General features: G+C 58.3%; 43 protein-coding genes, 1 rRNA gene and 1 pseudogene (1 of these 45 only partly in view). 27 read left to right on the top strand and 18 right to left on the bottom strand.

The features are described from left to right. Positions 1-190 precede the first annotated feature (190 nt). A 5S ribosomal RNA gene (rrf, locus tag ACIOZM_RS14130) occupies positions 191-306 on the top strand. Between the two features lie 169 nt (positions 307-475). Here the strand turns inward: rrf and ACIOZM_RS14125 are convergent. Continuing rightward, a complete protein-coding gene (locus ACIOZM_RS14125; RefSeq protein ID WP_401214683.1) occupies positions 476-682 on the bottom strand; it encodes a hypothetical protein in 207 nt (68 codons plus the stop codon). A 150-nt stretch (positions 683-832) separates the two neighbouring features. Next, on the bottom strand, positions 833-1024 hold the full coding sequence (locus ACIOZM_RS14120) for a YegP family protein (protein ID WP_401214680.1): 192 nt from the start codon (positions 1022-1024) through the stop codon (positions 833-835). Positions 1025-1301: 277 nt separating this feature from the next. On the opposite strand from ACIOZM_RS14120, the gene ACIOZM_RS14115 reads away from it, so the two are divergent. From ACIOZM_RS14115 to ACIOZM_RS14085, 7 genes are all read left to right on the top strand, one after another. Next, the gene (locus tag ACIOZM_RS14115; protein WP_401214678.1) at positions 1302-2267 is read left to right on the top strand and encodes a glycosyltransferase family 2 protein; all 966 of its coding nucleotides are present in this window, start codon (positions 1302-1304) and stop codon (positions 2265-2267) included. Between the two features lie 3 nt (positions 2268-2270). After that, positions 2271-2981, top strand: a complete 711-nt coding sequence (locus ACIOZM_RS14110) for a class I SAM-dependent methyltransferase (RefSeq protein ID WP_401214676.1) — start codon at positions 2271-2273, stop codon at positions 2979-2981. Continuing rightward, entirely contained in the window at positions 2978-3364 is a 387-nt protein-coding gene (locus ACIOZM_RS14105; RefSeq protein WP_401214673.1) for a GtrA family protein, read from the top strand. Before ACIOZM_RS14110 ends, ACIOZM_RS14105 begins: the two co-directional genes overlap by 4 nt. Next, positions 3361-5466, top strand: coding sequence for a DUF6311 domain-containing protein (locus tag ACIOZM_RS14100; RefSeq protein WP_401214671.1), 2106 nt, complete (start codon positions 3361-3363; stop codon positions 5464-5466). Before ACIOZM_RS14105 ends, ACIOZM_RS14100 begins: the two co-directional genes overlap by 4 nt. Positions 5467-5567: 101 nt before the next feature. After that, the gene (locus ACIOZM_RS14095) at positions 5568-6488 is read left to right on the top strand and encodes a LysR substrate-binding domain-containing protein (RefSeq protein WP_401214668.1); all 921 of its coding nucleotides are present in this window, start codon (positions 5568-5570) and stop codon (positions 6486-6488) included. A gap of 95 nt (positions 6489-6583) precedes the next feature. Beyond that, on the top strand, positions 6584-7792 hold the full coding sequence (locus ACIOZM_RS14090) for a low temperature requirement protein A (RefSeq protein WP_401214665.1): 1209 nt from the start codon (positions 6584-6586) through the stop codon (positions 7790-7792). A 54-nt stretch (positions 7793-7846) separates the two neighbouring features. After that, positions 7847-8212, top strand: coding sequence for a 5-carboxymethyl-2-hydroxymuconate Delta-isomerase (locus ACIOZM_RS14085; RefSeq protein ID WP_401214662.1), 366 nt, complete (start codon positions 7847-7849; stop codon positions 8210-8212). Positions 8213-8215: 3 nt separating this feature from the next. Here ACIOZM_RS14085 and ACIOZM_RS14080 read toward each other — a convergent pair whose 3' ends face one another. Next, entirely contained in the window at positions 8216-9151 is a 936-nt protein-coding gene (locus tag ACIOZM_RS14080) for a LysR substrate-binding domain-containing protein (RefSeq protein WP_401214659.1), read from the bottom strand. A gap of 212 nt (positions 9152-9363) precedes the next feature. After that, entirely contained in the window at positions 9364-10548 is a 1185-nt protein-coding gene (locus ACIOZM_RS14075; RefSeq protein WP_401214656.1) for a cyanate transporter, read from the bottom strand. A gap of 374 nt (positions 10549-10922) precedes the next feature. Between ACIOZM_RS14075 and ACIOZM_RS14070 the strand changes: the two genes are divergently transcribed. The 4 genes from ACIOZM_RS14070 (at position 10923) to ACIOZM_RS14055 (ending at position 15209) form a co-directional block, all read left to right on the top strand. Further along, positions 10923-12572, top strand: coding sequence for a phosphoethanolamine transferase (locus ACIOZM_RS14070; RefSeq protein ID WP_401214653.1), 1650 nt, complete (start codon positions 10923-10925; stop codon positions 12570-12572). 162 nt (positions 12573-12734) lie between these two features. Beyond that, complete coding sequence (gene rnd / locus ACIOZM_RS14065; RefSeq protein ID WP_401214651.1) at positions 12735-13868, top strand: ribonuclease D; 1134 nt, start codon at positions 12735-12737, stop codon at positions 13866-13868. Beyond that, the gene (locus ACIOZM_RS14060) at positions 13865-14158 is read left to right on the top strand and encodes a YcgL domain-containing protein (RefSeq protein WP_401214648.1); all 294 of its coding nucleotides are present in this window, start codon (positions 13865-13867) and stop codon (positions 14156-14158) included. Before rnd ends, ACIOZM_RS14060 begins: the two co-directional genes overlap by 4 nt. Positions 14159-14276: 118 nt before the next feature. Continuing rightward, complete coding sequence (locus ACIOZM_RS14055; protein ID WP_401214646.1) at positions 14277-15209, top strand: D-2-hydroxyacid dehydrogenase; 933 nt, start codon at positions 14277-14279, stop codon at positions 15207-15209. 181 nt (positions 15210-15390) lie between these two features. Here ACIOZM_RS14055 and ACIOZM_RS14050 read toward each other — a convergent pair whose 3' ends face one another. Beyond that, positions 15391-15984 (bottom strand): nitroreductase family protein, encoded by a 594-nt coding sequence (locus ACIOZM_RS14050; protein ID WP_401214645.1) that lies wholly within the window; start codon positions 15982-15984, stop codon positions 15391-15393. A gap of 174 nt (positions 15985-16158) precedes the next feature. On the opposite strand from ACIOZM_RS14050, the gene ACIOZM_RS14045 reads away from it, so the two are divergent. Then, positions 16159-16608 (top strand): YcgN family cysteine cluster protein, encoded by a 450-nt coding sequence (locus ACIOZM_RS14045; RefSeq protein ID WP_401214643.1) that lies wholly within the window; start codon positions 16159-16161, stop codon positions 16606-16608. A gap of 61 nt (positions 16609-16669) precedes the next feature. Next, positions 16670-17899, top strand: coding sequence for a hypothetical protein (locus ACIOZM_RS14040; RefSeq protein WP_401214640.1), 1230 nt, complete (start codon positions 16670-16672; stop codon positions 17897-17899). Between the two features lie 127 nt (positions 17900-18026). Here ACIOZM_RS14040 and ACIOZM_RS14035 read toward each other — a convergent pair whose 3' ends face one another. The 4 genes from ACIOZM_RS14035 to ACIOZM_RS14020 form a co-directional block, all read right to left on the bottom strand. Continuing rightward, positions 18027-18404: a DUF2892 domain-containing protein gene (locus tag ACIOZM_RS14035; RefSeq protein ID WP_401214637.1), complete on the bottom strand. Its 378-nt coding sequence runs from the start codon at positions 18402-18404 to the stop codon at positions 18027-18029. An 80-nt stretch (positions 18405-18484) separates the two neighbouring features. After that, positions 18485-18955, bottom strand: a complete 471-nt coding sequence (locus ACIOZM_RS14030) for an RNA methyltransferase (protein WP_401214634.1) — start codon at positions 18953-18955, stop codon at positions 18485-18487. 207 nt (positions 18956-19162) lie between these two features. After that, positions 19163-19534 (bottom strand): YajD family HNH nuclease, encoded by a 372-nt coding sequence (locus ACIOZM_RS14025; protein WP_007911336.1) that lies wholly within the window; start codon positions 19532-19534, stop codon positions 19163-19165. Positions 19535-19582: 48 nt separating this feature from the next. Next, a complete protein-coding gene (locus tag ACIOZM_RS14020; RefSeq protein ID WP_401214632.1) occupies positions 19583-20269 on the bottom strand; it encodes a spermidine synthase in 687 nt (228 codons plus the stop codon). 82 nt (positions 20270-20351) lie between these two features. Between ACIOZM_RS14020 and ACIOZM_RS14015 the strand changes: the two genes are divergently transcribed. Continuing rightward, positions 20352-20636: a hypothetical protein gene (locus ACIOZM_RS14015; protein ID WP_401214631.1), complete on the top strand. Its 285-nt coding sequence runs from the start codon at positions 20352-20354 to the stop codon at positions 20634-20636. On the opposite strand, the gene ACIOZM_RS14010 is transcribed toward ACIOZM_RS14015, so the two are convergent. Both ACIOZM_RS14010 and ACIOZM_RS14005 read right to left on the bottom strand, forming a co-directional pair. Beyond that, entirely contained in the window at positions 20633-21106 is a 474-nt protein-coding gene (locus ACIOZM_RS14010) for a cyclic nucleotide-binding domain-containing protein (RefSeq protein ID WP_401214630.1), read from the bottom strand. The genes ACIOZM_RS14015 and ACIOZM_RS14010 overlap by 4 nt on opposite strands. A 203-nt stretch (positions 21107-21309) precedes the next feature. Then, on the bottom strand, positions 21310-23364 hold the full coding sequence (locus ACIOZM_RS14005) for a S9 family peptidase (protein WP_401214627.1): 2055 nt from the start codon (positions 23362-23364) through the stop codon (positions 21310-21312). A gap of 226 nt (positions 23365-23590) precedes the next feature. Between ACIOZM_RS14005 and ACIOZM_RS14000 the strand changes: the two genes are divergently transcribed. The 3 genes from ACIOZM_RS14000 to ACIOZM_RS13990 are packed head-to-tail and all read left to right on the top strand — an operon-like array spanning position 23591 to position 25437. Continuing rightward, complete coding sequence (locus ACIOZM_RS14000; RefSeq protein WP_401214626.1) at positions 23591-24088, top strand: MFS transporter; 498 nt, start codon at positions 23591-23593, stop codon at positions 24086-24088. A 15-nt stretch (positions 24089-24103) separates the two neighbouring features. After that, a complete protein-coding gene (locus ACIOZM_RS13995) occupies positions 24104-24880 on the top strand; it encodes a class II glutamine amidotransferase (RefSeq protein ID WP_100847538.1) in 777 nt (258 codons plus the stop codon). A gap of 14 nt (positions 24881-24894) precedes the next feature. Continuing rightward, a complete protein-coding gene (locus ACIOZM_RS13990) occupies positions 24895-25437 on the top strand; it encodes a DUF2937 family protein (RefSeq protein ID WP_401214623.1) in 543 nt (180 codons plus the stop codon). A 52-nt stretch (positions 25438-25489) separates the two neighbouring features. On the opposite strand, the gene ACIOZM_RS13985 is transcribed toward ACIOZM_RS13990, so the two are convergent. Further along, complete coding sequence (locus ACIOZM_RS13985) at positions 25490-26404, bottom strand: LysR family transcriptional regulator (RefSeq protein ID WP_401214620.1); 915 nt, start codon at positions 26402-26404, stop codon at positions 25490-25492. Between the two features lie 159 nt (positions 26405-26563). On the opposite strand from ACIOZM_RS13985, the gene ACIOZM_RS13980 reads away from it, so the two are divergent. The 4 genes from ACIOZM_RS13980 to ACIOZM_RS13965 all read left to right on the top strand — a co-directional run bounded on the left by ACIOZM_RS13980 (position 26564) and on the right by ACIOZM_RS13965 (position 30286). Continuing rightward, a complete protein-coding gene (locus tag ACIOZM_RS13980) occupies positions 26564-27850 on the top strand; it encodes an MFS transporter (RefSeq protein ID WP_401214618.1) in 1287 nt (428 codons plus the stop codon). Between the two features lie 62 nt (positions 27851-27912). Beyond that, entirely contained in the window at positions 27913-28665 is a 753-nt protein-coding gene (locus ACIOZM_RS13975; protein ID WP_401214615.1) for a 5-oxoprolinase subunit PxpA, read from the top strand. Continuing rightward, a complete protein-coding gene (gene pxpB / locus ACIOZM_RS13970) occupies positions 28662-29366 on the top strand; it encodes a 5-oxoprolinase subunit PxpB (RefSeq protein WP_401214613.1) in 705 nt (234 codons plus the stop codon). The genes ACIOZM_RS13975 and pxpB overlap by 4 nt, the downstream gene beginning before the upstream one ends. Beyond that, positions 29363-30286, top strand: coding sequence for a biotin-dependent carboxyltransferase family protein (locus ACIOZM_RS13965; protein ID WP_401214609.1), 924 nt, complete (start codon positions 29363-29365; stop codon positions 30284-30286). The genes pxpB and ACIOZM_RS13965 overlap by 4 nt, the downstream gene beginning before the upstream one ends. Before the next feature lie 92 nt (positions 30287-30378). Here ACIOZM_RS13965 and ACIOZM_RS13960 read toward each other — a convergent pair whose 3' ends face one another. Together ACIOZM_RS13960 and ACIOZM_RS13955 are read right to left on the bottom strand one after the other, a co-directional pair. Next, a complete protein-coding gene (locus tag ACIOZM_RS13960; RefSeq protein WP_401214607.1) occupies positions 30379-31557 on the bottom strand; it encodes a VWA domain-containing protein in 1179 nt (392 codons plus the stop codon). A 12-nt stretch (positions 31558-31569) separates the two neighbouring features. After that, complete coding sequence (locus ACIOZM_RS13955; RefSeq protein ID WP_401214606.1) at positions 31570-32415, bottom strand: AAA family ATPase; 846 nt, start codon at positions 32413-32415, stop codon at positions 31570-31572. Positions 32416-32704: 289 nt separating this feature from the next. Between ACIOZM_RS13955 and ACIOZM_RS13950 the strand changes: the two are divergent. Next, a pseudogene (locus tag ACIOZM_RS13950) lies at positions 32705-32953 on the top strand (DUF2442 domain-containing protein); the annotation flags it as partial. Positions 32954-32988: 35 nt separating this feature from the next. On the opposite strand, the gene ACIOZM_RS13945 reads toward ACIOZM_RS13950, so the two are convergent. After that, positions 32989-34065 (bottom strand): DUF748 domain-containing protein, encoded by a 1077-nt coding sequence (locus tag ACIOZM_RS13945; RefSeq protein ID WP_401214604.1) that lies wholly within the window; start codon positions 34063-34065, stop codon positions 32989-32991. A gap of 128 nt (positions 34066-34193) precedes the next feature. On the opposite strand from ACIOZM_RS13945, the gene cysK reads away from it, so the two are divergent. Beyond that, positions 34194-35168: a cysteine synthase A gene (cysK, locus tag ACIOZM_RS13940; protein WP_401214601.1), complete on the top strand. Its 975-nt coding sequence runs from the start codon at positions 34194-34196 to the stop codon at positions 35166-35168. A gap of 185 nt (positions 35169-35353) precedes the next feature. After that, positions 35354-36292: an aspartyl/asparaginyl beta-hydroxylase domain-containing protein gene (locus ACIOZM_RS13935; RefSeq protein ID WP_401214600.1), complete on the top strand. Its 939-nt coding sequence runs from the start codon at positions 35354-35356 to the stop codon at positions 36290-36292. A gap of 45 nt (positions 36293-36337) precedes the next feature. Here the strand turns inward: ACIOZM_RS13935 and ACIOZM_RS13930 are convergent, their stop codons facing one another. After that, positions 36338-36517 carry a hypothetical protein gene (locus tag ACIOZM_RS13930; RefSeq protein ID WP_401214597.1) on the bottom strand — a complete coding sequence of 60 codons (180 nt, stop codon included), beginning with the start codon at positions 36515-36517 and terminating at the stop codon, positions 36338-36340. A gap of 48 nt (positions 36518-36565) precedes the next feature. After that, positions 36566-37099 carry a hypothetical protein gene (locus ACIOZM_RS13925; protein WP_401214595.1) on the bottom strand — a complete coding sequence of 178 codons (534 nt, stop codon included), beginning with the start codon at positions 37097-37099 and terminating at the stop codon, positions 36566-36568. Between the two features lie 450 nt (positions 37100-37549). Here ACIOZM_RS13925 and ACIOZM_RS13920 point away from each other — a divergent pair, with 450 nt between their 5' ends. Continuing rightward, complete coding sequence (locus tag ACIOZM_RS13920) at positions 37550-38413, top strand: DMT family transporter (RefSeq protein WP_401214592.1); 864 nt, start codon at positions 37550-37552, stop codon at positions 38411-38413. A gap of 110 nt (positions 38414-38523) precedes the next feature. Here ACIOZM_RS13920 and ACIOZM_RS13915 read toward each other — a convergent pair whose 3' ends face one another. Beyond that, complete coding sequence (locus ACIOZM_RS13915; protein WP_401214589.1) at positions 38524-39432, bottom strand: DMT family transporter; 909 nt, start codon at positions 39430-39432, stop codon at positions 38524-38526. A gap of 227 nt (positions 39433-39659) precedes the next feature. Here ACIOZM_RS13915 and aceK point away from each other — a divergent pair, with 227 nt between their 5' ends. After that, positions 39660-40730, top strand: partial view of a bifunctional isocitrate dehydrogenase kinase/phosphatase gene (aceK, locus tag ACIOZM_RS13910; protein ID WP_401214587.1) — the 5' portion only. The gene runs 651 nt beyond the window's last position; only the first 1071 of its 1722 coding nucleotides appear in the window; it begins with the start codon at positions 39660-39662; the stop codon falls past the right edge of the window.

The following is a 40730-nucleotide window of genomic DNA, read 5'->3' as shown; positions in this document are numbered from 1 at the left end:
TTGAGCTAACCAATACTAATTGCCCGTGAGGCTTGACCATATAACACCCAAGCAATTTGCGTCGAAAGGCCAGATTGCGGTGTGTGAAGACGAAATGAACCGAAAGTTCGATCTTGCAAAACACCGAAAGCTATCACATACCCAATTTGCTGAAGCGAGGCCATCTGGTCCCGAGTCAGTACCCGAATTTCTTGACGACCATAGAGCGTTGGAACCACCTGATCCCATCCCGAACTCAGTAGTGAAACGATGCATCGCCGATGGTAGTGTGGGGTTTCCCCATGTGAGAGTAGGTCATCGTCAAGATTAAATTCCGAAACCCCAATTGCGAAAGCAGTTGGGGTTTTGTTTTGCCTGCGAGAAAGTTCCTGGCAGTTGCCAGGCTTCTATTCTTCACATGGAAAAGCCCCACAGTTTTGCACCTGTGGGGCTTTTACGTTTCTTCAGGATCTACATCAATCCCACATTCAAGCACTCACGGCTGTGAATGCCCTAGCTTGCGTTTGATCAGCTCGTAAACATCCTTGTGCGTCGAGTTGTGCAGAGACTTGTCCTTGCAGGCCGTGGCGAGGAAGTTTTTCACTTCATCCTTGGCATGAGGATAGAGGCCGGCAACATAATCAGCTTCGTGTGCTTGGGTGCAGTTGAAGTGCTTATCGTCTTTCGCTTTGTCTCTAGCCATTGTGCAGCTCCTTTTGACAACGAATGATGTAGCGAAACAGGGCAGAATTGCCCCATACGCTGGTGAGCTTAGGGGGGAAGCCAATGCTCGCCAGTCATTCGGATGAAAAAGGAAGGGGCTGTAGGATGCGGCCTGTATTGATTCACACGCTTAAATTTCCTTGATCGGCGTCTCTCCCTGTACCGCTTTGATCAACTCGATCACATGCAAGCAATCGGACTTGTTCACATACGACTCCCCGCTGGCAATCGTCTCGTGGTTCCCCGCACGCAGTCTCCAGCGCCATTGTCCTTTTCCAGTGTTCGGAGTGCCTTTGGATTGCCTGTAAATTTCGAAATACATCAGTTCGCTCCATGCGATGGGGTTATTGCGACAGCCTGCGTGAGGCATCGACGCAAGCCTAGCGGAGCAGGGTTATTTGGCTACCAGGCATTTGTTTCCAATCGTAGGCGGATGTTTCTGCAAGGTGCGGGCTAGAGCGTGAGGATCGGCCTTCGGTTTGGCCAAAACGTCACCGTTTCACCCTTGCATCACTCTCGACGCTACTGCTTAATACGTGACGGCTCATGGCGTCGAGAATCTCTCGGCGACCGACAATCACTATAAAAAGAGCACTCTCTTGACTGAGCACGGAATGCAACAGGCCGGACAGGTGACGGTATCGCTGGTTGTCCCCGTTTTTAACGAGGAGGACAGTCTCGACAAGTTTCTCCTGCGCATTGATGAAGTCTTCCAGCATCAAGCGTTGATCAACCTCGAGTTAGTGTTCGTCAACGATGGCAGCACTGATACGACGCTTGCGCGCCTGCTTGAACACCAGCAGCTCGATTCGCGGTTGCGCATCGTCGACCTCAGCCGAAACTTCGGCAAAGAGGCGGCGCTGTCCGCCGGTTTGCACAGCGCCACAGGCCAGGTAGTGGTGCCGATTGACGCGGATCTTCAGGACCCGCCCGAAGTCATCCTGCAGATGATCGAACGATGGCGAGAAGGCTATGAAGTGGTGCTGGGTCATCGCATCAGCCGCCGTAGCGACACATGGGCCAAACAGACCTCTGCCCATTGGTTCTATCGCCTGCACAACAAAATCGCCGAGCAGCCATTACCGGAAAACGTGGGTGACTTCCGCCTGATGGATCGCTGCGTGGTTGATGCCCTGCTGACCTTGCCCGAATCCCGCCGATTCATGAAAGGCCTGTTCGCCTGGGTAGGTTTTCGTACTACTCATGTGGATTACGAGCGCCCTGAGCGAGTCGCGGGGCAAAGCAAGTTCAACGGCTGGCGGTTGTGGAATTTCGCGCTGGAAGGCATCACCAGTTTCAGTACCGAGCCACTACGGGTGTGGACGTACCTGGGGGCAATGGTGTCGTTGGTATCCTTTGCGTTTGCCATTTTTATCGTGCTGCGCACTCTGATTTATGGGGTCGACATGCCTGGTTACGCCTCGCTGATGGTTGCAGTAACCTTTCTCGGTGGCCTGCAATTGATCGGCATCGGTGTGCTCGGCGAGTACCTGGGCCGCACATATATCGAATCCAAACGCAGGCCGATTTTTCTCGTGCGTCGCGTCTACGACCCCAAGGACTGAAACATGGATCTCAAGGAAACCGACATCCTCGGCGACAGCATCGGCGAGCATTGGTATTACTGCTCCAAAGCAGCGGCGACTCGCCGTCTGCTGGGCGATGCGCCGATCAAGCGAATTCTCGACGTGGGTGCCGGTTCTGGCTTTTTTTCCCATCATCTGCTGACCCACACCGATGCTCGTGAAGCGTGGTGCGTCGATATCAGCTACCCGGCCGATTCAAAGGCAACCACTGCCGGCAAACCGGTGCATTACCTTCGCGGGATTGAAAACATCGATGCCGATCTGGTGCTGCTGATGGATGTGCTGGAGCACGTCGACGACGACCTGGGTTTGCTCAAGAGTTACGTCGATAAAGTGCCGTCCGGCAGCCGTTTTCTGATGACCGTGCCTGCGTTCCAGTTCCTCTGGAGTGGTCACGATGACTTCCTCGAACACAAGCGCCGCTACACCCTGGCACAGTTTGAAACTCTGGCCCATGGCGCCGGTTTGACGGTCGAGCGCGGTGCGTATTATTTCGGTGCTGTGTTTCCGATTGCAGCAGCGTTGCGTTTGCTGCCCCAAGGCTCGCAAGCTCAGGCGCCGCAATCGCAACTCAAGCGTCATCACCCGTTGGTCAATTCAATCCTCAAAGGCCTTTGCAAGCTTGAACTGCCGTTGATGGGTATGAACCGTCTGGCCGGGTTGAGTGTTTTTGTTTTGGCGCGCAAACCGTGACGTCAGCCGAGAAGTCCGCGTTGATTCAGCGCGGTGTGCGCTTCGCTGTCACCGGTGTGTTCGTCACCGCTTTGCACGCGCTGGTCGCGGTGTTGTTCATCAATTCTGTAGTCCCCCAGCCGCCCTTGGCCAACGGCGTGGCATTTGCCGTGGCAACGGTGGTGTCTTACCTGATCAATACCACCTGGAGTTTCTCGGCCCGATTGCATGGCAGAACCATGCTGCGGTTCATGGTGGTTTCGGTGTGCGGGTTTTTCCTGGCAATGTTTGTCGCCTGGGCGGCGCAGATGGCCGGATTGCATTATCTGCTGGGGATTGGTGCGGTAGCGCTGACGATTCCGGCATTCACTTTTGTCTTGCACAACTTCTGGACCTATCGATGAAGCTTTCCGCATCACGTCGGGCGACTGCGCTGCTGCCCATTCTTTTGGGAGTCATTGCATTTTTCATTGTGGTCGGCCCTCGCGCCCTGAACCCGATGAATATCGCCTGGCTGGGCGATGGTGACCCAGCCACGCATTACCTGGGTTGGGCGTTTTTCAGGCATTCACCATGGACCTTTCCGTTGGGGCTCAATCCGTCTTATGGACTGGAGTTGGGCAATGCGGTGATCTTTTCGGACTCCAATCCGCTGTTCGCGCTGATCTTCAAACCGTTCTCGGCCCTGCTTCCTGAACCGTTCCAGTATCTCGGGTTGTGGCTGCTGACATGCATGATCCTGCAGAGCTGGTTTGCCTGGAAGCTGATGGGGTTGGCCACTCAGTCTGTGGCGTTGCGATTACTCGGCGCCGGACTCTTTTTGTTTGTCCCGGCAATGATCGTCCGAATGGGTGTGCATTTGTCTCTGGCCGGGCATTTTCTGATACTTGCTGCGCTTTATCTGTCCCTGCGTCCCTTTACGCAAAAGCGCACTCTTGCCTGGGGAGCCCTCCTTGCCGCGACAGCACTGGTGCACGCTTATTTGCTGGCGATGGTCGCGCTCATCTGGATAGCGGATCTTACTGCCAAAACCCTTCAGCGCCGCCTGACAGCGGGCAGGGCGCTCAGCGAGTTCATCGGTCTGTTCCTGCTGGTCAGTCTGTGCTGTTGGCAAGCAGGTTATTTCAGTGTCGGTGATAGTGGGCTGGCTTTGATGGGGTATGGCTTGTATCGGGCTAACGTCCTGACCTTTATTGATCCGGGCGTTTGGTCGTATACCTTGCGTGATATGCCGGGAGTCTTGGGCGACGGCGACGGTTTCGCATTCCTCGGATTGGGGGGGATTTTCCTGGGTATCTGCGCGCTTTTGCTTCTGTTGCAAGGGGCAACGGATCTTCGCACCAAGGTCCGCCGATATCCGATGCTACTACTGGCGCTCCTATGCCTGGCGATATTCGCGTTCTCGAACAATATCGGTATCGGGGCATTCGAGTTGCAGATTCCCTTGCCGGACGCAGTGGTGGCTGTGGCAACAGTATTTCGTGGCTCGGGTCGGATGATCTGGCCAGCCATGTACATGGCCATGTTCGTCATCGTGTATGCCGTGATTCGAGGTTATCCGTCGCGCATGGCGTTGTTGTTGTTAAGTATCGCTCTGGTGATCCAGGTGGCGGATACACGTGCCGGCTGGGCGGTATCGCGTGGTTTTTTCATGACCTCACCCGCGCCGAAGTGGAACACACCGCTGGTAGATCCATTCTGGCAGCAGGCAGCGAAGCATTATCAAAACGTGCGCTGGATTCGCCCACAGAATTACTCGCCGCGCTGGATGACACTGGCGGACTATGCGAGCACTTATCGTCTGGGGACAGATGCCATCTACCTTGGCCGGGTGAGTACAGTAGCGGTCGATGCGGCGCAGGCCAAAGCCGACAGCGCGGTTGCGTCAGGGAATTACGCGCCTGACACTTTGTATGTGCTCGATGACCGTGCGTTACTCCAGGCCGCTCTGTCCTTGCACCGCGATAGCGATGTGCTCACCCGCATCGACGGTTTTAATGTGTTGGCTCCGGGCTGGAAACACTGCAAGGACTGTCCGCCACTCGAGGCTTCCGATCCGTTGAAATTGATCCCGGAACTCAAGCAGGGCGAAAGAGTGGTGTTCAACGTAGCCAGTCCAGCAGCGGCATACCTGGGCAAGGGATGGTCGCTCAACGAACCTTGGGGTACCTGGTCGGAGGGGGCCGAGTCACAAATCGTTCTACGACCAAATTCACGGGTACGGTCATTGTTGCTGGAAACCACAGCATTGCTTGCGCCTAATCACACCGAGCAGTCGCTGGAGATTTTTGTCAACGACGTGCGCGTACTGTCCACCCGACTGGTCAAGCCTGAACAAAACAGAATCAATATCGAATTGCCTGCCGATGTGCAGCAGTTGGTTGAGCGTCAGGGCGTAATGCGTATTCAATTCAAATACGCCAATGCGATCAGCCCGGGAGAACTTGGCATGGGCAGAGACTCGCGCAAACTGGCGATGGGACTACAGGCGCTGACCGTTAACTGAGCAAACACAGCGTCTGCGGCTTTAGTCTGTAGAGCGGCCCGTAGACGTTGTGCTCGGGCCTTTCTACACTGCCCTCCAGTCTGGGGATCGGGGAGCAATGGATGAATCGAAATGAACTTCGCAAGGCCGACATCAACCTCATGGTTGTATTCGAAACCTTGATGCTCGAACGCAATGTGACCCGGGCGGCGGAGAAGCTGTTTCTCGGCCAGCCGACCATCAGTTCGGCGCTCAATCGTCTGCGTACGATGCTCAACGATCCGCTGTTCATCCGCGTCGGCCATCGTATGGAACCGACCGCCCGCGCCGAAGATATTTTCCGGCATCTATCGCCGGCATTGGACTCGCTGTCGGTAGCGTTGAGCCTGACCCGCGATTTCGACCCAGCCGTCAGCACCATGAGCTTTCGCATCGGCTTGTCCGATGATGTCGAGTTCGGTCTGCTTCCGCCGTTGTTACGCGCCCTGCGTCAGGAAGCGCCGAGCGTGGTGTTTGTGGTGCAGCATGTCGATTACTGGCGAATTCCCGATCTGCTGGCCTCCGGCGACATCACCGTCGGTATCAGTCAAACCCGGGGCCTGCCGGCCAATGCCAAACGTAAATTGCTGCGGCACATTCAGCCGAGCATCCTGCGCGCCGATGTCTCGGACACGCCGCTGTCTCTCGATGAATATTGCTCGCGTCCCCACGTACTTGTTTCGCACACGGCCAACGTCAGCGGGTTCGCAGATGAGTGGCTGGCGGAACTCGGACGTACTCGCCATGTAGTGTTGTCGGTGCCGCAGTACAGCGCTTTGCCGGCGTTGTTGGCCGGTACCGACATGATCGCCAGCCTGCCGGATTACACCGCCGAGGCGATGGCGGCGTCCGGGCTGTTGTTTAAGGAACCGTTCCCGTTCAAGACCCCGACCCTGGACTTGTCGATGGTCTGGCTCAGTCATGTCGACAGCGACCCGGCGGAGCGCTGGTTGCGCTCGCGACTGGAAACATTCATGAGCGAGCGACCTCCCACCTCCCCATAAAAGCACCACATAACACACAGGGAATTGGGCTCAACTTGCCGGGATGATGTCTGCCTGCTTTGCTCAATAGCTATAACCCCGTCGGAGGCCCTCCCATGAGCATTTCCCGTTCGTTGCTGCGTGGGCGCGGCAGTCACGACAGCGGCAAGGTCGGCATGGTCGAGCTGTTTTTCGATCTGGTCTTCGTGTTCGCCGTGACCCAGTTATCGCACACCTTGCTCGCGCACTTGTCGATTCTCGGCGCGGTGCAGGTCGCGCTGTTGATGATCGCGGTGTGGTGGGTGTGGATCTTCACCTCGTGGATCACCAACTGGCTTGACCCGGAAACACTGCCGGTGCGTCTGGGGCTGTTCGGACTGATGATTGCCGGCCTGCTGCTGTCGTCATCGATTCCCGAAGCATTCACTGAGCGCGGGTTGATGTTCGCTTCGGCATTTGTGTTCATGCAGGTTGGCCGCACGCTGTTCGCAATCTGGGCGGTGCGCCGCGAGCCACTGGCCATGACCCGCAATTTCCAGCGCATCCTCGTCTGGTTGATGGTTTCCGCAGTATTCTGGATCGGCGGGGCGTTGGTCGAGGGTGAACAGCGCCTGCGGTGCTGGGCACTGGCGTTGCTGATTGAGCTGATTTCACCGTCGCTGTACTTCTGGGTACCGGGCCTCGGGCGCTCGACCCTGAGCGACTGGAACGTCGAAGGCAATCACATGGCCGAGCGTTGCGGGCTGTTCGTGATCATTGCCTTGGGCGAGTCGCTGCTGGTGACCGGGGCGACGTTCGCTGAACTGACGCTGAGCTCCAGCGCGCTTTTGGCATTTCTGGTGTCGGTACTCGGCAGCATCGGTATGTGGTGGGTGTATTTCGACAGCGGTGCCGAACGGGCGCACCACCGCATCGCTCATTCCACCGATCCTGGCCGCCAGGCGCGAATCGCCTACACCTATTTGCACGTGCTGATTGTTGCCGGGGTGATTGTCAGCGCCGTAGCCGATGAATTGGTTCTCACACACCCGGATCACGCCAGCGACGCCGGGATCATTGTGATCATCGGCGGCCCTTGGATATTTCTGCTGGGCAATGCGCTGTTCAAATGGGTGATGTCCGACCGGTCATGGCCACCCTTGTCTCATCTGGTTGGCATCGGTTTGCTGACGCTGCTGTTGCCGTTGGCATTGAAACACGGGTTCTCGGCGCTGCTATTGGGCGCGCTGACCACGACGATTGTGCTGCTGGTTGCACTGTGGGAAACCCTGGCGCTGCGTCAGACTTCACTGCCGGTGGCATCGGAAAAAGCCGCAGGAGAGTAGGGCAGCGCTGTGTAAGATGTACGACCTTTGCACCGAACTTCGGGAGTCCCGCTCATGCCACACCTGCACATGGAATACACCGCCAACCTGCCGCAACTTAATGCCGACGTGGCGCTGATCCGGCTCAACAACACACTGGTGGCTTCCGGTCAGTTCGCCGCGGAATACGACATCAAGAGCCGCGCGGTGAAGATTGAAACCTTCAAGGTCGGCACGGCCATGGGCGAACGCGCTTTTGTGCATGTGAAACTCGCACTGCTCAGCGGGCGCTCGCCGCAGATCAAGAAGCAACTCTCGGAAAGCCTGTTGGCGGTCGTGCAAGACCTGTGCGAATGGCCGGCCGATATCGACGTGCAGTTGTGTGTCGAACTGCTCGACATCGACCGCGAGTCCTACACCAAAACCGCCATCAGCGTGTAAGACTCAGGCCGCTTCCAGCTCACCGCAGGCCTTGATCACTTGTTCGCGCAGCCAGACATTGGCGCTGTCCTGATCGGCGTTCTGGCTCCACTGCATGTCGAGGGTGAATCCCGGCAGACCGTTCGGCGCCTCACAGTGATTGAACACGGCTTCCTTGGTCAGCAAGCGCTGGATACGCCGCGGCAAGGTGAGGATGAAGTCGGTGCCGGTGATCATCTTCAGCGCTGCACTGTAGCTGTTGGAGCGAGCGACGATCTGACGTTTCTGTGCCTGCCGGGCGAGCCAGCCATCGACCATGTTGGTGGTGGACGTCCAGGGCGTCGGAAACACATGCCTCCGTTCGGTGAAGGATTGCAGGCTCAGACGCGGTTCCAGCGGTGTGGCGCGTTTGTCGAAGACGCAGACCAGATCGTCCTCCAGCAGCATGCGTGATTTCAGATCCGTGTGATTACGGTGGAAGTTGGGGCCGAAACAGATCACCAGATCGAGACTGCCGTCGCGCAGTTCTTCTGCCGGGACGTCGGTTTCGAATTTGTGCATGTTGACCATTACCGGCAAATCATCGAAGTCGAAACGCTTCAACAGACGCGGCAGCACCAGTTGCTCGAAATATTCCGGCGCGCAGATGTTGAACGTTACCGGTTGCTGGGTCGGGTCGAAGGTCGGGGCACCGGCGTGGCACAGGTTGATGCTTTCGAGAATCTTCTGCACATGGACATACATGCTGCTGGCCTTGTAGGTCGGACGCATGCCGGTGCGGGTGTTGATGAACAACTCGTCTTCAAAACTGGTGCGCAGTTTTTTCAGGCAGTAACTGACGGTGGACTGGCTGACGAACAGTGCCTCCGATACATCGGTGACGCTGCTTTGCTCATACACGGCGATAAACACCATGAGATCCTGCATGTCGAGCTTTCTAAGCAAGTTACTGTTCAGCATCCGTTCCGTCTCGCTGTGCTCCTTGCGCTGAATCCGCGCAAACGTGTGCGAACGATCCTAACGGAACGATGGTGCCAGGACAAAGCCCTGTAGGACATTTCAATGTCAGTTGTGGGACAGAAAGTTTTAGCAACACGACGCAGGCAAATAAACCGGCAAAAGATGGCCAGAAGCCTTTAGCACTGGCGGTGAATTCCTGTGGGAGCGAGCGTTCAATTGATGTGGCGGGCATAGTGCCGAGGATCAAAACGCAGCACCATCAGCAACATCAAGACCATCACCGCCGTCAGCGACCACCAGGCCCATTCGAAGCTGCCCAATCGATCGCGGATAACCCCGGCCAGCAGCGGTGAAAGCCCTGCTATCAAGTAGCCGATGCCTTGCACGAACGCAGTCAGGCCACCGGCGCGCTGTGGATTGTCCAGATGATCGAGAGAGACGATCAGGCTCATTGGGAACAACCCGCCGATACCTAGTCCCAACAGGCACGGCCAGAGCAAACTCAAATGTTGCGGACTGAGGATCAGGCCGCAGAAGCCGGCAATGATCAGACCGAGCAAGACCATCAGCACTTTGCGCCGGTCGCGGCTGCGATTGGCGATGGCTGGCGTCACCAGACCGGAAATTACCTCCATCGCAGTCAGAAACCCCAACAGCAGACCGGCATGTTGTTCGCTCCAGCCCTGTTCAACGTAATACGGTGCCAGCCAGGCGAGCACACAGGTGTAGGACGCCGTGCCCAGACCGAAGAAGATCGCGAGTAACCAGGCGCGGGAATTGCGCAAGAAGGATTCTTTCTTTACCGGGATATTCGCAATGACGGGTGCAGTCGATGGCTGTAACCACCAAAGCAGCAGCGCGATAAGTGCCAGCGCGGCCCAGATCGCCAGGCCGATACGCCAACTCCCGGTGCTGACCATCACCAGCGGCGCAAACGACGCGGCAATGGCTGCACCGGCCATGATCGACGTGACATACAGGCCCATGCACAGCGCCACATGGTTGGGAAACCGCGACTTGATCAGCACCGGCATCAACGCCTGAATCAGTGCAATGCCGACGCCGGCGAGAATGGCGCTGAAAATCAACTCGGCTGCCGAATCGAGAAACAGCCTCGACAATGTCGCCACGCCAATTATCAGCAACGACAGCACCACCGTGCGCTGTTCGCCTAGCCGCTGACTGATCCCGATACCAAAAAACATCGCCAGCCCCATGGCCATGACCGGCAGCATGGTCAGCAGCGAAGCGATGCTGAAACTCAGCGGAATGTCGCCGCGAATGGCCGACAGTAACGGCCCGATGGCAGCCATCGATGGACGCAGATTAAGAGCGACGAGAATGATGCCGAGCATCAGCCAGACGGCGGGGCGGGCGGTGGTACGAGGGTTTTGCATCGTCAGACCTTTGAGCGAAAGGCTGCCGATTAGGCGCGCGCCCGCGTAGGTGGGCAAATCAGAAAATCCCGAGCAGTATTTAAAAACCAAATATCACCCTGATCCCCTGTAGGAGTGAGCCTGCTCGCGATAGCGGTCTTTCAGTCAACAATAATGTTGAAGCTGAAGCCGTCATCGCGAGCAGGCTCACTCCTACAGGGACGCGATTCACAATCTTTCGGATAGATTTACCGGTCCAACTAATCGTTATCTTATTTTTCACAAAAAATTGATGGTTGCCTGCTTAAAGTTTCCGTCGTCCTGAACAATGAAATTTTCACAATTGGATCTTTCCGGTTGCTCAGGGCGTTTCTTTTCAGGAATAGCCTTACACCATGTTGAAGTTAAAAGCCGTGCGCCCGGAATGGGTGACGTTGATCGCCAGTGCCTTTCTTTTATTCGGCTTCAATTTCGTTCTCTGGCAACACCTGTTCGAGATCACTGCTGGGGACGGCGCAGGCATCGCCATGCGTGTGGCTTTCGGGGTGATGATCTTCGCCGCCTTCAACATTGTGCTGACCCTGCTGGCTTTCCGCCCGCTGCTGAAACCGCTGTTGACACTGATGTTTCTGATCAGCGCCGGTGTGGCTTATTTCATGAGTCAATATGGCGCGTTGATTGATGCAGGCATGTTGCGCAACTTCGCCGAAACCAATGTGACAGAAGTGCGTGATCTGCTGTCGCTGAAGTTACTTGTTTATATTGTGTTGTTGGGTGTTCTGCCGTCTTGGCTATTGTGGAAAACACCGATCAACTATCGTCGCTGGCATCGTGAATTGTTAAGTAAGTCATTGGTCACTGTGGCGTCGGTTGCCGTTATCGGTGGCGTGGCAATGGTCAATTACCAAGGCTTGTCCTCGTTGTTTCGCAATCACCATGAATTGCGCTTGATGCTGGTGCCGAGCAATTACATTGGCGCCTCTGTCGGTTATTTCCATGAGCAAGTGGTTTCCTCCCGCCAGCCATTCGTCAAGATCGGTGAAGACGCCCAGCGTAATCCGTCGGTGCAGAATCAACCGCGCAAATCCCTGACCGTCTTGGTTGTGGGCGAAAGTGCCCGTGCCGAGAACTTCGGCATCCTCGGATATGACCGTGACACCACGCCGAAACTGAGCAAAGAAGCAGGCCTGATTGCGTTCACCGATGTGCACTCTTGCGGCACTGAAACCGCTGTATCGGTGCCGTGCATGTTCTCCAATATGGGCCGCAAGAATTACGACGCCAGCAAGGCCAAGAACGAAGAAGGGCTGCTGGACGTACTCAAACGCGCCGGTCTCGATGTGATCTGGCGCGACAACCAGTCCGGCTGCAAAGGCACCTGCGATCGGGTCACGCTGCAAGACGTCAGCAACCTGAAAGACCCGGCCCTGTGCGCCAACAGCGAATGCCGCGACGAAATCCTCCTGCAAGGCTTGCAGAGCTTTATCGATCATCTGGACAAGGACACCGTGCTGGTACTGCACCCGATGGGCAGTCACGGCCCGGACTACTTCAAACGCTACCCAAAGGAATACGAGCACTTCACTCCGGTGTGCGAGAGCAATGCACTGAACAATTGCAGCCGGGAAAGTATCGTCAACGGTTACGACAACACGCTGGTGTATGCCGACCATGTGTTATCGAGCCTGATCGATCTGCTGCGCAGCAATCAGGACAAAGTCGATACCGCCATGTTGTACCTGTCCGATCACGGCGAATCATTGGGCGAGTACAACCTGTTCCTGCATGGCACGCCTTACATGCTGGCGCCAGAACAACAAAAGCATGTAGCGATGCTGGCGTGGTTCTCCGATAACTATCAAAAGGCCTATTCGGTCGATACCCATTGCCTGCAACTGAGCCGCGACAAGCCGTTGAGCCAGGACAACCTGTTCCACTCGATGCTCGGCCTGCTGGAAGTGCAGAGCAAGGTCTACCAGCCGGATCTGGACATGTTTGCCGGTTGCCGCGGTGCGGTGATCGATGGGGTCCTGGCCAGGAAGTGAGCCGTCCGCGCCCGTCGTGCTGACACGACGGGCCTGTCTATTTGCGCTGTCAGACTATTCTTGTTGTTTGGCAGGACATTTCGTTACAGCTCTTGCCCTTCGCAGGCGCGTAAATCGCCAGTGGCGATATATACTGCGCGCCATTCTTCAAGGGAGAGCCGTGTGGCCATCGATATTCACTGGATTCGCGACAACGATAGCCTCGCGCAGTTTTGCGCCGAGTGGCAGCAGTTGCCTTTCGTTGCCCTCGATACCGAATTCATGCGGGTCGACACCTTCTACCCGATTGCCGGTCTGTTGCAGGTCGGTGACGGCAAGCGCGCCTACCTGATCGACCCTCTGACCATCAACGCCTGGCAACCGCTGGCGGCATTGCTGGAAAACCCGGCGGTGCTGAAAGTCCTGCACGCGTGCAGCGAAGACCTCGAAGTCCTGCTGCGCCTGACCGGCAGCCTACCGGCGCCGATGTTCGACACCCAATTGGGCGCGGCTTATCTGAACCTCGGTTTCTCGATGGGCTATTCGCGTCTGGTGCAGGCAGTGCTCGGCATCGAGCTGCCGAAGGGCGAAACCCGCTCCGACTGGTTGCAGCGCCCGTTGTCCGATACGCAAATCAGCTACGCCGCCGAAGATGCCGTGCATCTGGCGGAAGTTTTCGTACAGCTGCGACCGAAACTGTCTGACGACAAATTCAACTGGGTACTGGAGGATGGCGCCGAACTCGTCGCCAACCTGCGCCGCGAAACCGACCCGTACGAGGTGTACCGCGAGGCCAAGCTGGCGTGGAAACTGTCCCGTGCGCAACTGGCCGTGCTGCGTGAACTGTGTGCCTGGCGTGAGCGCGAAGCCCGCGCCCGTGACCTGCCGCGCAACCGCATTGTGCGTGAGCATTCGCTGTGGCCGCTGGCCCGCACGCAACCGGACAACCTCGGTGCGTTGGCGAAGATCGAAGACATGCACCCGCGTACCGTGCGTCAGGACGGCGAGTTTCTGCTTGATCTGATCAAGCGCTCTGGCAGTGTGGGGCCTGATCAATGGCCGCCAGCCGTGGCGGAGCCATTGCCGATCGAAGCGGCGACGCTGATCAAACAGCTGCGCGCACTCGGCCAGGCCGAAGCCGAGCGTCTGGACGTCGCGCCGGAACTGATGCTACGCAAGAAAACCCTCGAAGCGCTGGTCAAAAGCGGCTATCCCGAGGGTCCTTACCAATTGCCTGAATCGCTGCGTGGCTGGCGCCGCGAGTTGATGGGCCAGATGCTGCTCGACAGCCTGGCCACCGCCGGAGAACAGCCTTGAAACGTATTTGCTCCATTTACCAAAGTTCGAAACGCAAAGGCATGTACCTCTATGTGCTCAAAAGTGATGAATTGGAACGCGTGCCCGAGGGGTTGATGGCGGCTTTCGGCAAAGCCATATTCACCTTCAGTCTGGTGCTGACTCCCGAGCGCAAACTGGCCAGCGAAGACATCGTCGTTGTCCTGGAAAACCTCGACAAGCAGGGCTACCACCTGCAAATGCCGCCGGCCGAGGACGAGTACATCGAGCACTTGCCCGAAGAGTTGCTGCGACGCAACGACCCGGTCTGATCCACGAGGCCCTGTTCTGGGCCTTTTGTCACCCTGGAACTGATTTTACGGCGACGACCGCCATGAAGGAGCAAGCCTCCTTCGGCGGTGGTCTGCACGGTTTGCGAAAGGTTTGAAGATGCGCGTTCTGATTGCTGAACACGACCACGCGGTGTACGCCCGACTACTGCGTCAGGTTGCACCCGAACTTGAAATATTGACCAGCGGCGACTCCGCCGAACTGGCCCGTCAGGCTGCCGATTGCCCGGTGTGGCTGGGGCAGCCGGATTTGCTGGCGACTCTGTTGCGACAGGGTCACCAGCCGCAATGGCTGCAATCGACCTGGGCCGGGATCACGCCGCTGCTGGCTGACGGCCTGCGTCGCGATTATCGCTTGACCCGGGCGGTGGGGATCTTCGGTCAGGTGATGGCCGAATATGTCCTGACTTATATGCTCGGCCACGAGCGCGAAGTGCTGGCGCGACTGGTCAGCCAGGTCGAGCGCAAGTGGGACAACCGCACCGGCCAGAGTCTGGTCGGGCGCAAGGTCTTGATCGTCGGTACCGGCGACATCGGCCAGAGCGTGGCGCAGTTCCTGCTGCCGTTCGGCGTCGAGTTGTACGGTATTGCCAGCAGTGCTCGTGAGCAGGCGCCGTTTGTCGAAGTCGGATCGATGGCGGATCTGCCACGCTTGGTTGGCGAAGTGGATTACGTGGTCAATTTGCTGCCGAACACTGAACACACTCACGATGTGTACGACGCGGCGCTGTTCAAGCAGTTCAAGCCGACCGGGTTGTTCATCAACGTCGGACGCGGCGTGGCGGTGGTCGATGCGGATCTTGTTGAAGCGCTCAAGGAAGGTCATCTGGCGGGCGCGGTGATCGACGTCTGCCGCCAGGAGCCGTTGCCGCAACGTCATCCGTTCTGGACCGCCTGGGGATTACTGCTGACCGGTCACAGTTCGGCGCCGACTTCGCCATCGTTGATGGTGCAGCTGTTCATCGAGAACCTGCGGGCATATCAGGCGAGTGAGGCAATGCGCGGAGAAGTGGATTTCAATCGCGGCTACTGAGTAGCGCTTAGCTGAATGTTGCACAAAAAACTGTGGGAGCCAGCCTGCTGGCGATCGCGGGGTGTCTGACAACAATGATGTTGGCCGACACACCCCATCGCTAGCAGGCTAGCTCCCACAGTGGGTTTTGCGTTGCCGCAGCCACCCGTCGGAGGTGCTGAAGGCTGCGATCTTTTGCTTCTTAAAGGGTGAAATCACCCTCGGCCGCCAGTTCGCTCAGCGGACGGCGCGGGCTCGGTTCTTCACGGGCTTGCAGGTAATCAGCCAAGGTCGCCTTGTCACCCAGTTTGCCCACCGCAACCGCCGCGTGCAGCGCATAACCTTGCGGAATATTCAGCTCCTTGCGGGTCAGTTCCTGATCGAATCCGGCCATGCCGTGGGTGTGCCAGCCGCTGATGCTCGCTTGCAGCGCCAGATGGCCCCACGCCGAACCGGTGTCGAAGGTGTGCCACAGCGCCGGGGTTTCTTCGCTGGCGCCCGGGGCGGTGAAGGTGGTTTTCGAAATCACGATCACCAGTGCCGAAGCGTGTTGTGCCCAGCTACGGTTGAACTCGTTGAGCAGGCCCAGATAACGCTCCCAGTTCGGCGTATCGCGACGCGCGTAGAGGAAACGCCATGGCTGCGAGTTATAGGCCGACGGCGCCCAGCGCGCGGCTTCGAAAAAGCTCAGCAGGGTCTCTTGCGGGATTGCTTCGCCGGTGAAGGCGCGCGGCGACCAGCGATCAGTGAACTGCGGGTGAATGGCGTATTCGGCAACGCGAGGGTTGGCACTCATCAAGAGATTCCTTGCTACGTTAAGTAAAAACCGGGGTCAGAGAGACAGGCAAAACTACGCGCCAGCCTGAAAACTCACAAGCCCCGCGCAACCGGCAGTCGCCAGCGCTTGGCCCACAAGGCTTGGGGCACTAGACTGGCGGCCTTTTCACCACCTGATGTTGATGCTTGAGCCATGGCCGCAAAAGTCGAACCGTTCTGGAAACGCAAAACCCTCGATCAACTGGATCTGGAGGAGTGGGAATCGCTGTGCGACGGATGTGGTCTGTGCTGCCTGCAAAAACTCGAAGATGAAGAAGACAACAGCGTCTATTACACGCGGATCGCCTGCAAACTGCTGGACCTGAAAACCTGCCAGTGCAGCGACTACCCGAACCGCATCAAGTTTGTCCCGGACTGCATCCAGCTCACCCCGGGGCAGGCCGAAGAGTTCAAATGGCTGCCGCCGACCTGCGGTTATCGCCTGGTCAGCGAAGGCAAGGATCTGCCGTTGTGGCATCACTTGGTGTGCGGCGACCGCGACGCGGTGCACCACGAACGGATTTCCCAGTCCGGGCGCATGCTCGCCGAAGGCAGCGTGCCGGAAGATGACTGGGAAGAACATCTGATTTTCCGCGCCGGTTAATTGATTGACCTGTAGCGAGGGAGCTTGCTCCCGATAACCCCGGTGTGAGCAAGGAGTGTGTATGGCTGTGGGATTGCAGCGGGCGCTGATGGCTGGACTGTTGACGCTGAGTGCGCCGGTCTGGGCGGCGAAGAAGGTCGATCTGGATTATCACGTGCGCCTGTTGCCGCAAAGCGATCAGGCCGAAGTGCGCCTGACCCTGGCCAAGGGCGAAGCGGTGCGCAGTCTCGATTTCGATCTCGGCGACGGCAGTTATTACAGCGACTTCAAGGCCGACGGCCAGTGGCAGTTGACGCCAGGTAAACAGGCACGCGGCGTATGGCGCCCGACGAGCGACAAGGCCAGTCTGACTTACCGTGTGCGCATCAGCCACGGGCGCAAGAGCGGCAGCTTCGACACGCGCATGACCCCGAGCTGGGCTTTGATGCGCGGTGATGAACTGGTGCCGCCCGCCAAACTGGATCAGCAGGATGGCGTCGAACTGGTCTCTCGCCTGCAATTCGAGTTGCCCGACGGCTGGAAAAGCGTCGAAACCGCCTGGCCGAGAATCGGCAAGAACAAATTCCGCATCGATAATCCATCACGCTTGTTCGACCGCCCGACCGGGTGGATGCTCGCCGGCCATCTCGGCAGCCGCCGTACGCGTCTGGGTGAAACCGAAGTCACCGTGGCCTCGCCGCAAGGGCAGGGCATGCGGCGAATGGATGTGCTGACGTTGCTGACATTCATCTGGCCTCAGGTGCAAGCGGTCTATCCTCGGCACCCGGGCAAGTTGTTGATCGTCGGCGCCAATGACCCGATGTGGCGCGGCAGTCTGGGCGCGCATGAATCGATCTATCTGAATACGCGGATGCCACTGGTCACCGAAAGCGGCAGCAGCCCGCTGGTGCGTGAGCTGGCGCAGGTTTTCGGGCGGATCAACGACGAGCAGCGCAGCGACTGGATCAGCGAAGGTTTTGCCGAGTTCTACGCGATTGAACTGGTGCGCCGCGCTGGTGGCATGAGCGATGAGCGCTATCAGAGCTTGCAGGCGAAACTGATCAAAGACAGCCAGAAAGTCACGACCCTGCGCGGCGCGCGAATCAGTCCGGCGCAGGTGTCGAAAGCAGTGGTGATGTTGCAGGAACTGGATCGCGAGATTCGCCTGAAGACACGCAACAAGCGTTCGCTGGATGATGTGCTGCGTGGGGCGATGCATCTGGGCAAGGTCAGCACCAAGGAGTTTGTGCAACTGGCCGAGAGCATCATCGGCGAGTCCTCCAAAGTCCTCGATAGCGCGTTACTGCAGTAACACCGCCATCGCTGGCAAGCCAGCTCCCACAGGGTTTTTGGGTATACACATAATCTGTGACACCCCCTGAACTTGTGGGAGCTGGCTTGCCAGCGATGAGGCCATCAGCCTCACAGCAACTTCAGGATCAAACCCCGGCTTTCGGAGATTTCACCGAATCATTCCCGGTCACCGTCGCGGTCTTGGTCGCCGCCTCGGCATTGGCCTTCAGCTTGCTCAGCTCTTCACCGGCGCGCTCGATCTTCGCCCGCACGTTGTTCATGTCCTGACGGCTTTTCTCCAGCAGGCTTTTCACCGAACTGTGCCCGGTAATCCCGCGCGCCATCGCCACGCCGCCAATGGCCACTTGAATCAGCCCGAACACCCCGCCACGGCGCAGGCCCTTGCCGACCATGATTACACCGCCGGTCAGCGAGCCGATGCGTTCCCAGCCCTGCACGTTCTGCTCCGAAGGGCTGTCGAACGGGGTGGATTCAATACGTTGGACGCGTTTGAGTTCGGTCATGACTTGTCTCCAGGCAACGTGTAATAGATAGATAAGCTGACTGCCGGGGCGGTCAGCTTGTTCCATCGAATGTGCGACGTTTAGCGAAATTTCGGCCCGGAGCGGGTATTCAAGCCTTTGGCCATACGGTCGTAGAGCACGACGTTGACCGTCGCTGCGAGGTTCATGCAACCGGTGGTCGGGATGTACACGACGTCTTCACACCAGTCGCGGATTTCCTGATCCAGTGAGCCGTCTTCCGGGCCGAAGATGTACAGCGCACGGTCCGGGTGGGTGTATTCCGGCAGCGGACGGGCGCCCTCGACCAGCTCCACTGCGACCGGAACGCAATTGAGCGGCAGGATCTTTTTCAGGTCATCGATGCCGATCAGCGGAATGTCGTAATGCACACGCTTGGTGTCGGTGACGAAGTCGGCGGCGCGGTCATAACGCTTGCCGGTGTAGAACACGGTGGACACGCCATAACAGCCAGCGGCGCGCATCACCGAACCGACGTTCTCGGGTGATTTGGGGTTATACAAACCAATGCAGCTGTACCGTTTGTCTGCCACGAGCGGGGTGCCTTCGGGAAAAAGAGGGCGATTATACGGGGATTGGCGGAGGGCGGGCAGATTCAAGATTTGTGGTGCCTGATGCGACGCCATCGCTGGCAAGCCAGCTCCCACAGGTTCTCTGCAATACACAATATTTGCGTACGACCGAAATCACTGTGGGAGCTGGCTTGCCAGCGATGAGGCCAGCTCAGGCGCTGAAGATCTTCAGTCTTCTTTCTTCATCAACCCGGCCAGCGCGGCAAACGGGTTGTGCGTCGCCTTGGCGATTTTCGGCGTGCTCAGCGAGCCTTCGCTGAAGTACTGCTGATCGGTGTAGCGCGAGTGTTCGTTGTCGTGGCAATACAGGCACAACAGCTCCCAGTTAGAGCCGTCCTGCGGGTTGTTGTCGTGGTTGTGATCGCGGTGGTGCACGGTCAACTCGCTCAGGCGCTTGCCGGAAAACTCACGGGTGCAGCGTCCGCAAACGTGCGGGTACATCTTCAGGGCCTTGTCGCGGTAGCCCATTTCCTTGTCGCGCTGGTTATCGGCGAGGATACGATCCAGCTTCGAGGTGTTGGTCGGGGTGGACGAACTCATGGGTTCACCTTTGTAAAAGACTAATGACGGTTATGTTCAGAGTTTAGCTCAGCCCTTGAGCTTCTCGGCAATCCAGATTGTGTGGCGCGTGCCCTTGTTGCCGTGGGCGAAGACCTGCACTTCCTCAGCCTTGAAACCGGCCTTCTTCAATTTGTCGGAAAACTGCCGGTCAGCGCTGGCCGACCATACCGCCAGCACACCTTTGGGGCGCAGGGCCTTGGCGCAGGCGCTGAGTCCGCCGGCCGAATACAGCCAGCTGTTGGCCTTCTGGGTCAGGCCTTCGGGGCCGTTGTCGACGTCGAGCATGATCGCGTCGAAGCCGTTCGGCTCGCTTTGCAGGACGTTGGCGACATCTTCCATGCGGATCACCGTGCGCGGATCGAGCAACGGTCGGCCGGACTTCTCACCGAGCGGGCCACGGTTCCACTCGACCACGCCAGGCACCAGTTCGGCGACCACCACTTCGGCAGTTTTGCCCAAGTGCTTGAGCGCGGAAGCCAGAGTGAAGCCCATGCCCAGTCCACCGATCAAAACCCGTGAGGCCGGGCGCCCGGCGACCTTGCGGCAAGGGATCTCGGCCAGTGCATCTTCGGAGCCATGCATGCGCGTGTTCATCAGCTGTCCGCCGTCGCCGCCCTGGATCTTGATGACAAAATCCTCGCCATATTCGAACAGGCACAGGGCACCGCCGCCTTCAGGAATCGGAGTGGTGTCGAGCAGAACGAAACGTTTCATGAAAATCTCGGTAAGAGGGGAAATGCAAGCCGACGCCGTTGGGAGTAGCCTGAGCGCAGACTAAGGCCTAACGGAGCCCTTGATGAAGCGCACCATTCTAACGGTCATTGCCCTGGCCGCGCTCTCGATTACTGCAGTGCAGGCGCAGCAGACCATTCCGGTCAGCCCGACGCCGCAGCCCGGTTCGCCCGGCACCGCAACACCGACACCCTATCCGCAGATCACGCCGATCAGCGTGCCCAAGGCCGGCAGCGGCAGTGGCAGCCCGCCGCTGGTGCCGATTGAAATGCCCAGCCCGCCAGGCAAGGATCAACCGGTGCCGGGCATCGAACAGAACGAACCCAAGGTCAAATCACCGGGAGGCTAGATCTGTTGCGCCGCCAGTTGGCCGTCAGCCATGCGCAGGCGCCTGGACAGCGAGACGGCGAGGGCGCGGATGATCTTGGCGGCAATCTTCGGCGCGTCGTTGAGCATTTTTTCCAGCGAATCCTTGCCCAGATTGAGCAACTGGCAGTTGCTCGCTGCGATGCAAGTCGCCGAACGCCGTTCGCCATCGAGCACGGCCATTTCGCCGAACGCGCGACCGCTGCGCAGGGTGGCCATGGTGATGAGCTGGCCGTCGCTGCCGGTTTTCTGCACGGCAACCTGACCGGTGTGGATGATGCACATGAAGCTGCCGGCATCACCCTCACGGAAAATCGCCTCGCCTTCAGCCACGGTGCTGATGCTGAAATAGCCGGAGGCGGCGGCGAAGTCCGCCAGTTGCAATTGATCGAACAGGCCACAGTCCATCAGCCAGTCGCGGATTTCGTTGTTCAGGAAGGTCGGTTCTGACATGTCGACGGTCTTATTCTGTTGTCACGGTTTTCAGGCACTACGCAGTCCCCTGTAGGAGTGAGCCTGCTCGCGATAGCCATCTGTCATTCACATCACCAGTGACTGACACACCGCTATCGCGAGCAGGCTCACTCCTACAGTGGATCTGTGGTGTATCGACTACTGGGGTCTGGAATTAAGACCCAAGTGACCGACGGAGTTCCTCAGGCCAGCCCCAAAACCTTGAAAACAAATGCGTATTCGAGCGCTACGTCACGTAATCCCTGATAACGCCCGCTCATTCCGCCGTGGCCTGCACCGAGTTCAGTCTTGAGCAGCAGCGGATTGTTGTCGGTTTTGGTCGTGCGCAGTTTCGCCACCCACTTGGCCGCTTCCCAATATTGCACGCGGCTGTCGTTGTAGCCGGCGATCACCAGCATCGCGGGATATGCCTGCGCGGCGACGTTTTCGTACGGCGCATAGGCCTTGATCCGTTCATACACCTCTGGCTCTTCAGGATTGCCCCACTCGTCGTATTCGGTGACGGTCAGCGGCAGTTCCGGGTCGAGCATGGTGTTGAGCACATCGACGAACGGCACCTCGGCAATCGCCACGCGGAACAGCTCCGGGCGTTGGTTGAGGACTGCGCCAATCAACAAGCCGCCAGCACTGCCGCCGCTGATCGCCAGTTGTTCAGCGGTGGTGATGCCGTTGAGGATCAAGAACTCGGCGCAGGCGATGAAGTCGCTGAAGGTGTTCTGCTTGTGTTCCTGTTTACCGGCGCGATACCACGCCTCACCCAATTCACCGCCGCCACGCACGTGGGCGATGGCGAAGGCCATCCCGCGATCCAGCAGGCTCAGGCGTGCGTGGGAAAACCACGGGTCGAGGCTGGAGCCGTAAGCGCCGTAGCCATACAGATACAGCGGCACCGGTTTGCCGAGCATTTCGCGTTTCATCACCAGACTGATCGGCACCTGCGTGCCGTCCGGCGCGGTGGCCCACAGGCGCTGGCTGACATAGGCGTCGGCGTCGAACGGGCCGAGTACCGGGGTTTCCTTGAGCACGGTCTGCTCGCCAGTGGCGAGAATCAGTTGGCGCACCTGGGCTGGACGGTTCAACGCCTCATAGCGCAGACGAATGCGGTCGCTTTCGAATTCCAGGCTGTTTTGTACATAAAGGCTGTAGGCCGCGTCCGGCAATTGCACGCGATAAGGCGCCAGACCTTGTGGGTGAACTTCGATGACCGGCAGGCCGCCCTCGCGCAGGCTCAAGGTCATGGCTTCAACATTCAGACTCACGCCGTCGAGCATCACGGTATCGCTGTGCGGGATCAGGTTCTGCCAGTCCGCTTCGCTCGGCGCGACACCTGTGTCCGGCGCTTGATACAGCGCGAAGTTGATGCCGTCGCGGTTGGTGCGGATGAACCACGTCCACGCGCCATCAAGTACACCGTGATCAACGTCGTATTCGTGATCCTCGACCCGCGGCGCCATACAAGTGAACGGCAGGTGCGGTTGATTGGCGTCCAGCGCCCAGACTTCGCTGGTGGTCTTGCTGCCCAGCGATAGCAGCAACTGCTGTTCGGAACTGGCGCGGTAGCAATGCAGGAAGAAGCGACCGTCCGGCTCATGGAACACCTCTTCGGCGACAGTGCCGTCGAGGCGATAGCGAAACAGTTTGTGCGGACGGTGGGTATCGTCGAGTTCGCCGAAGAACAGAGTCAGGCTGTCGTTGGCCCAGGTCATGCTGCCGTCGCAGTCCTCGAACTCCAGTTCGCTGACCTTGTCGTTGGAAAGCTCCTTGACGAACAGCGTGTAAATCTCATCGCCCGAGGCATCGACGCTGTAGGCCAGACGCTGGTGGTCGGGACTGATGCTGAACGCGCCGAGCGAGAAAAAGCCGCCATTGGCCAGTGCGTTCGGGTCGAGCAGCAGTTGTTCGCGGCTTTCGTCGAGGGTCAGGCTGTCGTCGGCCGGACGCGGGCAGCGGTAATGGCGGGCATATTCATCACCGGCCGTGGTGCGCGTGTAATACAGATGCGGGCCCCATGGCGAGGGCAGGGACAGATCGGTTTCGAGAATCCGGCCCTTGATCTCTTCGAACAGGGTTTCGCGCAATTCGGCCTGATCGGCGGTTTGCGCTTCCTGCCAGGCGTTTTCGGCCTTGAGGTAATCGAGCACCGCGTCGGTGTCGCGTTCCTGCAGCCAGGCATACGGGTCGGCACCGTCTGCCTTGTGGGCAATCGGGGCGCTGGTGACGTTGGCGGATACGGGCATGGAAGGCTCTCGGGCAATATCGGAAATAGGGTTATCGCAAGTCTGGGATGGCGCCGCATAACGGGTAGGAGTGAGCCTGCTCGCGATGGCGGTCTGGCAGACAACATGAATGTTGAATGTACCGGCCTCATCGCCAGCAGGCTGGCTCCCACAGGTCGTGTGTCTATTGGGACAAGCCTGACGTGCGAAAAGTCGTTACTATAAGCGCCTCTTTGCCTGCCTTGCCATGGACACCATGACCGAGAACGACTATCTGATCGCCTGGGGCCTCTACGCCTTTGCCGCTTTAGGCTGCCTGTTGGTATGGATGCGCATGACCCGCTGGATGTGGCGCTGGCTGCGCGAGCCGCTGCGGCTGCTGATGGCGGTGTTGCTGTTCAGCCCGACCATCATTGATCCGGTGAAGGAAAAGGTCGCTCCGGCCATCGCCATCACCGCGCTGGACCTCGCGTTCAAGGTCGGCAACAACGCCTGGCGGGCGATTTCCGATCTGTTCATGTACGGCATGATCGCCTTCGGTCTGTACCTGATCTTTGTGCTGATCCGCTTCCCGATCGAGCGTGCTTCCAAAGCGCGCAAAGAACAGGCTGAAGCCGCCCGCGCTGCGGCCCGGGCCGATGACCGCGACGACGATCAGCCGTTCGGCGGTGCCGGTGATGACCGCTACGGTCGCCCGCCATTGCCGAACAACCCGCAGCGCATGCGGGTCGAGCCGCGCCTGTAGTCAGAGAGTCCAGACATGTGTGAACTATTGGGCATGAGCGCCAATGTGCCGACCGATATCGTTTTCAGCTTCACCGGGCTGATGCAGCGCGGCGGTCGCACCGGGCCGCATCGTGACGGCTGGGGCATCGCGTTCTACGAAGGCCGTGGCTTGCGCCTGTTTCAGGACCCGGCAGCGAGCTGCGAGTCGGAAGTCGCCAATCTGGTACAGCGATATCCGATCAAGAGCGAAGTGGTCATCGGCCATATTCGCCAGGCCAACGTCGGCAAGGTCTGCCTGTCCAACACCCACCCGTTCGTCCGCGAACTGTGGGGGCGCAACTGGTGCTTCGCGCACAACGGCCAGCTCGCTGACTTTACCCCGATCAAGAGTTTCTACCGCCCGGTCGGTGATACCGACAGCGAGGCGGCGTTCTGCGATTTGCTCAACCGCGTACGTGCAGCATTTCCGGAACCGGTCGATATAGAAGTGCTGCTGCCGGACCTCGTTGCTGCGTGCGCCGAATATCGCAGCAAAGGCGTGTTCAACTGCCTGCTCAGCGACGGCGACTGGCTGTTCTGCTATTGCTCGACCAAACTGGCACAGATCACCCGGCGTGCGCCGTTCGGTCCGGCGCGGTTGAAAGATGTCGATGTGATCGTCGACTTCCAGGCTGAAACCACGCCCAACGATGTGGTCACGGTGATTGCCACCGAACCACTGACCGAAAACGAAACCTGGACCCGCTACGAACCGGGCCAATGGAGCCTGTGGCGACGCGGTGAATGCGTCAGCCAGGGCAAGACCGAATAAAGGATCGCTCCCCGATGTTGCTCAGTTATCTACGGCTGGTGTTGTTTGCGGCGGGCCTGTTGATCGGTGTCCAGGTGCCGGGTTTCATCAATGATTACGCGAAACGGGTCGAGGCGCATCTGATCGAGGCGCAAACCGGCCTGCGCGGTTTTCAGGGCACCGCCGAGCAGTTTTTCAAAGGTGATATACAGGCATTGGTCGCGCATTACCGCGCCAGCGATGACCCGGTATTTCGCAGCGATGCGGACAGCCTGAGCACCTTGCTCAACCGTCAGCTCGCGCTGGATAAACAATTCCAGGCAATGCAGGGCCCGTGGTACATCCGCTTCCTGCAAGTGGTGCTGGCTGCCGATCCGGACATTCGCAAGGAAACCTGGAACGGCTACAGCTACCAGATCCTGCTGACCCCGGAGGCGATGATCTGGGGCATGAGCGGCGCGTTGTTGCTGTCGTTCGGCATCGAGTGCATCTTCCGTCTGATCGACTGGGTGGTGCTTGGCGGCCGACGCCTGCGCCAGAGCCGGCCGATTGAAGACCGCGACGTGCGCGGGTTGTAGGGGCTGCGCAGTCCCTGTGGCGAGGGGCAAACCCCCTCACTACAGGTTGTGATTATTCAGTGAGGGTGATGTATTTTTCGCCCACTTTTTGCGCATATCCCTCCAACACCTGCCGACACAGCGTCACAATCTCCTCGACCCATTCCACACCGACCCGCCACGACACCACCACCTGTAAATTCGGTGGTCGCTGATCGATATCCAGCAACGTCAGTTCCCCCCGCGTCAATTCCTCGGCGACCAATACCGGCGGCAGCACGCCAATACCAAATCCATCACGCAACAGCCGTGTGATCGCCGACACAGAATTCACGCAATTCAAGCGCGGCGCCAGCACGCCACTGGCCTGCATCAGCGCCAGAAGGTCCTGATGCGGCCGGGAGTTTTTCGAGTAAGTGATGATCCGTTCCTGCGCCAGTTCGGCGAGGTCGGCGTAGTCGCGGTTGTAGATCGAATTGCTGGCGACGATCCAGCCCAGCGGATGACTGGCCAACTCCAGGCTGCGCACGCTTTCGTGGCGCACCAGATCGGTTTGCAGAATCAGATCGAGAAAACCTTTTTGCAGTTGATCGCAGAGGTTCAGCGAGGTATCGGCCACCAGTTCGATTTCGACTCGTGGATACAGGTCGGTCATCTGCGCCACTAACGGGCTCAGCCAGGTGTGGATCACCGTGTCCATCACGCCGATGCGTACGCGGCCAACCTTGCTGGAACGGGTTTCGATCGATTGCTTGAGCGCCTGCATCGTGTCGAGCATTTGCTCGGCGTAATCCAGCACTTTCAGCCCTTCTGGCGTCAGGCTGACTCCGCGTGAGTCACGCAGAAACAGCTTCACCCCAAGCTCTCCTTCAAGCACTGCGATACGGCTGGAAATCGATGCCTGAGTGGTGAACAACTTGTCGGCGGTCAGGCGAAAACTCTTCAACCGGGCGACCCAGACGAAGGTCTCGAGAAACTTCAGGTTCATGGCAACGGCTCGGGTGACAAATTTTTCTTATGCCTAAGGCGGGTTTTTATTCGTTGGACGCAGCAGGGCGATGCGCCCAAAAATCGGCGCATCCGGTTCCCACGATAGGCGTCGTCGGGACTGTGAACAAGACCAATAAAAAGCCTGCGGAGATTTGCCATGAGTGCGCCCGACACCCTGAACCTCCCCAAGACCACGGCCCGTCCGGGACCGTTCGACTGGTATCGCAACATCAATCAGCAAGAGCGCCGCACCTTCTGGAGCTGCAAAATCGGCTACGGACTGGATGGCATGGACACCCAGATGCTCAGCTTCGTGGTGCCGACGCTGATTGCGATGTGGGGCATCACCACCGGTGAAGCCGGGCTGATTCACACCAGCACCCTGATCGCTTCGGCCATTGGCGGTTGGGTGGCGGGGATTCTCTCCGACCGTATCGGTCGCGTACGCACACTGCAACTGACCGTGCTGTGGTTTGCCTTCTTCACCTTCCTCTGTGGCTTCGCGCAAAACTACGAACAACTACTGATCGCCCGCACCTTGATGGGTTTCGGTTTCGGCGGCGAATGGACCGCTGGCGCGGTGCTGATCGGCGAAGTGATTCGCGCACAGGATCGTGGCAAAGCCGTCGGCATGGTGCAATCCGGGTGGGCGCTGGGTTGGGGGCTGACGGCGATTCTGTATGCGTTGCTGTTCTCGGTGTTGCCGGCGGAAGACGCCTGGCGGGCGCTGTTTATCCTCGGCATCGTGCCGGCGATTTTTGTAATCTTCGTCCGTCGTCTGGTCAAAGACCCGGAGATCTATCGCGAAGCCAAGGCTGCGCAAACTCCGGAAAATACGGCGAAATTTTACGAGATATTTGCCCCGGGCATGCTCTTCACCACGATTCGCGCCTCGTTGCTCACCACCGGTGCATTGGGCGGTTATTACGCGATCACCTCGTGGTTGCCGACCTTCCTCAAGAACGAGCGCGGCTTGAGCGTGCTCGGTACTGGCGGCTATCTGGCGATGGTGATTGTCGGCTCCTACGTCGGCTACGTGATCAGCGCCTATCTGACCGACCTGCTGGGGCGTAAAAAGAACTTCATCCTGTTCGCGGTTGGGTCGTTCACCATCGTTTTGCTCTACACGCAATTGCCTGTGAGTAATGGCGTGATGTTGTGGCTGGGCTTCCCGCTGGGCTTCTTCGCCTCGGGGATTTTCAGCGGCATGGGCGCGTTTCTCACCGAACTGTTCCCGACGCGGATTCGCGGCTCTGGCCAGGGCTTTTGCTACAACATCGGCCGGGCACTGGCAGCGTTGTTTCCATTGTTGATTGGCTTGCTGAGTCAGACCGTGCCACTTAGCGTAGGCATCGGCGCGTTCGCGGCAGTTTCCTACGGCGTGGTGATTGTGGCGGCGCTGAGCCTGCCGGAAACCCGTGGCAAGCAACTGGACGCGCAGTAACTGATAACCTGCGTACATAAGTCCTACGGACAAAAAGACAAGAAGCTACAGGAGTGTTCATCGTGAGCCGCCTGCTATTGAATTGTGACATCGGCGAGAGTTTCGGCAGCTGGACCATGGGTCTGGACGCCGAGGTCATGCCCTTCATCGATTGTGCCAACGTCGCCTGCGGGTTCCACGCCGGTGACCCGAGCATCATGCGCAAGACTGTCAGCCTGGCCCTGAGCCACGGCGTGCAGATCGGCGCGCATCCGGCCTATCAGGATCTGGTCGGTTTCGGCCGACGCTCGATGGCCTACACCGCGCAAGAGCTGCAAGACATTCTGCATTACCAGATCGGCGCCCTCGACGGCATCTGCCGTGCTCAGGGCGGGCGAGTCAGTTACGTCAAACCGCATGGCGCGATGTACAACGACATGATGGCCAACCCGGCGCAATTGCGCGCGGTGATTCAAGCCGTGGCGGCCTACGACCGCAGCCTGCCGCTGATGTTGATGGCGACCCGCGACAACACGGCGGCGCAGCAACTTGGTGATGAATATGGCGTGACCTTGTGGTTCGAAGCCTTCGCCGACCGAGCCTACGACAGCGCCGGCAAATTGCTTGCACGCAGCCTGCCGGGCGCGGTGCATCACGATCCCGAGACGATTATCGAGCAGGCGCTGACCATCGCTCACGGCGGCGACCTGATTGCCAGCGATGGCAGCCCGTTGCACCTGCAAGCCAATACCCTTTGCGTCCATGGCGACAACGCCAGTTCGGTGGCTGCCGTACAACGCATCCGCGAGGCTTTGAAGCAGCAGAGTGCCTCATGAATCCACGGGTTGAAGTGGTTGCGCTGGATTGCCTGATGCTGCGCCTGTTCGATGAAATCGCTGAAGCCAACATGCCGTGGATGCTCGCGGCCAGTGAGCGATTGCGGACGGTGTTCGGCGAGCAACTGATCGATCTGGTGCCGTCCTACACCACGCTGATGGTGCATTACGATCTGACAGTCTTGAGCCCGAATCAGGCGCGCGGATTGATCGCCGAAGCCTTGATCGATCTATCGCCAAATGCCCGCAGCGGCGGCCAGTGCCATGTGCTGCCGGTCTGGTACGACCTGAGCGTCGGCCCGGAATTGAGCTTGCTCGCCGAACGCAGCGGCCTGGCGATGGAGGAGGTGATCCGCCGTCACAGTGCTCGCGAATATCAGGTGTTCGCCCTAGGTTTCGCCCCGGGTTTTGCCTTTATGGGGCTGGTCGAAGAAACCCTCGCGGCGCCGCGCTTGAATACGCCGCGCAAGAAAGTCGCAGCCGGCAGCGTCGGCATCGCTGAGCGGCAAACGGCGGCTTATCCGGTGGTCTCGCCCGGTGGCTGGAACCTGATCGGCCGTACCCCGGCCAGATTGTTCGATCGCGAGCGCGACGGTTACAGCCTGATGCAGCCTGGTGACACGGTGCGCTTCGAGGCGGTCAGCCATGCCGAGTTCATCAACCTTGGCGGTGATGACACGCCTCTGGAGGCTTTGGCATGAGCCGACTGACGATTGAGGCGAGTACGCCGCTGTGTCTTTTGCAGGATGCCGGGCGGTTTGGCGTGCGGCATATGGGCGTGACTCAGGGCGGCGCGGCGGACTGGCGTTCGATGGCCTGGGCCAATTGGTTGCTGGGCAATGGACTGGATGTGCCGGTGATTGAAATCACCCTGGGCGGGTTTTCGCTTATCGCTGAAGAAGACTGTTTGCTGGCGCTGGCCGGGGCGGATCTCGGCGCGCAGATTGACGGGCAGGCACTGGCGCCGTGGCGCAGTTTCAAGCTGCATAAAGGTCAGACGTTGAAGTTCACCCAGCCATTGCTCGGCGCTCGGGCCTATCTGGCAGCGCCCGGTGGTTTTGCTGCGCCGAAGGTGTTGGGCAGCAGTGCCACGGTGGTGCGCGAAGAGCTCGGCGGGCTGGATGGCCGGGGCTTGCCGCTGGCCAAAGGCGCGGAGTTGAGCTATCTCGGTGAGTCGTTGCTGGTGCGCGAAGTGCCCACGGCACAGCGTCCGGATCTGCGGCTGAACACACCGCTGGAGCTAGTGCTTGGTGCGCAGATCGGCCAGTTCAGTGGCCAGAGTCTGTTTGATGTGTTCAATAGCGGCTGGACGCTCGACAGTCGCGCTGACCGGATGGGCATTCGCCTGCTGGGCAAAGTGTTGCAGTATCAGGGGCAGCCGATGATTTCCGAAGGCATCCCGCTCGGTGCGGTGCAGGTGCCGCCGGACGGGCAGCCGATTGTGTTGCTCAATGATCGGCAGACCATTGGCGGGTATCCACGATTGGGGGCGTTGACGCCGTTGGCGCTGGCCAGACTGGCGCAGTGTCTACCGGGGGCGCAGGTGCGGTTGCGACCGGTGGTGCAGGACGTCGCACACCGGGAACATATCGACTATTTGCAGCGTTTTTTGAATAGCTAAGAGCATCGCGAGCAGGCTCACTCCTACAGGGGGAATGCATTCCAATGTAGGAGTGAGCCTGCTCGCGATAGCGCAAGTTCAGACAACAGAGGTTACTTGGACAAAAACCGCATCCCTTCCTCAAGCCCACGCAACGTCAACGGATACATCTGATCCTCGATCAAATCGCGCACGATATTGGTCGACGAGGTATAGCCCCAAGTATCTTTCGGATAAGGGTTAATCCAGATCAGCTTCTTGTACTTCTCCATGAAGCGCTGCATCCACACGTAACCCGGCTCTTCGTTCCAGTGCTCGACGCTGCCACCGGCCTGGGTGATTTCATACGGCGCCATGGCCGCGTCGCCGATGAAGATCACTTTGTAGTCGGCGCCGTACTTGTGTAGCAGATCCTGCGTCGAAAAACGCTCGGAAGTGCGGCGCATGTTGTTCTTCCACACCGACTCATAGAGGAAGTTGTGGAAGTAGAAATACTCCAGATGCTTGAATTCGGTCTTGCAGGCCGAGAACAACTCTTCGCAAATCTTCACATGGGCGTCCATCGAGCCGCCGATGTCGAACAGCAGCAACAGCTTGACCGTGTTTCGCCGCTCTGGCCGCATCTGGATATTAAGCAGGCCGGCATCACGAGCGGTGTGGTCGATGGTGCCATCGATATCCAGCTCTTCCGCCGCACCCTGACGGGCGAATTTGCGCAAGCGGCGCAGGGCGACCTTGATGTTGCGGGTGCCCAGTTCCACCGAGTCGTCGAGGTTCTTGTACTCGCGCTGATCCCAGACTTTCACCGCTTTGCCCTGACGCTTGCCGGCATCGCCAACGCGGATGCCTTCCGGATTGAAACCACCGGAGCCAAACGGGCTGGTGCCGCCAGTGCCGATCCATTTGTTGCCGCCGGCGTGGCGTTCTTTCTGTTCTTCCAGACGCTTCTTGAACTCTTCGATCAGCTTGTCGAGACCGCCAAGGGACTGGATCTGCGCACGTTCCTCGTCGCTCAGCGAGCGTTCGAATTCCTTGCGCAACCAGTCTTCGGGAATCAGCGCCTGCAAGTGATCGTCGAGTTTTTCCAGGCCATTGAAGTAGGCGCCGAATGCACGGTCGAATTTGTCGAAATGCCGTTCGTCCTTCACCAGAATCGCCCGCGACAAGTAATAAAACTCGTCCATGTCGGCGAAGATCACCCGCTGTTTCAGCGCGTTGATCAGGTCGAGCAGCTCGCGCACCGAGACCGGCACCTTGGCTGCACGCATTTCATTGAACAGGTTGAGCAACATGGCGTCAGCCTCTTAGCGGGTGCCACGACGGCTCATGAACGCCAGACGCTCAAGCAGTTGCACGTCCTGTTCGTTCTTCACCAGGGCGCCGGCCAATGGCGGAATGGCCTTGGTCGGATCGCGTTCGCGCAGCACCGCTTCGCCGATGTTGTCGGCCATCAGCAGCTTCAGCCAGTCGACCAGTTCGGAGGTCGACGGCTTCTTCTTCAGGCCCGGCACCTTACGCACGTCGAAGAACACGTCCAGCGCTTCGCTGACCAGATCCTTCTTGATGTCCGGGTAATGCACGTCGACGATTTTCTGCAGAGTCGCGCGATCCGGGAACGCGATGTAGTGGAAGAAGCAACGACGCAGGAAAGCGTCCGGCAGCTCTTTCTCGTTGTTGGAGGTAATGATGATGATCGGACGCTTCTTGGCCTTGATCGTCTCGTCGATCTCGTAAACGTAGAACTCCATCTTGTCGAGTTCTTGCAGCAGGTCGTTGGGGAACTCGATGTCGGCCTTGTCGATCTCGTCGATCAGCAGAATCACCCGCTCCTCGGACTCGAACGCTTCCCACAGCTTGCCTTTTTTCAGGTAGTTGCGAACGTCGTGAACCTTTTCCGTGCCCAGTTGCGAGTCACGCAAGCGGCTGACCGCGTCGTACTCGTACAGACCCTGATGCGCCTTGGTGGTGGACTTGATGTGCCAGGTGATTAACCGGGCGCCGAACGACTCGGCCAGTTGTTCGGCGAGCATGGTCTTGCCGGTGCCCGGTTCGCCCTTGACCAGCAACGGCCGTTCCAGGGTGATGGCGGCGTTGACCGCCAGTTTCAGGTCATCGGTGGCAACGTAGGCCTGGGTGCCTTCGAACTTCATCTGCAATCCTCGAACGGTAGCGCCGGCCTGAACGGAGCAGGGCGGGGGCGAAATAATCGGATGCCTGACTATAACGCGCAGCCCGGTCGACTGTGAACGCAGACGGCTTATTCAGTCTCTGAATGGGGCGTCACATGTTGACTCAGTCTCGGCTGATGGCCAGCATTCAGATATCACTGATTTGGCGATAGCCTCTTGGCATGCCGCAATCCGTGGCGAGGGGATTTATCCCCGATGGGCTACGAAGCAGACCCAAAACCATTAGCTTTATGTCAGGGGACTGGAAACGATGTTACCCATGAAGCGGCCTCGATTATCAGCGGTTGAGGCTCTGACGCACTACCGTCTGGCACTTACCTTTATAGATGGGCAACAACTGATTCTTGATTTGAGCCGGGATCTTCACGCTGATCCGGGACTGAAACCATTGCTCGATGTCGATATTTTTTCTATGGCCCTGCTGGTGGATGATGGCTGGAGCGTGGAATGGCTGGAACCAGATATTCAGATTGGCGCTGATACGTTGTATTTCGGGGCAACGACTAGCACGATCGATACCGTCCATCGAGAGTCCTAGCCCGCATCCGGCTTCGGCCGTTCATACCGGGCATTGAATGCCTGAATGAATCCGTTGCGTAAAATCTGCAAAAACGCTTCGAACGCGCTGATATTTTGCTGATGCACATTGCCGCTGAGTTCGACCTTGGTGGCGAACTGGTTTTTCGCCTGATTTTTCAGCACCGTTTCAGTTCCGCCGACCAGCGCTTCCCAGACTGAGCGGAAGATGCTTTTGTTCTTGTTTTCCACGTCCTGCTGCCAGTTGAACACTTCGACATCGCGCAGCAACGGCTTGATATAGCCAGTGAGCTGGGCTTTTTTGGCTTGGGCTTCGATGACCACGTCGCCGTGTCCGGCATTGAAGTCGAACTTGCCGTAGGCCGAGGCGAAGTCGTTCATGCTTTTGAGTTCGATGTCACGGGCGCGCAGGCGGAACTGGAAGTCTTCGAAATTGCTCAGGGGATCGAACGTAGCCGTTGTTTCCAGCGGAGCGTGGCCCAGCAACTTGGCTTTGCCTTCGAAGCGTGCATCGCGTTTGCCCTCCTTGTCGACCACGTTGGTCAGGTTATAGATGCTGGCGTTGACCTCGGTGGCATTCATGTTCACTGGTGGCTTGGAGTTGAAGTTGCGGAAGCTGATGCGCCCGTTGCTGATATGCACTTCGTCGAGCGTGATGGGTAAAAGCTTGCCCAATTGCGCACGCCAGTCGGTGCCTTGACCGGTCTGGGAGTTCTGCTTGTTGGCCCCGCCATCGACGAAGTTCACTTCCGGCTGGAAGAAGTCTGCCTTGGCCACCACCGCATGGTCGTACCAGAGGGAATGCCAGCTCACTGACAGATCGATCAGCGGCGCGTTGACGAACGGCACGGGCACCTTGCCGTCGACCTTGACGATTTTCAGACCGTTGATCTTGTAGGCACCGCGCCAGAGGGCCAGATCGACGTCAGTGATCTGACCACGGTAGTCGCCCATGTCCGCCAGCTTGTCGTTGAGGTAATCGCGCACCACATAAGGCAGAGCGATGTGCAGGGCGAGCAGCAACACAACGACAACGGCGAGGGTCCATAACGGCCAGCTGTAGCGACGCTTCATGACGGCAATTCCCGAACGATGTAAAGCGATTGACTACTGAGTGTTACAGACGTTCGACCTGACTGGACTGCGCTTGGCAACAGGCATACCTTGGGGCCCTGAATTCAATGCTGCATAAGGACCCAGCCATGAGCCGTATTTTCGCAGACAACGCCCATTCCATCGGCAACACGCCGCTGGTGCAGATCAACCGCATTGCGCCACGTGGCGTGACCATTCTGGCCAAGATTGAAGGGCGCAATCCGGGTTATTCGGTCAAATGCCGAATCGGCGCCAACATGATCTGGGACGCCGAAAGCAGCGGCAAACTCAAGCCGGGCATGACCATTGTCGAGCCGACTTCGGGCAACACCGGCATTGGCCTGGCCTTCGTCGCCGCCGCCCGTGGTTACAAATTGATGCTGACCATGCCGGCCTCGATGAGCATCGAACGCCGCAAAGTCCTCAAGGCATTGGGCGCAGAACTGGTATTGACCGAACCGGCCAAAGGTATGAAGGGCGCAATCGAAAAAGCCGCCGAGATTGTTGCCAGCGACGCGGAAAAATATTTCATGCCGGCGCAATTCGAAAACCCGGCCAACCCGGCGATTCACGAAAAAACCACTGGTCCGGAAATCTGGAACGACACCGACGGCGCGGTCGATGTGCTGGTGGCCGGGGTCGGTACGGGTGGAACCATCACCGGCGTTTCGCGGTATATCAAGAATACCCAGGGCAAACCGATCCTTTCGGTGGCCGTTGAGCCCGCGTCTTCGCCAGTGATCACGCAAGCGCGCGCTGGCGAAGAGATCAAGCCGAGCCCGCACAAGATTCAGGGCATCGGTGCCGGGTTCGTGCCGAAGAACCTTGATCTGTCGATGGTGGACCGGGTTGAACTGGTTACCGATGAAGAATCCAAGGCCATGGCCCTGCGTCTGATGCAGGAAGAAGGGATTTTGTGCGGCATCTCTTGCGGGGCCGCGATGGCAGTTGCGGTACGTCTGGCTGAAACCCCGGAAATGCAGGGCAAGACCATCGTCGTGATCTTGCCGGACTCGGGCGAACGCTATCTGTCGAGCATGCTGTTCAGTGATCTGTTCACCGAGCAGGAGAATCAACAGTAAATCGAGTTGATTCAAATCAGCCCAGGTTCAGGATCGTTATGTTAATTAATGCTTTATTGCGCAATCCTTAACACTGAATCTTGGGTTGGACGGGTTTTTCCCGAGGCCGGTAGTGTTTATCATGGCCGGCTGCCATGCCGGGTAAAGGGCATTGCGCAGCGTTGTCTTTATTCAAGGAGTTGTTGATGACCTTTTCGTTTGCCGCCAAGGCGTTTGTGCTGTTGCTGTTTCTGGGCAGCACGCTCTATGTGCATTTGCGCGGCAAGGCGCGTTTGCCGGTACTGCGTCAGTTCGTCAATCACTCGGCGCTGTTCGCTCCGTATAACGCATTGATGTACCTGTTCTCCGCCGTGCCGTCGAAGCCTTACCTGGATCGCAGCAAGTTTCCCGAGCTGGATGTACTGCGCGACAATTGGGAAGTGATCCGCGAAGAAGCCATGCACTTGTTCGATGAGGGCTACATTCGCGCGGCCGAAAAGAACAACGACGCCGGTTTTGGTTCGTTCTTCAAGAAGGGCTGGAAGCGTTTCTACCTCAAGTGGTACGACAAACCGCTGCCATCGGCCGAAACCCTGTGCCCGAAAACCGTGGCACTGGTCAGTGCGATTCCCAACGTCAAAGGCGCGATGTTCGCGTTGTTGCCGGGCGGCAGTCACCTGAACCCGCACCGCGACCCGTTTGCCGGTTCCCTGCGTTATCACCTCGGCTTGTCCACCCCGAACTCCGACGATTGCCGGATCTTTGTCGATGGTCAGGTCTATGCGTGGCGCGACGGTGAAGACGTGATGTTCGACGAGACCTACGTGCACTGGGTCAAGAACGAAACCGACAAGACTCGCGTGATTCTGTTCTGCGACATCGAACGTCCGCTGAGCAACCGCTTCATGACCCGCATCAACCGCTCGGTCAGCGCCTGGCTAGGCCGCGCCACTGCACCGCAGAACCTTGACGACGAACGCGTCGGTGGCATCAACCAGGCTTACGCCTGGAGCAAGAACTTCAGCGACAGGTTCAGCGGCGTGGTCAAACAATGGAAACGCCGTAACCCCAAGGCCTACCGCATCATGCGCCCGGTGCTGGCCGTGGTGGTGTTGACGTTGCTGGGGTATTGGCTGTTCGGTTGAGGCTGGATGCAGAAATAAAAAAACCGCTCGTTTTGAGCGTTTTTTTCATGAAGAGAAAGTGAAAGAGGCGCCTGCGAGAACACCTCCTGGCTCCCCAACTGCTGGATTTACTAATGCCTCTCTAATACGGTGCAATTCCTTCTCGGACAACTCTCCGGAAGCACGCTTTCTACCAGCCTTTATCGATTTGGCGTTCGACGCCTTGTTTTCAACGACAGCTTTCATGGTGTCTCCGGCGTTGATCATTAAATGAACAGTGACCCGATACTAGTCTTAGTCAATTAGCTTCACAAGTCGGCCCTCTGGGTCGAACTCAAAACCCAGTTGGCGGTATAGGGCAATTACGCCAGGAAGAGGCTCCTGAATTTCGATTTGTGTACTGCCTATGATCCGCGCGAAATGAGTAACGGCGGTCAACGCGAACGTTGCTATACGGCTCTTGAGAGGGTGATCGTTTCCGGGTTTGCCCTCCAGACGCACAATTTTTACTCTCAATCGACTCTGATTAGGGTTCGCAAAGCAGAGCCCACATAACTCATGTTCAAACCAGATCGCCAAGTCGAAGCTCAATGGTTCTCTGGCTTTCCACTGCACAACATCATTCCAGGAAAAGTGAGGATCAAGCCATTGTTCATAAGCGCTCAACGCATGAGCGTCGATTGCTTCGAAACGAACTCTGGAATGATCGACATCTACGATGTCTCTCTGCTCCAGATCATCTTGCAGTTTCGCAAATGTAATAGCAGCCTGCTTCCTGGCCTGCGACCGATACAACTGATACCGCAAATATGTCCGTTCCTTTGGCATACGATCCCGAGCATTCCCTGTCTCCCCGTCGATGGGCAAAGCAGTTGTTCATCAGCCTATTCACCCTCCACCCACCTGTCGCTGCTGGCCCTTTGTCCAACTCATTGCAATCTGTGTCGCACGCTGGTTATAGTCAGCGCACGTGAGCCAAACGACTCACCTCCAGACCCTCAAAAAAAGATCAGCCCCAATGCCTGCATCCCTCATCAACGCGGTAGTCGATTCAGCGGTCAACGCTTGCGTCGTGCCGTGCGGGAATCAGCAGCCAAGGCAGATCAGTCATTACCCCCCACCTGTCAGTAGCACGCCGGTGTGCGCAGTCGTATCACCGCCGGGCGTTGGCGTTTCGGGCTGATCGGCATTTTTTGCTGACCCCGTGCCCGCCTGAAAAAACCTACTGAATTTCAGCTTCGGCTGAGTTGGCTATTTGCCTGACTACAGGTGGTATTCATGTTTGTCCTTTCGAAAAAGTCCGCGCTCGCGGCGACGTCCACGAGCCTGTTCGTTTTGCTGTGGAGCAGCGGGGCGATCTTCTCCAAATGGGGGCTGGCGCATGCGTCACCCTTTGCCTTTCTGCTGATTCGTTTTGTCATCGCTCTGTGCGGGTTGCTGCTGTTGGCGCCGCTTCTGAAACTGAAGCTGCCCAAGGGCGGCAGGCCGATGCTGTATGCGATCGCTACGGGTGTGGTGTTGTTGGGGGCTTATCAGATTTTCTATCTGCTGGCGTTGAACACCAAGGTCACGCCCGGAGTGATGGCAACGATCATGGGCGTGCAGCCGATCCTCACCGTGGTGCTGATGGAGCGGCAACGTTCGGCGAGCCGGATGTTCGGTCTGGCGTTGGGGCTGGCCGGTCTGATCATGGTGGTTTACCAGGGGATCGGATTGGCCGGGATGTCCTGGGCGGGCATGCTGTTCGGCCTGCTGGCGCTGGCGAGCATGACGCTCGGTTCGATCATGCAGAAACGCATCACCGACAATCCGCTCGGCACGCTGCCGGTGCAGTATCTGGCCGGGTTGCTGTTATGCGGGATCTTCGTGCCGTTCCAGCCGTTTCACTTCGAGCACAGCGCGGGTTTCATCGTGCCGGTGTTGTGGATGGGGCTGGTGGTTTCGGTGCTGGCGACGTTGTTGCTGTATCGCTTGATCGCCCGGGGCAATCTGGTGAATGTCACCAGCCTGTTCTATCTGGTGCCGGCGGTGACAGCGGTGATGGACTACCTGATTTTCGGTAATCGGCTGGCGGCGTTGAGCGTGCTGGGGATGTTGTTGATCATCGTTGGTCTGGCGTTTGTGTTTCGTAAACCCAACTGATAATTAGCGGCTGTTCAGTCGCCTTCGCGAGCAGGCTCGCTCCCACATTGGAATACATTCCCCTGTAGGAGTGAGCCTGCTCGCGATAACAATTTCAGTTGCAATGAAATTTAACGGGCCACTGCATCAGCAGACTTCACCACCGCAGGCTTCAACACCAGCCACAACGCCAGCGCAATCAACACCCCGCCATACACATGTGCCATCGACAGCGGCTCATCGAGAAACAGCGCGCCCCACAATACGCCGAACGGCGGAATCATGAAGGTCACGGTCATCGACTTCACTGGCCCGATCGAGCTGAGCAAGCGGAAGTAAATAATGTACGCAAACGCGGTGCAGCCCAAGCCCAACCCCAGCAGCGACAACCAGACATTCCAGCCACCCCAACTGACCGGTGGCGCAGTGATCACGCTGTAGCCGAACAGCGGCAGCAGAAACAACGTCGCCCCAAGCATGCTGCCCAGTGCCGAAAGACGGCTATCGAGGCCACCGGCCTGATCCAGCCAGCGGCGTGCGAGGAATCCGGCGAAGCCATAGCAAGTCGTCGCAAGCAGGCAGGCGACCGCGCCCATCAGCAATTGCAGATCGAATGCCACGGGGCCAGCGCGAGTCAGTACGCCGACACCGAACAGGCCGAGGAACACTCCTCCGAGTTTGGCCGGAGTCAGTTTTTCACTGAAGAACAATCCGCCGATCAGCACACCCATCAATGGCGTGGTGGCGTTGAAGATTGCCGAATAACCAGCCGGCAGCACTTGTGCGGCAACCGAATACAGCGTCGCCGGAATACCCGAGTTGATGACGCCCAGCAGCATCACGGTTTTCAGTTTGCCTTTGAAATCCCAACTGACGCGCATCAGCCCGAGGATCACCAACAAGCCGGTGGCGGCAATCGACACGCGGAAAAAACCGGTGGGAATCGTGCCGATCACCGGGGCGATGATCCGCATGAACAGAAAGCTTGCACCCCAGATGGCCGCCAACGACAACATCCGAAAAATATCGACAGGGCTCACGGAGCTCTCCTTGCTTGATGGGGACGAGAGTGTTGCCGAGCGCCTTGTCGATGGCAACCGCTAATCGGGCATTTAACTTTTGTGAAGGTCAGGCTCACCGCGAAAACATGCCGGCAGCACGGCGCCGTATGGGATTTGGCAGAAATTGCACTTTTCCTGCGGCCGGTTCCATGACTAAGCTCAGGCTTCCGAGCCCTGATCCCCGAATGCAAGCAGAGGTTTCATCTATGCCGCAGCAATGGCCAGCCACCGACATCGCCCGCCTGATCCTTGAGGGCTTTGACGATTACCGCGAGCATTTCCGGCGGATCACTGACGGTGCGCGGGAGCGCTTCGAGCAGGCGCGCTGGCAGGAGACGCAAACTGCGTCGGCGGCACGGATCAATCTCTATGAAGAAAAGGTCAGCGAGACCATCGCCCGGCTCGGCGAGCATTTCGACAGCGAGACATTGATGAATGTCAGCTGCTGGCCACTGGTGAAAAGCGCGTATATCAGCGTCATCGACCTGCGCTTCGACGATGAGCTGTCCGAGACCTGGTACAACTCGATTTTCTGCGGGTTGTTCAGCCATGACCTGATCAGCGATGGCTGCATGTTCATCCACACCACACGACCGAGCCTGCGCCGCGCCCGGGCCGCACAAACCCGCACTTACAAACCACAGGGCCAGTTGTCGTCGATGCTGGCGAGCATCTTTTCCGACTACCGTTTCAGTGAGGATTACGCTGATTTGCCGGGCGACTTGCAACGGCTTGAAACACAGTTGCGCGAGAACCTGCCGGACTGGGTGTGCAAGGACCCGGAACTCAGCGTCGAGCTGTTTTCTTCGGTGTTGTATCGCAACAAAGGCGCGTATCTGGTCGGGCGCATCTACACCCGCGACGAACAGTGGCCGCTGGTGATTCCGCTGCTGCATCGCGAAGGGCGCGGCATCCAGATCGATGCGCTGATCACCGACGAAGCCGATGTGTCGATCATCTTCTCGTTCACCCGTTCCTACTTCATGGTCGATGTGCCGGTGCCGGCCGAGTTCATTGGCTTCCTGCGGCGCATCCTGCCCGGCAAGCACATTGCCGAGCTGTACACCTCCATCGGTTTTTACAAGCACGGCAAGTCCGAGTTCTATCGGGCGCTGATCAATCATCTGGCCAACACCGACGACCAGTTCATCATGGCCCCGGGCGTGCGCGGGATGGTCATGAGCGTGTTCACCCTGCCGGGTTTCAACACCGTATTCAAAATCATCAAGGACCGTTTCTCGCCTTCGAAAAACGTCGACCGCGCCACGGTGATCGAG

Source organism: Pseudomonas sp. NPDC087346 (genome assembly GCF_044744235.1).
Classification (GTDB): Bacteria; Pseudomonadota; Gammaproteobacteria; order Pseudomonadales; family Pseudomonadaceae; genus Aquipseudomonas.
This window is presented reverse-complemented; position numbering and strand designations above follow the sequence as displayed.

Excerpts from the sequence above, each read along its gene's own strand:
- ACIOZM_RS14110 (WP_401214676.1), top strand. The coding sequence starts at position 2,271 with ATGGATCTCAAGGAAACCGACATCCTCGGCGACAGCATCGGCGAGCAT.
- ACIOZM_RS14025 (WP_007911336.1), bottom strand. The coding sequence starts at position 19,534 with ATGAGTTCGTCCACCCCGACCAACACCTCGAAGCTGGATCGTATCCTC.
- ACIOZM_RS13920 (WP_401214592.1), top strand. The coding sequence starts at position 37,550 with ATGTTTGTCCTTTCGAAAAAGTCCGCGCTCGCGGCGACGTCCACGAGC.
- ACIOZM_RS13925 (WP_401214595.1), bottom strand. The coding sequence starts at position 37,099 with ATGCCAAAGGAACGGACATATTTGCGGTATCAGTTGTATCGGTCGCAG.
- ACIOZM_RS14055 (WP_401214646.1), top strand. The coding sequence starts at position 14,277 with ATGCGCGTTCTGATTGCTGAACACGACCACGCGGTGTACGCCCGACTA.
- ACIOZM_RS14010 (WP_401214630.1), bottom strand. The coding sequence starts at position 21,106 with ATGTCAGAACCGACCTTCCTGAACAACGAAATCCGCGACTGGCTGATG.
- ACIOZM_RS14075 (WP_401214656.1), bottom strand. The coding sequence starts at position 10,548 with ATGCAAAACCCTCGTACCACCGCCCGCCCCGCCGTCTGGCTGATGCTC.
- ACIOZM_RS14100 (WP_401214671.1), top strand. The coding sequence starts at position 3,361 with ATGAAGCTTTCCGCATCACGTCGGGCGACTGCGCTGCTGCCCATTCTT.
- ACIOZM_RS14045 (WP_401214643.1), top strand. The coding sequence starts at position 16,159 with ATGGCCGCAAAAGTCGAACCGTTCTGGAAACGCAAAACCCTCGATCAA.
- ACIOZM_RS14090 (WP_401214665.1), top strand. The coding sequence starts at position 6,584 with ATGAGCATTTCCCGTTCGTTGCTGCGTGGGCGCGGCAGTCACGACAGC.
- ACIOZM_RS14040 (WP_401214640.1), top strand. The coding sequence starts at position 16,670 with ATGGCTGTGGGATTGCAGCGGGCGCTGATGGCTGGACTGTTGACGCTG.
- ACIOZM_RS14000 (WP_401214626.1), top strand. The coding sequence starts at position 23,591 with ATGGACACCATGACCGAGAACGACTATCTGATCGCCTGGGGCCTCTAC.
- ACIOZM_RS13930 (WP_401214597.1), bottom strand. The coding sequence starts at position 36,517 with ATGAAAGCTGTCGTTGAAAACAAGGCGTCGAACGCCAAATCGATAAAG.
- ACIOZM_RS13960 (WP_401214607.1), bottom strand. The coding sequence starts at position 31,557 with ATGTTGCTCAACCTGTTCAATGAAATGCGTGCAGCCAAGGTGCCGGTC.
- ACIOZM_RS14050 (WP_401214645.1), bottom strand. The coding sequence starts at position 15,984 with ATGAGTGCCAACCCTCGCGTTGCCGAATACGCCATTCACCCGCAGTTC.
- ACIOZM_RS14120 (WP_401214680.1), bottom strand. The coding sequence starts at position 1,024 with ATGTATTTCGAAATTTACAGGCAATCCAAAGGCACTCCGAACACTGGA.
- ACIOZM_RS13990 (WP_401214623.1), top strand. The coding sequence starts at position 24,895 with ATGTTGCTCAGTTATCTACGGCTGGTGTTGTTTGCGGCGGGCCTGTTG.
- ACIOZM_RS14095 (WP_401214668.1), top strand. The coding sequence starts at position 5,568 with ATGAATCGAAATGAACTTCGCAAGGCCGACATCAACCTCATGGTTGTA.
- ACIOZM_RS13980 (WP_401214618.1), top strand. The coding sequence starts at position 26,564 with ATGAGTGCGCCCGACACCCTGAACCTCCCCAAGACCACGGCCCGTCCG.
- ACIOZM_RS13985 (WP_401214620.1), bottom strand. The coding sequence starts at position 26,404 with ATGAACCTGAAGTTTCTCGAGACCTTCGTCTGGGTCGCCCGGTTGAAG.
- ACIOZM_RS14070 (WP_401214653.1), top strand. The coding sequence starts at position 10,923 with ATGTTGAAGTTAAAAGCCGTGCGCCCGGAATGGGTGACGTTGATCGCC.
- pxpB (WP_401214613.1), top strand. The coding sequence starts at position 28,662 with ATGAATCCACGGGTTGAAGTGGTTGCGCTGGATTGCCTGATGCTGCGC.
- ACIOZM_RS13965 (WP_401214609.1), top strand. The coding sequence starts at position 29,363 with ATGAGCCGACTGACGATTGAGGCGAGTACGCCGCTGTGTCTTTTGCAG.
- ACIOZM_RS14015 (WP_401214631.1), top strand. The coding sequence starts at position 20,352 with ATGAAGCGCACCATTCTAACGGTCATTGCCCTGGCCGCGCTCTCGATT.
- ACIOZM_RS14005 (WP_401214627.1), bottom strand. The coding sequence starts at position 23,364 with ATGCCCGTATCCGCCAACGTCACCAGCGCCCCGATTGCCCACAAGGCA.
- ACIOZM_RS13945 (WP_401214604.1), bottom strand. The coding sequence starts at position 34,065 with ATGAAGCGTCGCTACAGCTGGCCGTTATGGACCCTCGCCGTTGTCGTT.
- ACIOZM_RS14125 (WP_401214683.1), bottom strand. The coding sequence starts at position 682 with ATGGCTAGAGACAAAGCGAAAGACGATAAGCACTTCAACTGCACCCAA.
- ACIOZM_RS13955 (WP_401214606.1), bottom strand. The coding sequence starts at position 32,415 with ATGAAGTTCGAAGGCACCCAGGCCTACGTTGCCACCGATGACCTGAAA.
- ACIOZM_RS14035 (WP_401214637.1), bottom strand. The coding sequence starts at position 18,404 with ATGACCGAACTCAAACGCGTCCAACGTATTGAATCCACCCCGTTCGAC.
- ACIOZM_RS14085 (WP_401214662.1), top strand. The coding sequence starts at position 7,847 with ATGCCACACCTGCACATGGAATACACCGCCAACCTGCCGCAACTTAAT.
- cysK (WP_401214601.1), top strand. The coding sequence starts at position 34,194 with ATGAGCCGTATTTTCGCAGACAACGCCCATTCCATCGGCAACACGCCG.
- ACIOZM_RS14080 (WP_401214659.1), bottom strand. The coding sequence starts at position 9,151 with ATGCTGAACAGTAACTTGCTTAGAAAGCTCGACATGCAGGATCTCATG.
- ACIOZM_RS13995 (WP_100847538.1), top strand. The coding sequence starts at position 24,104 with ATGTGTGAACTATTGGGCATGAGCGCCAATGTGCCGACCGATATCGTT.
- ACIOZM_RS13935 (WP_401214600.1), top strand. The coding sequence starts at position 35,354 with ATGACCTTTTCGTTTGCCGCCAAGGCGTTTGTGCTGTTGCTGTTTCTG.
- ACIOZM_RS14020 (WP_401214632.1), bottom strand. The coding sequence starts at position 20,269 with ATGAAACGTTTCGTTCTGCTCGACACCACTCCGATTCCTGAAGGCGGC.